Origin of the sequence: Paenibacillus sp. 2TAB19 (genome assembly GCF_052115185.1) — a bacterium.
Classification (GTDB): Bacteria; Bacillota; Bacilli; order Paenibacillales; family Paenibacillaceae; genus Pristimantibacillus.
The window spans coordinates 57,672-106,038 of record NZ_JBFRGE010000015.1 but is presented as its reverse complement, the minus strand read 5'-3'; the positions used below and the strand labels follow the sequence as shown (position 1 = coordinate 106,038).

At 50.7% G+C, this 48,367-nt stretch carries 40 protein-coding genes (1 of these 40 running past the window's edge); 29 read left to right on the top strand and 11 right to left on the bottom strand.

Translation table 11 applies throughout. The annotated features are described in order from the left end of the window. Positions 1-414: 414 nt before the first annotated feature. Complete coding sequence (locus tag AB4Z33_RS09460; protein ID WP_442049699.1) at positions 415-1,503, top strand: serine hydrolase domain-containing protein; 1,089 nt, start codon at positions 415-417, stop codon at positions 1,501-1,503. Positions 1,504-1,548: 45 nt separating this feature from the next. On the opposite strand, the gene AB4Z33_RS09455 is transcribed toward AB4Z33_RS09460, so the two are convergent. After that, positions 1,549-2,955, bottom strand: coding sequence for a GNAT family N-acetyltransferase (locus AB4Z33_RS09455; RefSeq protein ID WP_442049698.1), 1,407 nt, complete (start codon positions 2,953-2,955; stop codon positions 1,549-1,551). A gap of 311 nt (positions 2,956-3,266) precedes the next feature. On the opposite strand from AB4Z33_RS09455, the gene AB4Z33_RS09450 reads away from it, so the two are divergent. The 3 genes from AB4Z33_RS09450 to AB4Z33_RS09440 all read left to right on the top strand — a co-directional run bounded on the left by AB4Z33_RS09450 (position 3,267) and on the right by AB4Z33_RS09440 (position 6,242). Continuing rightward, positions 3,267-3,857, top strand: coding sequence for a Crp/Fnr family transcriptional regulator (locus AB4Z33_RS09450; protein WP_442049697.1), 591 nt, complete (start codon positions 3,267-3,269; stop codon positions 3,855-3,857). Positions 3,858-3,960: 103 nt separating this feature from the next. Further along, positions 3,961-4,722 carry an SDR family oxidoreductase gene (locus AB4Z33_RS09445; RefSeq protein ID WP_442049696.1) on the top strand — a complete coding sequence of 254 codons (762 nt, stop codon included), beginning with the start codon at positions 3,961-3,963 and terminating at the stop codon, positions 4,720-4,722. Between the two features lie 272 nt (positions 4,723-4,994). Further along, complete coding sequence (locus AB4Z33_RS09440) at positions 4,995-6,242, top strand: collagen-like protein (RefSeq protein WP_442049695.1); 1,248 nt, start codon at positions 4,995-4,997, stop codon at positions 6,240-6,242. A 785-nt stretch (positions 6,243-7,027) separates the two neighbouring features. Here AB4Z33_RS09440 and AB4Z33_RS09435 read toward each other — a convergent pair. The 5 genes from AB4Z33_RS09435 to AB4Z33_RS09415 all read right to left on the bottom strand — a co-directional run bounded on the left by AB4Z33_RS09435 (position 7,028) and on the right by AB4Z33_RS09415 (position 11,196). Beyond that, entirely contained in the window at positions 7,028-7,366 is a 339-nt protein-coding gene (locus AB4Z33_RS09435) for a DUF3992 domain-containing protein (protein WP_442049694.1), read from the bottom strand. A gap of 42 nt (positions 7,367-7,408) precedes the next feature. Beyond that, entirely contained in the window at positions 7,409-7,780 is a 372-nt protein-coding gene (locus AB4Z33_RS09430) for a DUF3992 domain-containing protein (RefSeq protein ID WP_442049693.1), read from the bottom strand. 129 nt (positions 7,781-7,909) lie between these two features. Continuing rightward, positions 7,910-9,223: an ABC transporter substrate-binding protein gene (locus AB4Z33_RS09425; RefSeq protein WP_442049692.1), complete on the bottom strand. Its 1,314-nt coding sequence runs from the start codon at positions 9,221-9,223 to the stop codon at positions 7,910-7,912. A 45-nt stretch (positions 9,224-9,268) separates the two neighbouring features. Beyond that, the gene (locus AB4Z33_RS09420; RefSeq protein ID WP_442049691.1) at positions 9,269-9,586 is read right to left on the bottom strand and encodes a 4Fe-4S binding protein; all 318 of its coding nucleotides are present in this window, start codon (positions 9,584-9,586) and stop codon (positions 9,269-9,271) included. Next, entirely contained in the window at positions 9,583-11,196 is a 1,614-nt protein-coding gene (locus tag AB4Z33_RS09415; protein WP_442049690.1) for an FAD-dependent oxidoreductase, read from the bottom strand. Before AB4Z33_RS09415 ends, AB4Z33_RS09420 begins: the two co-directional genes overlap by 4 nt. A 373-nt stretch (positions 11,197-11,569) precedes the next feature. On the opposite strand from AB4Z33_RS09415, the gene AB4Z33_RS09410 reads away from it, so the two are divergent. After that, positions 11,570-12,988: an FAD/NAD(P)-binding protein gene (locus tag AB4Z33_RS09410; protein ID WP_442049689.1), complete on the top strand. Its 1,419-nt coding sequence runs from the start codon at positions 11,570-11,572 to the stop codon at positions 12,986-12,988. Between the two features lie 61 nt (positions 12,989-13,049). Here the strand turns inward: AB4Z33_RS09410 and AB4Z33_RS09405 are convergent, their stop codons facing one another. Further along, on the bottom strand, positions 13,050-13,637 hold the full coding sequence (locus AB4Z33_RS09405) for an NAD(P)H-dependent oxidoreductase (RefSeq protein WP_442049688.1): 588 nt from the start codon (positions 13,635-13,637) through the stop codon (positions 13,050-13,052). 81 nt (positions 13,638-13,718) lie between these two features. Here AB4Z33_RS09405 and AB4Z33_RS09400 point away from each other — a divergent pair, with 81 nt between their 5' ends. Next, on the top strand, positions 13,719-14,213 hold the full coding sequence (locus tag AB4Z33_RS09400; protein WP_442049687.1) for a MarR family winged helix-turn-helix transcriptional regulator: 495 nt from the start codon (positions 13,719-13,721) through the stop codon (positions 14,211-14,213). A gap of 51 nt (positions 14,214-14,264) precedes the next feature. Here AB4Z33_RS09400 and AB4Z33_RS09395 read toward each other — a convergent pair whose 3' ends face one another. Both AB4Z33_RS09395 and AB4Z33_RS09390 read right to left on the bottom strand, forming a co-directional pair. Continuing rightward, positions 14,265-17,420 (bottom strand): alpha-mannosidase, encoded by a 3,156-nt coding sequence (locus AB4Z33_RS09395; RefSeq protein ID WP_442049686.1) that lies wholly within the window; start codon positions 17,418-17,420, stop codon positions 14,265-14,267. Between the two features lie 285 nt (positions 17,421-17,705). Then, entirely contained in the window at positions 17,706-18,167 is a 462-nt protein-coding gene (locus tag AB4Z33_RS09390; RefSeq protein WP_442049685.1) for a hypothetical protein, read from the bottom strand. A gap of 291 nt (positions 18,168-18,458) precedes the next feature. Here AB4Z33_RS09390 and AB4Z33_RS09385 point away from each other — a divergent pair, with 291 nt between their 5' ends. The 19 genes from AB4Z33_RS09385 to AB4Z33_RS09295 all read left to right on the top strand — a co-directional run bounded on the left by AB4Z33_RS09385 (position 18,459) and on the right by AB4Z33_RS09295 (position 40,024). Then, positions 18,459-19,274, top strand: a complete 816-nt coding sequence (locus AB4Z33_RS09385; protein WP_442049684.1) for an ABC transporter ATP-binding protein — start codon at positions 18,459-18,461, stop codon at positions 19,272-19,274. A 43-nt stretch (positions 19,275-19,317) separates the two neighbouring features. Continuing rightward, positions 19,318-20,181: an ABC transporter permease gene (locus tag AB4Z33_RS09380; protein ID WP_442049683.1), complete on the top strand. Its 864-nt coding sequence runs from the start codon at positions 19,318-19,320 to the stop codon at positions 20,179-20,181. A gap of 102 nt (positions 20,182-20,283) precedes the next feature. Further along, positions 20,284-21,165: a hypothetical protein gene (locus AB4Z33_RS09375; protein WP_442049682.1), complete on the top strand. Its 882-nt coding sequence runs from the start codon at positions 20,284-20,286 to the stop codon at positions 21,163-21,165. Between the two features lie 35 nt (positions 21,166-21,200). Beyond that, positions 21,201-21,950, top strand: coding sequence for an SDR family NAD(P)-dependent oxidoreductase (locus tag AB4Z33_RS09370; RefSeq protein WP_442049681.1), 750 nt, complete (start codon positions 21,201-21,203; stop codon positions 21,948-21,950). A 41-nt stretch (positions 21,951-21,991) separates the two neighbouring features. Then, entirely contained in the window at positions 21,992-23,539 is a 1,548-nt protein-coding gene (locus AB4Z33_RS09365; RefSeq protein ID WP_442049680.1) for a PucR family transcriptional regulator, read from the top strand. Between the two features lie 214 nt (positions 23,540-23,753). Beyond that, on the top strand, positions 23,754-24,770 hold the full coding sequence (locus AB4Z33_RS09360; protein ID WP_442049679.1) for an ABC transporter substrate-binding protein: 1,017 nt from the start codon (positions 23,754-23,756) through the stop codon (positions 24,768-24,770). Between the two features lie 31 nt (positions 24,771-24,801). Continuing rightward, positions 24,802-26,163 carry an amidohydrolase family protein gene (locus AB4Z33_RS09355; protein ID WP_442049678.1) on the top strand — a complete coding sequence of 454 codons (1,362 nt, stop codon included), beginning with the start codon at positions 24,802-24,804 and terminating at the stop codon, positions 26,161-26,163. Positions 26,164-26,200: 37 nt separating this feature from the next. After that, a complete protein-coding gene (locus tag AB4Z33_RS09350; RefSeq protein WP_442049677.1) occupies positions 26,201-27,415 on the top strand; it encodes an aromatic ring-hydroxylating oxygenase subunit alpha in 1,215 nt (404 codons plus the stop codon). A gap of 31 nt (positions 27,416-27,446) precedes the next feature. Next, positions 27,447-28,253: an alpha/beta fold hydrolase gene (locus AB4Z33_RS09345; protein WP_442049676.1), complete on the top strand. Its 807-nt coding sequence runs from the start codon at positions 27,447-27,449 to the stop codon at positions 28,251-28,253. Positions 28,254-28,281: 28 nt separating this feature from the next. Then, a complete protein-coding gene (locus tag AB4Z33_RS09340) occupies positions 28,282-29,628 on the top strand; it encodes a RidA family protein (protein ID WP_442049675.1) in 1,347 nt (448 codons plus the stop codon). Positions 29,629-29,676: 48 nt separating this feature from the next. Further along, positions 29,677-30,405: a maleate cis-trans isomerase family protein gene (locus tag AB4Z33_RS09335; RefSeq protein ID WP_442049674.1), complete on the top strand. Its 729-nt coding sequence runs from the start codon at positions 29,677-29,679 to the stop codon at positions 30,403-30,405. Between the two features lie 32 nt (positions 30,406-30,437). Next, positions 30,438-31,706: an amidohydrolase family protein gene (locus AB4Z33_RS09330; RefSeq protein ID WP_442049673.1), complete on the top strand. Its 1,269-nt coding sequence runs from the start codon at positions 30,438-30,440 to the stop codon at positions 31,704-31,706. Between the two features lie 188 nt (positions 31,707-31,894). Beyond that, complete coding sequence (locus AB4Z33_RS09325) at positions 31,895-33,649, top strand: cache domain-containing sensor histidine kinase (protein WP_442049672.1); 1,755 nt, start codon at positions 31,895-31,897, stop codon at positions 33,647-33,649. Position 33,650: 1 nt separating this feature from the next. Further along, positions 33,651-34,439, top strand: a complete 789-nt coding sequence (locus tag AB4Z33_RS09320; RefSeq protein WP_442049671.1) for a response regulator transcription factor — start codon at positions 33,651-33,653, stop codon at positions 34,437-34,439. A 111-nt stretch (positions 34,440-34,550) separates the two neighbouring features. After that, positions 34,551-35,885, top strand: coding sequence for an extracellular solute-binding protein (locus AB4Z33_RS09315; protein WP_442049670.1), 1,335 nt, complete (start codon positions 34,551-34,553; stop codon positions 35,883-35,885). A gap of 108 nt (positions 35,886-35,993) precedes the next feature. Then, entirely contained in the window at positions 35,994-36,875 is an 882-nt protein-coding gene (locus AB4Z33_RS09310) for a carbohydrate ABC transporter permease (protein WP_337100338.1), read from the top strand. Between the two features lie 16 nt (positions 36,876-36,891). Beyond that, a complete protein-coding gene (locus tag AB4Z33_RS09305) occupies positions 36,892-37,776 on the top strand; it encodes a carbohydrate ABC transporter permease (protein WP_442049669.1) in 885 nt (294 codons plus the stop codon). A 471-nt stretch (positions 37,777-38,247) separates the two neighbouring features. Further along, positions 38,248-38,652, top strand: coding sequence for a DUF2569 domain-containing protein (locus tag AB4Z33_RS09300; RefSeq protein WP_442049668.1), 405 nt, complete (start codon positions 38,248-38,250; stop codon positions 38,650-38,652). A 40-nt stretch (positions 38,653-38,692) separates the two neighbouring features. Beyond that, positions 38,693-40,024 (top strand): stalk domain-containing protein, encoded by a 1,332-nt coding sequence (locus AB4Z33_RS09295; protein ID WP_442049667.1) that lies wholly within the window; start codon positions 38,693-38,695, stop codon positions 40,022-40,024. A gap of 351 nt (positions 40,025-40,375) precedes the next feature. Here AB4Z33_RS09295 and AB4Z33_RS09290 read toward each other — a convergent pair whose 3' ends face one another. Then, the gene (locus AB4Z33_RS09290) at positions 40,376-41,386 is read right to left on the bottom strand and encodes an ABC transporter substrate-binding protein (protein ID WP_442049666.1); all 1,011 of its coding nucleotides are present in this window, start codon (positions 41,384-41,386) and stop codon (positions 40,376-40,378) included. Positions 41,387-41,566: 180 nt separating this feature from the next. After that, a complete protein-coding gene (locus tag AB4Z33_RS09285; RefSeq protein ID WP_442049665.1) occupies positions 41,567-43,222 on the bottom strand; it encodes an ABC transporter substrate-binding protein in 1,656 nt (551 codons plus the stop codon). A 162-nt stretch (positions 43,223-43,384) separates the two neighbouring features. On the opposite strand from AB4Z33_RS09285, the gene AB4Z33_RS09280 reads away from it, so the two are divergent. From AB4Z33_RS09280 to AB4Z33_RS09265, 4 genes are all read left to right on the top strand, one after another. After that, positions 43,385-44,383: an ABC transporter substrate-binding protein gene (locus tag AB4Z33_RS09280; protein ID WP_442049664.1), complete on the top strand. Its 999-nt coding sequence runs from the start codon at positions 43,385-43,387 to the stop codon at positions 44,381-44,383. Between the two features lie 126 nt (positions 44,384-44,509). Continuing rightward, on the top strand, positions 44,510-46,138 hold the full coding sequence (locus AB4Z33_RS09275) for an ABC transporter substrate-binding protein (RefSeq protein ID WP_442049663.1): 1,629 nt from the start codon (positions 44,510-44,512) through the stop codon (positions 46,136-46,138). Between the two features lie 227 nt (positions 46,139-46,365). Then, on the top strand, positions 46,366-47,370 hold the full coding sequence (locus tag AB4Z33_RS09270; RefSeq protein WP_442049662.1) for an ABC transporter substrate-binding protein: 1,005 nt from the start codon (positions 46,366-46,368) through the stop codon (positions 47,368-47,370). 118 nt (positions 47,371-47,488) lie between these two features. Next, positions 47,489-48,367, top strand: the 5' portion of a protein-coding gene (locus AB4Z33_RS09265; RefSeq protein WP_442049661.1) for a helix-turn-helix domain-containing protein. It continues 714 nt past the right edge of the window; 879 of the gene's 1,593 nt are visible here — the first part of the coding sequence; it begins with the start codon at positions 47,489-47,491; the stop codon falls past the right edge of the window.

Sequence of the window (48,367 nt, the reverse complement as noted above, 5' to 3'; positions counted from 1 at the left end):
GAGTAGGCTTTCTGTTCGAGGATTTTACACACAACTTTGGACTTGACCACGCACTCAATGATTTTGTACGATTTTTCGATCAAAAACCCAGATTTGACCTATCCGTAAGGTTGATTTATACGAAATATCATACAACTATTGGTTAGTGTTAGTCACAGTTAATCGACAGCCTCTATCGTCCAATCAAATAGCCTGCGGCAGACAGAACAAGTACCTTTGAATGGAAATCATACAGCCTAATTCGCCCATTAGCTCGTATGAAATCCATTCACCTCCGACTAGCTAAAGAACAGGCTATTTCCTTTAGCTTCAGTCTCCATATCGCAGTGTAAGAAGATTGATTATTTTTCCAATCACTGGTATAATTATAAGAACATATGTTCTATTTATTTTACTGGGGAAAGGAATGGTTCTGTGGGGCGGCATGATGGGCAACTGCTGAAGTTGGAAGACCGAATGAGGCGGAGCAACGTTCCGGGCATTGGAGTAGCGGTCATTCGAGATGGTTATGTGGAGTGGTCGGAGAGTTGGGGCGTATTGGAAGCGGGAGGGCTTCGACCGATCGATGCGGACAGCCTCTTTCATGCATGCTCCATGAGCAAAATGGTGACGGCAATAGGAGTGCTGCGATTAGTACAGGACGGATTGCTTGATGCGGAATCTGACGTCAATCGGTATTTGACATCGTGGCAGGTTTCTGACAATACATATACGGACCAGGAGAAGGTAACTGTAGCGAGTCTGCTTGCTCACCACGCGGGTATCGTAGATCCTGACGGAAGCTTCGATGTTCATAATGGGGAGGATGACTTTCCTTCGCCAAAGCAGCTACTATCGGGACATACAGCGTATAATCCGGATCCAGTAGAGGTAAGACAAGTACCGAGCAGCCGGTTCTCTTATTCGGATGCTGGCTATACCGTTCTGGAGCAACTCATTGAGGACATTACGGGCGAGTCTTTCGCAAGTGCAGTGAACAGGCTGGTTATAGAACCACTGGAATTAAAACGTACCTTATTTTGGAATGGCGAAACAGTAGATGGGGAATATGCTAATGCGCGCTTTGTGGAGAATGCAGCAGCAGGGCATGACAAGAACGGCTGCCTAGTTGTAGGGAAGAAGTGGCACTATCCCAATCTGTCGGGGGCAGGCCTATGGACGACGCCAGCTGAATTCGCTGCGTTGACCTTGGAGATTATTCGCGCTTGGGAAGGAAGCGTTGCGTCAATATTGCGCCCTGATCTAGCGCGAGCAATGTTGACGAGCTATGGTCTGGCGCCGGGAGTGGGGCTAGGTGTTTTCCTTCCTGATGCCGCTGGCATGCCTTGTTTCTTTTCGCAAGGTTGGGGCGTCGGGTATCAATGCAAGATGGTGTCATTTCCGAGTCTTAAGAGCGGTATTGTCGTCATGATGAACGCAGAACCGGGGAAACACCAGGATGAATCGTTAGTCGGTGAAGTCATTAGAGAAGTGAGCGAGGAGTATGGCTGGCCAATTATTTAAGCCGAGGAACGAGACAACCGCCGATTGCTCGGCGGTTGTCAGGCATTACAGATGCAGCTTGCGGATGATTTCTTGCTCGGACTGGTCGGCGATAACGAATCCGAGAGATGCATATAAGCGGGCTGCCCGCTCGTTGCCTTGTCGATGACCGAGCATGATACTGCTGCAACCGTGCTTCTCTTTTATATAACGAATGAGCTCAAGCATGCCGGATTTCCCGAAGCGCTTATTTTGAAAGTTGTGATCAATCATATAAGCCATAATCCAGTAAGCGCCATCGTCGGGATCAATGGCATAAACGGTAAAGCCGATTAATTGTTCGCCCGCATAAATAGCCAGCGGAGTGTATCCGCAATAAGCGGATTCTGCCAGCCAATAGACGGCGGGGCTGGGAAATACGCTTCGCTGTTCTTCTGTTACCTCAAGCGAGGAGCAGGCGTACCAATTGGTATGGTCGATTGGCGCGAGTCTGACTGCCGGGCTATATCTTTCGCGAATTTGACCGCATATCCGCAACAGCTTATCTCGCAGCGCAGTGGCCCATTCGGGTGATGTCGCATCGTCCATTCCCTCGATGCTGCGCAGCAGCCTGGCGAATGAATAGAGATCGGAGAACTTCTGAAACAGGGGAATTCGTTCTATATAAAATTCATCCAATGGTTTAATTGATCTGTATCCAGCAAGGAACAAGTCTAATTGTCGTTTTGCTTCTTCACTATCTTGTTCGAGAAGATCGGATACAGCGGACGCCACGTCCATCATGAACCAATGAACCATCGCGTCATCGAAATCAATGGYGTAATATAGCGCCTCATCAGACGAATAAAACATATTATCGGTCTCGAAATCATAGTGAATAAGTCCGGTATGTCCCTCACCGATTGGCAGCGCTTGGAGTTGTTCGTGCAAGCTTGAGAGTTCATGCTTAAGCGCGGTCTCTTCGGGGTAACGCTGCAAGACCGATGCAACGAAATGCAGCGCGTCGTCCCAACTCTTTCGCGAATTTGTGTCTGGGCAGTACGTTTCGGATAAATGATGCAGCGACGCTAGAGCCTTTCCCCAGCTAGTCAGGTGTTCGTCGGACATTTTCTCGAGAGGAATATACGAGCCTTTGGCCTGTTCGAATACCGTTCCGAAATAACGCCCATGATCGGTCGATATAGTCTCTAACCATTGCCCGTTCTTCGAACGGACCGGGGCGGCGGCCGGATAACCTTGTGCGATCAAATAAAGGATGAAGTCAAGTTCGGCCCCAATTTGCTGGGGCGTATTATCTTCTTCGTGGATAAAACGGAGGAAATATCGTGTTCCGCTGCGCTCGAAGATATAAACAAAGTTGCTGCTAGCTCTCCAAAACTTCAGCGTACCTGCATCGTGCTCCCATAATTCAAGCAATTGCTCGGACGGAATAGGGCTTACCTTACCCCGAATCATATTTCTTAAATACATCATTGCCTGCTTGCCTCCCATTGCCTAATGAGAGGTGTGTTTTAAAAATGCGCGATACGACCTCTCACCGGCTCTTGTCGATTATGAATCTTGTTCAAACACCATCACTCCTTCAAGTTGTTGTAGGGAGGCGACTGAAACTGCGTTTGCCATTGTACTCATTCCCTCGTTACACATTGTCAGCCAGTTTGCCCTGTGACATCAAGGTACAATTCAGATTAAAGCGATTGTTACCGTCGCAGGAGGTAGGCATAGGAAGCCGAATACTTCATATGAGTGGATTTGCAGCAATAACCATAAGCGAGGTGAGCTTTGTGGAAGAAAGTCGGGAAGAGTATGACGCTTTGAAAAAGCTGATGGGCCCATTAGTCGTTCCTGACCAGGACTGGGATATATTCGTGAAGGGGACAATGGTCAGAAGGTTGAAACGGGACTATTTTGCAGTGCGGGCAGGGGAAACGGTTCATTGCGCATACTTCTGCATAAAGGGATTATTTCGTTTTTTCTATACGTTGGACGATGGCAAGGAGTTCACGAAGAGCTTCGCGATAGAAGGGGATTTCGTTACGTCCTATGGGGCGATGATTAGCGGTGAGCCTTCCTATTTCTCCATACAGGCGCTAGAGGAAGCGCTCGTCATTGAAATTCCGTATGGGCTGCTGCTGGAACTTGCGGACCGGAGTCGTTATTGGGAACGCTTCTTGCGTCATAGTGTGGAGCAGCTATACCGAAAGAAAGAAGAGCGAGAGCGGGAGTTGCTCTACTTGAGCGCGGCAGAGCGTCTGGAAGCGTTTAAGATGAAGTACCCAGGACTCGAAGCGCGCATTCCGCAGTATTTTATCGCATCCTATTTGGGTATTAGTCCGGTTTCGCTAAGCAGAATCGTCCATCAATCGAAAACTTAACCTATGTTAATGAAGCTCGCTGCGGGTGAAGCTACAATAAGCTCATATTTCACTGCGATACGACTGCTTCTTGCCTCCAAAGGCAGGTAGCAGTCGTGTACGTATGAATAATGAGGGAGTGGGCGGATTGAGGTTGACGGGCCATACAGTGTTGATTACGGGCGGCGGATCTGGGATCGGGTTGGCGGTTGCGAAAAAGCTTGTTCGAATGGGGAATAAAGTGATTATCGTTGGACGGGATGTGAGCAAGCTAGAAAGTGCCCAAAAAGCTATTCCTGAGCTGGCCATTCATGCTTGCGATATTGGTGTGGAGGAGCAGCGGGTATTGCTTGCGGAGTGGCTGAAGGCGGAGTATCCGGAGCTTTCGGTACTAATTAATAATGCGGGTATTCAATACCATGCGCGCTTCGATCAGGATCCGCCTTCCCTGGATGCTATTCATCATGAACTGGAGATTAACTTTGTAGCGGTTGTAAGGTTATGCTCGTTGTTGATTCCTATGCTTTCATTGCGCTCGGAAGCGGCCATCATTAATCTATCGTCGGGACTGGCGATCGCTCCGAAATCGGGAGCGGCAATTTATTGTGCGACCAAGGCTGCTGTTTCCACATTTACYAGATCGCTTAGGTATCAGTTGGAACAATCATCAATACAAGTATTTGAAGTGTTGCCGCCGCTTGTGGACACGGATATGGTGCGAGGAAGAGGCAAAGGCAAGATTAGTGCCGATGCTTTCGCTGATCAGATGATTGCGCGAGTGATCAAAGGACGACTTGTGCTGCATGTAGGCAAGACGAAGCTGCTCTATTATTTGCATCGTTTTATGCCAAAGGTGGCCTATCGGATTATGAAGCACGGTTTGTAAATCTAGAATGATGAATGGTTCAGGCGTTATAAGGTTGACATAATGGAGGGGCAGTGCGGGATGAACAGTCCTGTGTTGCTCCTTTTATGCGTGGAATTGAGGGCCTTGRTAGACGAACCTATGCTCTTTTATAGAAGTTTTTGTGTGTAATACAGATGAGAGTACAATCACTAGATGAAAAGAATCCATTAACTAATCATATGTGGGTTTCGGGAGTGTTGGGGAAATTGGATGCGGGATGACGACTATTGTGACGGGGGCCCAGAAGGTCTATGAATATGTATTGCAGCAATCCCAAATGTAAGGCGGGCAGCTCATGCGCAGGCGGGTTAAGTTGTGATGGACTTAAGCCTAAAAAAGGAATAACGGGAGCAACGGGGGCTACAGGAGCAACAGGTGCAACGGGTGGGACTGGTGCTACAGGTGCGATAGGTTTAATGGGAGCTACAGGTCCAACCGGTCCAACGGGTGAAGTCGGTGCAATCGGGTCGACAGGTCCAACAGGAGCGACAGGCCTGACGGGTGAGACAGGAGCGACTGGTTCAACCGGGGTGACGGGCTCGACTGGAGTTACAGGAGTTACCGGTCTGACGGGTGCAACTGGGTTAACAGGTCCAACCGGAGCAACGGGTGCGACTGGTCTAACTGGTATTACAGGCCCAACTGGTCCAACGGGTGAAACTGGAGCGACTGGGGCAACCGGGGTGATAGGTCCGACTGGGGTTACAGGTCCAACAGGAGTTACAGGTCCAACCGGTTCAATAGGAGCAACTGGTCCAACAGGTCTAACAGGAGCGACAGGTCCAACCGGTCCGACAGGAGCGACAGGTCTAACAGGAGCTACAGGCCCGACGGGCGCAACTGGGTTAACAGGTTCGACTGGGCTTACAGGTCCAACAGGAGCAACAGGAGCAACAGGAGCAACAGGAGCAACAGGAGCAACAGGAGCAATAGGAGCGACGGGTCCAACCGGTCCAACAGGAGTAACAGGAGCAACAGGGGCAATGGGAGCAACGGGAGCGACAGGACCTAACTTCGCGGCTCAAGGATTTTCAGCTTTCTTGTCGACCGTTACGCTGGCTGCATCTGCGCAGCTTACGAACTGGTCGACTGCCAGTCCTTATTACGGCAATGCTAACTTCAATGCCGTGACAGGAAATTACACCATTCCTAACACAGGCAGATATACGATCCTTGCAACGATTAACTACGCGATGACAGCGGCGCTTAATGTTAGCCTTGGGGCAGGGGTTAATCCTTATTTTCAAGTACAAAGATCTTCCCCGACCACAACCTCCCTTATTACAGGCCTGCTGCCGGTGTTGAACGTGAGTATTGTTCTCTTATTAACGCTAAGAGCGGTGCTTGGAAGCGGGGAAGTGACGTTAGCTGGAGAAGTGACGTTGAACGCAGGTGATGTTATCGGGCTGTATTATGTAGCTAATGGACTTACCGTTAACGTGAATATCGGTGGAGGACCGCCGAACGGGATTGTATGGTCTGTGCATGAGATCACGTAACCGTACAATTCTGTTACCAAGGCTAGACGCCTATTAAGAACTAGGCATTCTACTATTATTCGCTCTACGTCCTAAGAGTTGTTAACCATACCTGCAATAAATACATTTACTATAAGATGTGGCGTTCATATGCGAGCGAAGGGAGAGGATTACGTGTGATCAAAAAGTACAGAAGAAAAAGACGATTGTTCACYATACCCTTTTCTCTTCGTATGAATCCCTACAAATGTAGAAAAAGATGTCGCCGCAAATGTAGAACAAAGCATAGATGCCGTAGAAAAAAAGACTGTTGCCATCACGAACGCTGCTGCAAGCCGCATCCGCACCCTCCAATCCCGCCGTGGCCGCCTATTCCTCCCGTTCCGCCAATTCCTCCCGCAAGATGCGAGCAACTTATTGATAAGGAGTGCTGCGGAAGCATACTTGTTCAAGGCGTCCAGCCCTCGTTTCAAATATGGCAATCGGGTGTGGAGTGTTATACCAATATTATCCAAGTCAGCGCGTATTCTTCGGGCAATAGTACGAATCCATTAATCGTAGACATTGTCGGCGAGGAGGATAGACAATTCGTGATTCAGCCAGGAAATACCGTTAATTTTATCGGAAGATCGATTCATATCGTACGAGTATCTGTCCAGAATGCTAACGAGTTTTCATATGTAGAGGGGAAATACGTTGTCTCGACCTCGCTGCACACTCATAATCCTTACATTGCGAGTTAATAAACAGCATGCAAAAATAGGTGGTTCTCCAACTCAACCGAGCGGAGCAACCACCTTTTCTAGTTATAGGGGATAACGGACTGTGATGCAGAACTCGCCTTGACCGGCTGCTGTTGCGACAAGGGCAATCGTATCGAACCTTGCGACGGTGAACGTTGCGCTGCTGCTCGGGGTGATGACGATTTGTTGAATAGGGGTAACTACACCGGTTCTTATGAAGTTAACGGTAACGATTCCCGCGCCGCTCTCGAATTTGACATAGCCGGATGCATTAATATTTTGGGATAGATTATTTGTAAAAACCGTTTGGCTGCCCCCAGCAGTAAATTGCCAGTTGATACAAACTTTATCTTGCACGAAAGTTTTGTCTGAGCAACAAGTTAGCGTCGTATTTGCGCGCATCGTTTTCTCATGCCTCCCTCTAGAGTTGCTTTCTACCCCTTACTAAATGGAATAACGAGTTGTTATGCAGAATTCGCCTTGATAAGTACCGGCGCTTGCGCCTGGCAGTATGATTTGAATCTCGCTAAAGCGGCGATAAGTGAAAGCCATGCTCGTTCCCGGCGTTAAAGTGAAGGGGGTAGGGTTAATTGCATTGCCTGCGCTATCGAGAAAGTTGACTGTTATAGCAGCAGGTCCTACATCGTACTGTACATAACCTGTGCCTACAATATTTTGATTGATGTTATTGGTGAATACGACGATTTCAACATCGGTTGCGACAACCGTTCCGCTCCATGGCGCGCATACTTTATCTTGAACGAAGTTTTTTTCCGTACAGCAGGTTAGGGCCGCCGAGCTATTGTTGCAAGACATAGACAAGTACCTCCCCATATATGGTATCTACCTATTAAATGCAGGCGATAGCTTGCATGCTTGGATACTAGCCGTTATGTCCCCTCAAAATTAAAAAAAGGCCGACCGCTAAACGATCGACCTTTCTCCTTATTTCGTTGTTTTCTCGAGACGATCCACTTCTTGGTTGATTTTCTCCTCCAACGTGCGAAGGGCGGTATTGACGTCTATGCCGGATAACGCGAGCTCTTTGGCGGCATCGGTCACAAACTTGCTGACGTCGCCTTCGAATTCATGCGGTGCGTGGAGCTGAACGCTTTTCGCTTTGAAAATATTTTCGATCTTCTTTCCTTTCAGCGCCTCGATATCGGCACCAAACTCCTTCTCCAGCTCGGGATTCACGATTGACGGCACGCGGCCGTTCCGGGACAAAACACGCTGAACCTCATCCGATAAAATATAGTTCAGCACCTGGAATGCCTCGTCCTTATGCTCACTTGTCTTCGAGATAAAGAGCGAGTGAATATTGACTTCCTTCGACGTGCCAAGCGCCTCCTTGAAGTTGGGGACGGGGGCAATGTCCCAATTAATAATCTCTCCTTGCTTGCGCAGCTCTTCAAGCGGTCCGACCATATTAGCGAGGTAGGTGGGCCTCATTGCCAAAATCTGATCCTTCAGAAACGCATCCTTATTGTACAAGTAGGTATCGCCTTGGATGTAGCCGCTCACCTCGAACGTTTTCTTGAGAAAGGTGAAAGCTTTCTCCCACTCCGGCGTGTTCACGATCGCTTTTCCCGTCTTCGGATCGAGAGTGCCTAAAGCGAGGCTGCTCTGTATGTACGCCGGACCTGCGGCAACTTCAAGCCCGATGTAATTGACGCCGTCCTTCGTCTGGGTTAGCTGCTGGCCGATCGCAAGCGCTTCTTCCCATGTAATTTGTTCATCTGGCGGGTAAGGGACTCCGAATTTATCGAAAATATCCTTGTTGTAATACAAAATCGTTTCGTTCGAGTTAAACGGTATCGTATAAATTTCGCCGTCCTCGGCGTAAGCCTTGATGGAGTTTAAAATGTCCGGTTTGATGCGGTTTAGGTCCAGCTTGTATTTGTCGACGTATTCGTCAAGGCTTTGGAGAATGCCTAGCCGCTTGAAGTTGTAGTAGCTTCCCGCACTGGCATAGATAATATCGGGAACGGTGCCGGCTGACACGAGATTATCGATTTTCTGGCCTTCCGGCGTAACGACTTTCTCGAGCGTAATATGAGGGAATTTCTTCTTAACCGGCTCGGCGATCATCGTATTGAATTCAGTGTCGGTGAAGGTTAAGCCGCTGACATAGAACTTCAAGGTGACTGGCTTCTCACTGGACGCAGGCTCTTCCGTGCCATTGGAGTTTTGGCCGCAGGCTGCCAGAGAAAGGGAGAGAATAAGCAGAATTAGGATCAATAACGAACGTTTTCTCATAGATCAACGCCAGCCTTCTTTCTTCTTTAGAGTGAAAATAGAGGTTTACCCTCTTCGAAGCATGAGAGGATGTTTGGTAATTGGGGTCCGCCCCGGTCCCCAGCCTATTTGCTCGCGGTAGCTGCCGATAAGTCCTTTGCTCTCCAGCTCTGTTTCGGACAGAACGGTTTTCTCCTCGGCATCCGGTGACACATATAGCGCATCGGCAGGGCAATACAGCTCGCACATGAAGCAGGTCTGGCAGTCGCTCTGTCTTGCGATAATGGGAATACCGCCTTCCACGCGGTCAAATACATTCGTCGGACAAACGGATACGCAGAGGTTGCACTCGATGCATTTTGATTCGCTTACGATTTCGATCACACCGATACAGCCTCCTCTGATACTTGCTCTGTTCTGACTTTGATTTCGTCCAAACCGTTGCTGATTAGCCGGTATCGTTGATTAGGGTCGAGGGCGGGGAAGTCTGCACGTTTATGCATGCCCCTTGTTTCAGTGCGCTCCCTGGCTGAATGGTACATGAGCCGCGCCGTGGCCGTCATGGCTGCAACCTCGCGTGCTTTGTAAGCAGAGGCATTCAACGTGATCGGCTCGCTCCGGATTTCCTTCCACAAGTGATCCAGGCGATCGAGAGAGGAGGTGAGTCCTTGCTCGGTACGGAATAAGTTTTTGTCGTAGGGGTGAGTCTCCGCCTGTATGGCCTCAATGCGCTCAGACAGCTTAGCAGCGGCAGCGGAGGAATCTGTACTCTGATTCGTCAACGTCGTGGAAGATAAACCTGCAACGCTCCTTGTATGTGCCGCCGCACCAAGCTGCAGGGCATATTCCGCAGCGCCTTGCCCGGCGAAAGAGCCGGAGGACATCGCCCAAGCCGCGTTATGGCTTCCGCCGCCAGTGAAGCCGCCGCATATTAATTCGCGCGTCGCCGCATCGCCGGCCGCATATAGTCCAGGCACGTCGGTCGCGCATGACTCGTTCGCAATGCGTATACCTCCGGTGCCGCGTACGGTACCTTCAAGCCGCAAGGTGACGGGGAACATATCTGTGAACGGATCGAGTCCAAGGCGATCGAACGGAAGGAAGAAGTTCGTCTGGCCGACTCGCAGCGCGGGCTTAATATCTTCGGGCGCTTGGTCGAGCCTTGCATAAACCTGCTTGCCTTGAAGCAGGTTCTTCGCGATGATCGAGCGACCGCGCTGGGAGCCGGCACCTTCCACGTCCGTGCCATCCTCGTAATAGAACGAAGCATAGCGGTAATAAGCTGTTTTCGTAACGGAGGAGAAGGTTGGCGCGATGGCGTAGGCGTTGGAAAATTCCATACCCGAGAACGATGAACCGGCTTCCGCCGCCAGCAGGTATCCGTCACCGGTGAGGACATTGCAGCCGAGCGCTTTGCTGAGGAAGGCGCAGCCGCCGGTAGCGATGACGACCGCCCCGGAGCGCACGCTCCAAGGCTCGTTCGTCTGCGTTCGGATACCTCTTGCCCCTCCGACGCCATGCTCGTCTGCGAGCAGTTCGAGAGCGGGACTGTGATCCAATATTTTCACGCCGGCCTTAAGCGCGAGCTTTCGCATTAGCCGCATATATTCCGGCCCTTGCAGCCCTCTAACATGCACCGTACCATCGTCGCTCTCCGGATACGGGTAACCCCATACGGCAAGACTGTTCATTCGCTCGAACGCCTTGTTCAGCACTCTGTCCATCCAAGCGTTCTCGGCCAGCCTGCCGCCAAGCTCGTATCGGCTTAGCTTAGCTTCGGTACGGAGCTGGGCATCCGGCTGGATATACCACACGCCAGTGCCGGAAGGGGCGGTCGCGCCGCTAGATCCGCAAAATCCTTTGTCGGCCAGCACGACGCTAGCTCCTGAATGTGCAGCAGAGATTGCAGCCCAAGCGCCGGCCGGGCCTCCGCCGATTACAAGTACATCCGCCTTAATCTCCAGCCCGATTCGGCTGCTAATTGCTTCGCTCATTATTCATTCCTCCTGAAAATTAGTCATAAAAAAAGGCCGCCGGAAGCAATCAACAAAGTGATTGTTTCCAGTAGCCTGGTGAACAATTAATACTATTCCAATGTATGTTATCGGATTTGAAAATATCATATGCTCCTTTTCTAAAGTCGTCAACCCCTTTTTTTGCGGAGGGGGCATATGGTCATGATGAACAATAAAACACGTTTATTTTATGCATGATTATGAAATTTGCCTGGAATCTTTCAAAGACGAGCTAGATAAGATAGAATAAACATAAACTTAACACAATATGTTCGAAAACATAACATAAGTTGTGGCGAGTGAATGTTGTTGGTTGATTGTAGGATGGCAGCCAGAGGAAAGGTGTGATGATATGAGTCTGGAAGCGTTAAATGAACGAGTGGCAACCGATCTTTCTTATCTCGCTTATGGAGGTCCGAACTGGGTGCGGCCACGCAGTCACTCGGAAGGGCATGTGTATGATGTTGTCATTGTTGGCGGCGGGCAGAGCGGCTTAAGTATCGCCTTCGCGTTATTGCGCGAACGTGTATCTAATATATTGGTGATTGACGAAAACCCGGAAGGCTATGAAGGGCCATGGGAAACCTATGCGCGTATGATGACGCTGCGTACGCCGAAGCATCTGACATCCGTTGATCTGGGTATTCCTTCGTTGACGTTCCGATCCTGGTGGGAAGCGCAGCATGGGGTAGAAGGCTGGGCGAAGGTGGATAAGATCCCGCGCGGCGACTGGATGAATTACTTGCGCTGGTATCGCAAAACGCTTGAATTGCCTGTCGTTAATGAAGTTAAGCTTCGATTAATAGAGCCAACGGAAGAGCATATACACCGGCTTCATGTTGAGGGAATCGGTGCTATATCGGATACGCTGCTTGCTAGGAAAGTTATTCTTGCTACAGGAATCCAAGGCGGGGGCGAATGGCATGTGCCGGAGATGATTTCGGAGAACCTGCCGATGACGCTTTATGCGCATACATCGGCTCGAATTGACTTCGAAGCGCTTAAAGGCAAGAAGATTGCCGTACTTGGAGGCGGTGCATCGGCATTCGATAACGCCAACTTCGCGCTCGCCGAAGGTGCCGGAGAAGTACATGTATTCGTACGCCGCAAGGAGCTTCCGCGAATTAATCCGATCCGTCAGATGGAAGGATCGGGCATGATTGAGCGGTTCGCGGCGCTCGAGGATCGCGACAAATACGAGGTTATGGCGCATTTCTTCAAGCATAACCAGCCGCCGACGAACGATACATTCGAGAGGGCGGCGTCATGGCCGGGATTCCGCATGCATCTCGGAGCGCCTTGGTTGGCAGTTGAGAAGGCTGGAGATCAAGCGATCGTAACGACGCCGCAAGGCAAGCACTCCTTTGATTTTCTTATTATTAGCACAGGGCTGCTGACGGATCCGGCTTATCGTCCGGAACTGAAGTTGGTAGAGCAGCATATTGCCCGTTGGGGCGATCGGTATGAAGCACCTGCGGAGGTGGCGAGTCCGGTTCTGGATGCACATCCTTACTTGAGTCCCGGTTTCGCTTTCACAAGCCGGAGTGAAGAGGGGGAGAAGCTGCTGCATGGCCTGTTCACCTTCAGCTACTCCGCGCTCATCAGCTTCGGAGTTTCGGCTTCCGCATTGTCGGGCATGCGATTCGGGGTGCCGAAGGTGGCGTCTTCGGTAGCGGAGCAGCTGTTCCTCGACGATCGGGAGACGATCTTGGAAGATTACTTCACATACAAGGAGCAGGAGTTCATAGGCGCCCTGCCGCAAAGGGTATAATTTCAAGTTAAGATTACAGAAGCAGTCCATCCCGTATAGGATGGGCTGCTTTTTTTTGGTTTTAAGAGGTTAATGCTTTGAAGTAGTGATACACCTTGTTCAGCTTCTGCTCGTGCCGTCCTTTCGAGCTCTCCATGCTGCCAAATTCGAAAAACTTCACTTTTTTGATGCCGACATATTGGAAAAGCGCCTTTCTCATGAGGATCTTGTGCGAGTTGCCCAGCCAATAAAGCGGATAGAAGGCCGGCCCTTTCATGGTGGAGATGCATACGACGGACTTTCCTTTCAGTAAGCCTTCGGGCAGCAGACCTCCCTTATCCCGATAGGCGAAGCCGGAAGCGAACATTTGATCAATGAAACCAAGCAGCATGGCAGGAGGCCGTCCCCACCAGATCGGATAGACGAACACGATTTTATCTGCCCATAGCAGTTGTTCCCTATACTTGGCTAATGCCGGGTCAGCGTGCATGTCACGTCTGCGTTTGTTTGCATTGAAGACGAGGACGGGATTGAAATTTTCCGCATAAAGATCCAGTACTTGAACGTCCTCGATGATTGGATTATCGCCAATGCCCGCAAGCGTCTTTTGGAGAAAAGCGTAGCTTAAGCTCTCATGATTGGGATGGGTATAAATAATTAACGTTTTCATGAATAGGTCACCTCGTTAGTTATCATATGATAACTAAAAGGTAACACATGGGACAAATGGTTGTCAAATGATAATTGTTTTATGACAATAATTTTGTTATTGTACGCGGTAAGAGGTGATTTCGAAGTGGCGCAAGAAGTCGATAAGAAGATACTGTTTCAACAATTGGTCGCGTTCATTACTGATGTTCACCAGATAAAGCATGATATAACGAAGGATCTTTCTATAGCGGACATAACGCCTGCCCAGTACGGAATTCTTGAATATATCGCGGTATCGCAGCCGTTAACGGTTAGTGAAATTAGCGAGTGCAAGGATATGTCCATGCCCAATACGAGTCGCGAGCTTAAGAAGCTGAGCGACAAATCATTGTGCGTGAAGTACGAAGCGGATGATGACAAGAGGAAGCAGTATGTTCGTCTGTCGGAACAAGGCGAGAAGCTAATGGGGAATGTTTTTGCTCATATGGAGGATTGGATGGGCGAACGCGTTCGGGGGCTGTCCGGCGAAGAGCTGGGGCAGCTGTCTAACGCGATGGAGTTGTTAAGGACGACGATCTTTCGGGTTGAACAATAGAAGCAGAGCGGGCGGATAGTGAATCGCCGCCCGCTCTGCTTCTTTGTATATTTAGAAATAGACTCTCAACGTTTTGATTTCGAAGGCGCGGAAGTCGAGTGAGACAGAATGGCCGCCGATGATCGGCAGGTCTGACAGCTCTTCCTCCAGTATGTTGGCAGTGGCTACGCGTACTGGTGCAGTGCCGAAAGCTAATGTTGCGCCGGATACGGCTGAACGCTCCGCCTCGTAAAGTCTGACGATGATGGCATCATCGTCTTCAGCCGGCTTGACCGCTTCGATAATAATATTCGTTGTGTCGATGGACAAGAAGGAGTCGCCGGATCTCGGCGCGGCTCCTTGGTTCGCAAGCATCGGCACGTTCAGCTCGTATGCCGGTCGTATGACGGATTCGGCGCTGAATCCCGCCGCGTGCGGCAGGAATGAATAGGTGACGGCATGAACGCCGGCGTCACCGCGCGGATCAGGGTGAGTGCCGCCCTTGTGAAGGGTAAGGCGCATATCCGATCCGTGAACCGAGATGCCGTATTTGCAATCGTTCAGGAGCGCGACGCCGTAACGATTCTCGGAGAGATCCGTCCACTTGTGTGCGCAAACCTCGAACATGCCTTGATCATAAGGGGTGTTCGTATGCGTCGGGCGCTCGACATGTCCGTATTGAACCTCATGTCTAGCTTGGTGAGCGAGTACTGCGACCTCGAAACCTGCTTTGAGCAGTTGATGCTGCTCCTGCCAGTCGATTACGGTCTCGAAGTCGACTTTGGCGGTATTCGCGTGGAATACGAGCTGCTGCCTCAAGGCGGATTTGTATCCGATCCGATACTCGCTGCTAATGCGGAATTGCAAAGGGCCATCCGCTGTGATGCTGCGTGAGACGAGTCCTGTCTGAAGCTTCAGCTTGCCTTCGATATCGCGGTCGATGTCCCAGTTATCCCAAGCGCCGGGAAGGTCTTCGCCCATCAGCAATGCGCCGAGCGGGTGTCCCGCGCCTCGCAGTTCCCTTTTGGCAGACTTGTCATAAAAGGATTCGATATAGCCGTTAGCGTCGAAGCGTACGATTGCATGCGGCGTTTCTAATTGCTGCGCTGCCCCGTCATAACGGAATGGACTGGAAGCTGCATCGGATGGATGGCTTGTGCTGAGCGGAATGAGCAGCGACCCCATCGCCGGTATGGTGGCGCCGCCAATAAGCAGCTTCTCGTTGCCGTAAGCATCGATAATGCGCTGGCTTAACAACGATTGATCCGATGGATATAGGTTTGGCGTAATGCCCTTCACGGCGATGATGTCATTACGATCCCAGCTCAGCGTATTCCATGCGGTTACGGCATTCTCCTTCGTATTTAAGGATCGAGATAGGAGGGAGGCTGATGCGGCTTCAGCGGAAGCGATGACCTCTCCGACCTCTTGGATGGCGCGGTCATGCACTTCGGGAATCGATGTGCCCGGCAAAATATCATGGAACTGGTTGATGAGCAAAAGCTCGTACAGTTGTTTGAGTCTTTGGCGATCCGGCGAAGAGCCGCCATGGACCGCAGTGATGCTTTCGAACAGCTCCAAGTCGCGCAATGCGAGTTCGGCCTTGCGGTTGTTGCGCTTAATCTGGTGCATCTGCGTTAGAGTGCCGCGATGTCCCTCGAAGTAAAGCTCGCCCACGTGGAGCGGCGGGTTAACCGCGTTCTCTTCCAATTGCTGCATGAACTCGCTTGCTGTCATATGCTCGCTGCGGGGAACGCCTTCCAAGTCGGAGACGCGCCTTGCCATTTCTATCATTTCGTATTGCGGACCGCCGCCCCCGTCGCCGAAGCCGTAGGAGACAAGTCGGCTGTCGTTCACGTGCTTGTGCGCGATCGCGTTATGATTCGCATATACGCGGTCAATAAGCGTCTCGGCATCCGGCCAGCAATGGATCGTATTGAAGTGGGTGAGCACTTTCGTCCCGTCGAGTCCTTGCCAGTAGAAGGTGTCGTAAGGGAAGTGGTTCGTATCGTTCCAAGACAACTTGGTCGTCAGGAAGTAGCGTACGCTGGCGCTATCCATAATCTGTGGAATCGCCGCGCTATAACCGAATGTATCAGGCAGCCAGAAGCTGTCCGCTGTATAGCCGAAGTGTTCTCTTGTATAACGTTGACCGACAAGAAACTGACGAACGAGCGATTCGCCTGATACGAGATTACAGTCGCATTCGATCCATACGCCACCGTTAATTTCCCAACGTCCTTCGGCGATCCTTTGCTTCATCCCGTTAAATATATCCGGATAATGTCTGCGCATGAGTTCGGCATGGAAGGCGGAGCTTTGGATGAATTTGTACTCGGGATATTGCTCCATAAGATTAAGGACATTCGCGTAAGTTCGCGCGCATTTGCGAATCGTCTCGTCGCGTGTCCATAGCCAAGCGGTATCCATGTGGGAATGACCGATTATACCCGTCGTAGGCGCTGAGCTGCTAGTCGGCTGCTCGAGTAAAGGCTTCATTACCGCTCTTGCTTCGAGTAGTTGCGGTCGCCACAGTTCTTCGGATACTTCGTCCGGTGATTGTATAAGGAGCGGAAATAACTCGAGCAATGCGTTCTCGATCTTGGCTTTGCGGAAAGGATCGACTGCGCCGGAGCTGGCAACTTGAAGCAAGGTGCGCAGATCGAATACGAAGTCTTTCACATCGTCGCGCCGGACCATTACGTCAATCGAACGGAAGGTCCGGTTGTAGCGCTGTTGGCCAGAGAAGTTTGCCTCGCTTACCTGGTACGGCTGTGTTCCGACGCATGGATGTCCGGCATACGCCTCGAAGGCTAGCTCGAAGGCGGCGCCAGCTTGAGCGGCATCGGTTAGCAGGAGCGTGTGATGATTGCCGCGATTGGCAGCTTCGTGCTTGTGGGTGTAGATGCCGCTGGGCTTGCCGCCCACCCAGAAGAACGTCTCGACGCCGTCGGTGTTGGCGGCAATGAACAGCTTTTGTCCGCTGAGCTCATGAGGAACAGTGTAGCTGCCCTTGAACCATGCGGAGCTCCACTCCTGTCCCCATGGCTGATTGCTGCCAGCAGGCTGCCAATTCTCGCGGTCGCTCGGAACCTCGTATCGATGCTCGGCCGTCTCGAAATAGTTGACGGCTACCTCGCCGATTTTTTTGAATATGAGGGAGGTATATACTTCGTCTAGCTTCTTCAGTTTACCTAATGTTTTGCCTCTGTGATTCGGATGGATCATGTGGGGATAGCTCCTTCATGACGGATTGTGAATGGCCATTGGATGAACGACAGATAGGCTGCCAGCAAACGCGGCAGCCATGGATGTTAGCAACACCGATGGGGAATTCGCTGCTACAAATTACGATTAGTATAAGCTGTAGCTCGGCAGTCGGATATGAGGGAAAAACAAACTTTCAATGGGAGTATTGGCGATTGTTGCGGAGGCGTAGTGTGGAATGCTCGAGGTGGCCTGTAAGAGCGTATATGCTCTTACAGGGCGGAGCAGCATCGAAGTGAACAGTGGTTATTTTACATTCTCGATGAGACTAGTGTTGTCGTTGCTCTCGACGAGGCGAGTTTCTTCTGGTGTTACTTCGTAGATCCAGTAGCCGCGAAGCTTCTCGTCATTGATGGTGTACTCCAAGTTTTTGGTGAGTGTTACTGTATAGGTTCCTGCATTGGTCGAGGCGGCAACAGTGGTGGCGAGTGTTCCTTTCACCTTCGTGCCAGGCTCTTTGCCTCCCGCCGCGACCTCTATTTCCTTGGCTTGTCCGGCTTCGGGGAATTCAGGCATCTCTTTAAGCACAGCTGCTACCGCCTGGACTTCATCGAAACCAGCGGCTTGCTCCGTGGAACTCTTCTGTGTGACTTGCGGCGCTGTTACTTGGTTCGTATCCGTATCTGTATTCGTTTGATCCTCGTTCATACTGCAACCGCTTAGTACAATCGATAACGCGCAGGCAATGACAAGCCCTCTTAACTGCATAGATAGAACCTCCAAAAGTTAGTTAATAGGTTTGACGCCAACTAGACGTTTTGGTTGCGGTTCTTCCTCGCACAGTTCAAGTGTCACATAACATAACGCAAACTATCTTATCCATGCTCGGACTCACTCTTTTTTTTGTATAATTCCACAATCCAATTATAAAAATCATAGTTATTCCCCGTTTAAAAGTGTCTAACTCTACTATTGATGTTATAATACATAACATATAGTTGCGATTAGCGTACGATGCGTAGGAAGATCGAGAGTGATTTTGACGGGAGGTTGACAGAGATGGGGATCGTGCATGAGGGGCTAAGCGTTGCGAATAAACGTCTTCATAGTGAAACGGCAAGTCCGCTGCTTGTCGAACTGCAACATGTGGGCAAAAAATACCCGAACGGCACCGTTGCGGTACAGCAAGCGAGCTTAAGGGTAGGCGAGGGGGAGTTTCTGTGCTTCGTCGGACCATCCGGCTGCGGCAAGTCTACCATATTCAATATGATTGCCGGCCTAACGGCTCCTACGGAAGGCAGATTGACCGTTATGGGGACGACGCCGAAGGAGGCGCTTAGGCATAACGATATTTCATTCGTGTTTCAGGAGCATACGCTGTTGCCTTGGACGAACTTAATCTCGAATGTGACGCTCCCGTTAACTCTGCAAGGCATATCGAAGAACGAGAGGCAAGCGGAAGGCGAGAGAGTGCTGGAGCTTGTCGGGTTGAAAGATCATATGAAGGTGCTGCCGCGCGAGCTTTCCGGGGGCATGAAAATGCGCGTGTCGATTGCAAGGGCGCTTATCTCGAGACCGAAGCTGCTGCTTATGGACGAGCCGTTCGGCGCACTGGATGAGATTACGCGACAGACGCTGCAGGACGAGCTGCTTAACATTTGGAAGCAAGAGAAATCGATGACGGTGCTGTTTATTACGCATAACGTCTTCGAAGCCGTGGCGCTGTCTTCGAGAGTTGTTGTTATGACGCCAAGGCCCGGTAAAATATCCGATATTATCGAAATTCCAAGCTCCTTCGAGAGAAGTGAAGAATATAGAACGACGCCGGAGTTCGTGGAGTATATCCGCCAAGTATCGGCTGCGCTTAAGCATTAATCGTGCATCATGATTCCAGATACGGAGAGGAGTAAGAATGACTATGGCTGCTAATGAATCGTACCTATCGAGTTCTCCGTCCGAACAGCCCGTGGACACTGGTAACAGAACGTGGAGAGATAATCCCGTGATTCGTCTCTTGCTGCAGATGGCTCCGCCAATCGTTGTATTTATCGTTGCCATCGGTGCATGGGAATTGATCGTATCGCTCGCGGGCACACCTTCGTACCTGCTGCCAAAGCCGTCGGATGTGTTCGTCGCGGCGAAGGATAATTGGGGCAATCTTCTGTCTTCGGTCTCGACGACGGTGCTGGAGTCCGTGCTGGGATTTGCGATCAGCGTCGTACTCGGCATCGTATCGGCCATTCTATTGTCATTATCCAAGTTGATTGAAAAGAGCTTCTATCCTTACGCGATCATCCTTCAGACAATCCCGGTCGTTGCGATTGCGCCGATCATCGTGATTTGGCTTGGTGCAGGGGTTAACGCCATCGTTATGATTGCATTTGTCATTAGCTTTTTCCCGATCCTATCGAATACGCTCATTGGTTTGAATTCGACCGATACGAATATGAAAAATCTGTTTCACCTATACAACGCATCGAGGCTGCAAACGATCATTCGCCTCCGTATTCCTGCGGCGCTTCCGTATATATTGGCGGGCTTGAAAATATCCTGTTCGCTCGCGGTTGTCGGCGCCATCGTTGGTGAATATATTGCGGGAATCGGCGGAGGCAACGGCGGGCTAGGCTACGGTATTACGATTGCGGCAACACGGTTGCAGACGCCCTATTTATTTGCTTGCGGCCTCTCGGCGTCGCTACTCGGCATTGTGTTCTATTTGCTTGTTAATGCGCTATCGAATCGACTGCTCAGCTCATGGCATGAATCGGCGATGAAGTCCTAGCATTAACATTGCCTTCCTTAAGAGAGAGTGGTCTTATGTCGACTAACATAAGTCTGCTCTCTTATGTATTTATGTACTGATTCTCATTTTAGTGGAAAAAAGGTGACTGCGATGTGTACGACTGGTGCGATTGTTATCAACGGTAATGACGGCAAGAGGCGTGTCTTTGGTTTCAAAACATCCGATTCGCCGTGGACGGGCTTCTGGCATGGCCAGTTGAACGGGCCGGGCGGCTTTGATTCGTTAGCTTACGGCCTCGTGCCGCAGCAAGGCGTGAATGCCGGGATGAACAGAGCTGGACTGACGCTTATTAGCTCTTATTTTGATTATGTAGAGAATGATCGTGGTGCGCAATCAACCGTAGATTCGTCTTTCGCGCCAGCGGTGATAGATAACCCGCATTGGGGCGGGGATCTTCGGGGTATCGTGCAAGCCGAGGTGCTTAGCAAATGTGCCGACGCTCCAGGGGCAAGGCAAATATTCGAGCAAGCCTTTGCCGATGTTAACGCGCCGGTTGGCGGTAATCATGTCATCGCTGACGCTAGCGGCTTCATCTATGTTTTCGAGCACTGCAGAGGCAAGATGGCGCTGCAGGATGCATCCGATGCAGGATTCGTTGCGCGAAGCAATCAATCCTTCCTGTTGTTCAAGGAGGAACAGAGGTGCATGGCGGAGACCACGCGCAAGGATCGCGAGCAACGATTGGAGCAAGCGGAAGGTGTGCTCGCCGAGCTGAAGCGGAATGAGGGGGATATCACTTCTGCCGAAGTCATTGATCGCTTGAAGCAGCTTGTTTCGATGCATCGGGGGGCGGGAGATGAGCCGGGCAGCATATGCGYGCACGGTTTGGTGAAGGGGCGGTCGAATGCGGCTGAGCCGCATGAAACGATGAGTGGACTGCTATGGGATATAACGGGTCGAACGATGTTTTACACGATTGGCCATCCGTGCCGCTCCGAGTGGAAGGAACTGCGTTTCGCGTAATCATACACACCTTATAACGGAAGAGGGAAATTCTAATGAACGTCACCTACAGCTATTCAGGAAAAAAAGTACTCATAACCGGCGGTGCGTCAGGAATTGGTCTCGCTGCAGCTAGGGCATATGCGGACAGCGGGGCTGACGTCGCTGTGTTCGATAAGAAATTCGAGACCGAAACGAAGGAGGGGCGTCTCTGGCGAATTCCTGTTGACTTGACGGACTCATCGCAGATCGACGCTGCCTTCGCGAAGCTGGAACGGGAGTGGGGTGCACTGGATGTGCTCGTCAACAACGCGGGCATTGAGCTTGTGGCAGGGCTTGAAGATATGGCCGAAGCAAGCTGGGATCTTGTGTTTGACACGAATATTAAGAGTGTCTATCTATGCAGCAAGGCGGCGATGCCATGGCTGAAGGCGTCGAAGGGCAATATCGTCAACACGGCATCGCAGCTTGCGGTTGTTGGCGCAAGTTCGTTCACCGCCTATACGGCAGCGAAGGCGGCGGTTGTTAATTTCTCGCGGAGCCTTGCGCTTGAGACGGCTTCGTCGGGGGTACGCGTGAATGCGATCTGTCCGGGAGCGATCGATACGCCGCTGCTGCGCAGGCAATTCGCAGGCGGACAGCGCGGTCCGCAAGGAACGATCGAGGATTTGATCGCCATGCATCCGCTTGGCAGGCTGGGCGATGCGAAGGAGATTGCCAATTGCATTCTATTCTTAAGCAGCGACGCGGCATCGTTCGTAACGGGAAGCGCGATGTTCGCTGACGGAGGTTATACGAGTTTCTGAGGATTCAATCGCAACTAGGCTTGGGGGTGAGAGGGATGAACATGACCGTCGAACAGGCACTATCCATCTTTCCTCTTCAGCATGGAAAACTTGTTGCTGGAGAGGCTGGGCTCACGCGAGTTATTCGCTCCGTTAACGTGATGGATGCGCCGGATATTGTGAATTGGCTGAAATACGGGGAAATATTGCTGACATCGGCTTTCGTGTTCAAAGGTTACCCGGAAGCGGCGATTGATCTCATTCGCCGGCTGCATGCCGGTGGATGCTCGGCGCTTGGCATTAAGCTTGGACGTTATTGGGAGGTCATTCCCGGTCATCTTATCGAAGAAGCGAATGAGCTTGGCTTTCCTCTCATCGAGCTGCCTTACGAATATACCTTTTCGGACATGATGAAGGGTCTCTATACGACGTCCCTTGGTGAAGAAGTGAAGGGGCTCAATCTTGTTCTTACGAAGCAGAAGAGTCTCATTCAACTCGCCTTAAGCCAGTCTGCGGAGCAGGATGTGTACAATACGCTGTCGGATATTCTTGAATATCCGGTAGCGGTTATTAGCCGAAGCGGCCATTTACTGTTCAATACGAGCGGCTGGGAGGAGTCGTTCTGGCGGCCGAGACTCGCGACTGCGCAAGGGACGAGATGGTGCGGCTCGCAGGAGACGAGATATTTTCAAATTCCGCTGCAGCAGGGCGATGCGTTGTACGGTTATTTGATGGTCGTACCGGGCAAGTCGCAGGTGATGAAGGATGAGGACGGCGTGTTCGTGCTCGCCGGCGACTTGCTGTCGCGCTACATGGGAAGGAAGAAACGGCAAGGCGAAGGGGAACGGGAGGAATGGGTAACCGATCTTCTGATGTACTTGCAGAGTCGCGCGCCGCTGGCTGTTCTGCTCTCGTCGCTCGATAAATACGGGATTGCGCTGCCGCTTGATCAATACCGCTGCGTGCTTGCAACAGTGAATGACCAAGAGGTGGATGCATTCTGGGATGTGCATGAGAAGCTGGAGTTCGCGCCGGAGCTGGCTGCCTACAAAGGAATTCATATCCCGATCGGCAAAACGATTCTGTCGCTCTATTCGTTAGCGTCGTTGCCGGAAAGCGAGAATAGAGCGCTCGGAGAATGCTTGGCGGCGCTGTTCGGCGGTCCCGGCTCGGAGCGGTTGCAGCCGAGGTTCTACATGAGCAGAATCAAGAACCAAGCGTCGCAGCTGAAGGATGCCTATGCGGAATGCGTCAATACGCAACAAACCGTTCAGCAGACCGAGATGCCGGGGGCGGTATTTTATGACGAGGATTTAGAAGTTTATCGCCTGCTGCAATATATCCCTGATGATGTGCTGGCTTCCTACAGCAGCAAATTCCTTGGCCCGCTACAGCATTCGGAAGAGATGATCCGTACGCTGGAGTTATTCCTGGAATATGACGGTCAGATCAACGAGGTAGCAAAGCGGATGTTCGTTCATCGCAATACGATTGCCTATAGGATGGAGAAGATCAATTCGCTGCTGCATATCGAGTTTCGCAATTTTAATGATATTTTGAAGCTGAAGCTTGTGTTCTGGCATTACAAGAAACATAAAGAAGAGGCTTGAGCGTGTTTACTATTAATATATGATATGCAATCGCCATTATGTAAACTTACCTAACTCAAAATATATCATTTTCACAAATGGACCCCGTTATTTTTATGAAAATATAAAAAACACTGTAAATCGATTGTTTCAAACGGTTCACTCCAACATAATGGTGATATGAAGTTAGATTATCTAACACTAAACTAACAAGAGGATACGGAGGAGTAACCAGATGAACAGAAAACGCAGTCTCGCTCTTATGGTGTTGTTATGTGTATCGATCGTACTATCGGCTTGCGGCTCCAACAACGAAACGAATAATGCTGCGAATGGAACGAATGACGGAGGCGCGGAACCTGCGGCACTAAAGAAGATTACGCAGGTGACGAACTGGTTCGCCGAAGCGGAGCATGGCGGTCAATACGCGGCTTTGCAGCAGGGCTTCTACAAAGAAGCCGGACTGGACATGACGATTCAATCCGGCGGTCCGCAAGTTTCGGGCGTTCAATTGGTTGCCTCGGGCAAGGCGGAGTTCGCCATGGCGCATGCCGACGAAGTGCTGATGGCTCGTGCGCAAGGTATTCCGGTCGTAGCGATTGCATCGGTGCTGCAGACGAATCCGATCGCCTTCATGTACCACAATGAGAATAAGCTTGCCCAGATCGAGGATCTATCGGGTAAGACGACTTACATTTTGCCAGGGCAGCCGTTCTGGAACTATATATTGAATACGCGTGATGTGAAGGGCGTGAAGGAAGTTGCGTATACGGGATCTATGGCGAACTTCATCAATGACAAGTCCTCATACACGCAAGGGTATGTAACGAATGAATCGTATACGCTGCAGCAAGAAGGCGTTGACTTCGGCAGCATGTTGATCGCCGATGCAACGGGCTATAACCCTTATGCTTGCATGCTTATTACGACGGAGAAATATATGCAAGAAAACCCCGAGATCGTTAAAGCGTATGTCGATGCATCGCTCAAAGGCTGGAACTTTTACAAGGACAATTACGAGGAAGTGAATCCGTTCATTCAAACCTATAATCCGGACGCGACGCTGGAGTGGTTGAAGTTCGGCGCGGAAGCGGCGATAGACTTGATCTGGACGGGCGATGCAGCGGAGCATGGCGTAGGCTACATGTCGCTTGAACGGTGGGAGACGCTGGCGAAGCAAATGTTCGAAGGGAAAGTGATCGAGAAGGAGCTTGATGCAAGCAAGGCATTCACGACGGAGTTTATTTCATAAGTGCAGGATCTAGATTGCGGAGGCGATGAGAATGGAGAACGAGACACGGTTAATTGCAGGCGGAATTGTGCTGACGATGAATAACAACGATGACATGCTGACAGACGGCGCAGTTCTTGTGGAGAACGGGAGAATTGCCGATATCGGACCTTCTGCGGAACTGCTAAGCAAGTATGCAGGGGTAGAGGTATTGGATGCCGCAGGCCAAGTGATTATGCCGGGTCTCGTTAATCTTCATCTTCACTCCGGCCTGATTAGAGGGACGGCCGAGGACCTGCCGGTGTTCGAGTGGCTGCACCGGTATGTCGATCCGAAGCATCGCGCCTTGCAGCAGGAAGAGGCGTACGCGGCTGCGAGACTCAGCTATGCGGAAGGAATTAAGTCGGGAACGACGAGCGTGCTTGATATGTACCGTCACGTTCATCGGTGCGCCGATGCGGCTGACGAAATAGGAGTGCGTGCGGTGTTCGCGCCGTACGTGGCGGATCGTCCGGGCTACGATTATTTTGAAACGCTGGAGAGCAATATTCGGTTGATAGAGGATCGGAACGGGAGTGCGCAGGGGCGGATTCATGTATGGGTTGGCTTGGAGCATCTATCGTATTGCACCGAGGAGGCGTATCGCGAAGCGGCGAGAATTGCGGAGAAATGGGGCACCGGCATTCATACGCATGGCGAAGAATCGATCGAGATGGCGAAGGAAGTGTACAAAAACTACGGCAGATGGCCGGTGGAGCTCTTTTATGACCGGGGTATTCTAGGTCCACGTACCGTTCTTGCCCACTGTGTATGGATGCAGGAAAGCGAGATGGAGTTAATGGCGAAGACTGGTGCGGCTGTAGCGCATTGTCCTGTCAGCAACCTGAAGCTTGCATCGGGAATTGCACCGATTCACGAGATGGCGGAGCGAGGCATTAAAATCGGCATTGGCACGGATGGGGTTAAGGAGAATAACAATCTCGACATGATGGAGGAAATGAAGTACGTTCCTCTGCTGCAGAAAGTTAGGCATTACGACGCGAAAGTGATGAAGGCGGATAAGGTGCTGCGAATGGCGACGATAGACGGGGCGAAGGCGCTCGGTCAGGATGGCGAGATCGGCTCGATCGAGCTTGGCAAGAAGGCGGACATTATAACGGTCGACTTCCGCAAGCTGCATCTGACTCCAGTGCTGACGCAGACATACAACAATATTGTCAGCAATCTTGTTTACTCCGCACAGGGCAGCGACGTGCAAAATGTGATGGTAGACGGCAAGCTGCTGATGAAAGACCGCGTCCTGACAACGGTGGATGAGGAACAGGTGAGGCAGGCCGGACAGTATGCAGCCGAGCAATTGCTGGAGCGGAGGGAAGCGTTCATTCCCGAGCAGTATAAGTTTCACGGCGTATAAGCACCCGTAGAAAAAAATGAGCCTTGGAGGGACTACTATGAAAAAATACAAACCATCAGAAACCGTTCTATCTATCTTGGAAGACATCGCACCATCCTTGCTAGAGACGAAGGAAGCCCGTTCCATGCCGGCAGAGATTTATACCTCCGAGGAGTTCTATCAATTCGAGAAAGAGGCAATCTACTATCGCGAATGGTTATGCGTAGGGCGCGTAGACCAAATTCCGAACGTGGGCGACTACTTTACCATTACGATTCAGGACGATCCGCTTATCGTCTCGCGCGGCAAGGACGGCGGCATCTATGTCATCTCCGCGGTGTGTCAGCATCGCGGTCATCTTGTCGCTGAGGGCAGCGGCAATTGCAAAAACTTCCGTTGTCCGCTGCACTGGTGGACCTACGATCAGACGGGAGAGCTGGTGTCGGCGCCGGAGATGATCCGCATCGAGCCTTTCGATATTTTGCGCCATGACCATAGTCTTCCGCAGTTGAAGACGGAAATATGGAACGGATTTATTTTCTGCAACTTCGATAAGGATGCTGAGCCGCTTGCTCCTACGCTTAAGAAGCTGGACGACGAGATGAAGAACTATAACGTGAACGACATGATTGCGATGCCGTTCGTAGATGTAGAGGATTGCAAGTGGAATTGGAAAATCATGATCGAAAGCTCGCTAGAGCCGTACCATACGACTTATTTGCACAGCGGTCCGCATGACTTCGCGCCGGGCAAGCTTGCCGGATTCATCGACTTTGAGGACGGAGACGGACAAGTGATGCACCCAACGGGCTTCACGCATGAAGGTGCGGGCTTCTCGCCCGATCAGAAGGCGATCTTCCCGATCATTCCGACCTTGTCGGAGGAGCAGCGCAGCAAGATGACGATTGCTGCCGTGCCGCCTATGCTGACGCTTGGTTTGCTGCCGGATCAAATCTTCTGGAACATTATATTGCCGCAAGGACCGGGTCAAATTCTGTTCCGCGCAGGGCTCTGTTATCCGAAGGAAACGACGCAGCTGCCTGACTTCGAAGAGCGCTACAAGCTGGCTAATGACAGTGTGATGGAGATAAATGAGCAGGATCTTGCTGCGAACGCGGCGATTCAGAAGGGGATGTATGCGAGACTTTCGAGCCGCGGCCGTTATGCGGCGCTGGAACGTACCTTGCCTCAGCTTAACCGCTGGCTGGCGAAGCGATACAACTCTTATTTGAAAGAGCACAAAATTACGGTGAAAGGGCTTGAGCATGCATGAGCCTGATGTTGAATCTGGAGGTAATCGCTTCATGGATGAGAATGGATTCGCCTATGAGTCGGTGAAGATTCAAACGTTGGACGGTGAGCTTCGTTATATCGTATCGGGAGACAAACAGGCGCAACCGATCGTGTTCCTGCATGGCATCACCGAGTACGCGAAGTCGTTCCTTCCTGTCATGAAGCTGATGCCGAAATCATTTTATTGCGTTGCGGTCGACTTAAGGGGCAGAGGCGAATCGTTCAAGCCGGAAGAGGGTTACACGCTTCGCGATTATACGAATGATCTGCTTGCCGTTATGAACAGCTTGTCCGGCCATGCGCAGCGGCCCATTCTAGTTGGTCACTCGCTTAGCGGCCGGATAGCAGCGGCGTTCGCAGCGGAACATCCGCAGCTGATTAGCGCGATGGTGCTGATCGATCCGCCGATCAGCGGTCCAGGCAGGCGGCCTTTTCCACCTCCGCTGTCTCGGTTCACTGGGCCGAAGGAAGCGATTGAGGCAGGTGATATGGAGGCTTTCGCAGCCTTTTATGCGAATACGAAAATGGATGTGTCGCTGAAGGCGGAGGAGCTGCGCGCATGTGCGATGCCGGCGATCGTGCAGTCGTACCGATCGATGAATGTCGAGCCGTTTCATTCGCATTATAGACGAATAACGACAAGGGCGCTGCTTCTAGCTGCGGAGCTGTCGCCGCTCATTACGAATGAGGAGCTGTATGAGCTACGGCAGATGAACGCTTACGTGAAAGTGAAACGATTGCCCGGTATCGGTCATGAAATTTACAAGGAAGATCCGAAGCTGTTCGTGAGCGAGGTTCTCTACTTTCTAGATGTGTAAATGTATAGAGAATGAGAGGCGATCATAAATGTCGATTAAAGAAATTTGGCCGGAAGGCATGCCAAGGCCGGCTATTCCATATAGCCCTGCTGTGAAGGCCGGCAACTGGCTGTTCATATCCGGGCAGTCCGCTTCGGACTTGACGAGCGGAATTGCGGAGGAGGCGCAGGTGCATCCTTCCTTCCCGTATTACTCCGATCCTGTCGCGAAGCAAGCGGATTATGTGTATAAGCGAGTGAAGGATATCGTTGCGGCGGCTGGATATTTGCCGGAGCATATCGTTCGCGCGAATCAATGGTATGTAACGGACATGAAGCGTGAGGGATACCGAATTGGCGATCTGACCGTCAACAATAAACGGTATGTCGAGAGCAAGAACCGCTATTTCACGAAGCTTAGTCCGCCAAGTACGGGGATTGGCGTGCGTCAGCTGCTTGTTGAAGGGGCACTATTGGAGGTCGACTTCACCGCTTTGCTGCCAGAAGAGGGGCAAGTGTTGGAGAAGGTATCTGCGCCGGATGTCGCGAAGCCTGGACCCGGATTTGCCGAAGGCGTTAAGCTTGGCAATTGGGTGTTCCTGTCGGGGGATATTCCAACCGATTGGCAAGGGAATTGGGGAGCGCCTGGGCAGGAAGGCGAGATTACTTCGCTTGCGCCGGATGCAAGGACGAATGGACTGTTCTGGGGCGATCTTCCGATCCGGAAGCAAGCCGAATACTTGATGGATAAGCTAAGCAAGGTAGCCAAGGCGGCAGGAACGAGCCTGGATATGGCGGTTAAGGCGCATGTGTTTCTGGCTGATCCGAATGACTTCGTTGGTTTTGAAGACGTATGGAGCAAGTATTTTCCGGACAAGTTCGAAGCGCCGTCGCGCACGATTGTGCCCCATGTTGAACTGGGGGCGAAGGGCTGCCGGGTGGAAGTATCGCTTGATCTGCTGCTGCCGGAAGCGAAGCATCTGCGCCAGCCGATTCGCGGCGGATGGACGCCGAAGAGTCATGAGTCCGCAGCGATGCGGGCTGACGATCTCATTTACATTAGCGGTTTAATGGCAACGGCGGCGAACGGACTAGCGGCGGAAGCGTCGCTAACACCCGGTCTTCCATACTTCGGGCTCGCAGGCAAGAAACAGATGGCGTTCATTATAGCCAAGGCGCGCAGCATCTGCGACGCAGCAGGCGTACCGCTAGAGAAGGCGGTTAAGGCGAATCTGTACTTCGCCGATTTGGGTATGTATGCCGGCGCGATGGAGGCTTGGTCAGAGCTGTTCGCCGGAGCGCATAAGCCGGCTGTTACAGTCGTTGAGGCTAACCGTGAACTATGGGTGCAAGGCTGCGGCATGATGGTAGATTTCGTTTTGTATGATCCGCAATAGATAAGTGGATTGATAATAGATTTGATTCCCGCTTGGGAGGTTGCAGATATGATTAAGATAGGGATGCTTACGCCATCTTCCAATACGATACTAGAACCGATAACCTATCGGATCATTGCGGATATTCCGGACGTCTCCGTTCATTTCTCGCGTTTCATTGTCAGAGAGATTGCGCTCTCTGACAAGGCGAACGACCAATTCCGCGATGAGCCGATGCTGGCTGCCGCCGCATTGCTTGCCGATGCCGACGTCGACCTCATTGTCTGGAACGGCACTTCCGCAAGCTGGCTTGGCTTGGAGAAGGATCGTAAGTTATGCGCCATGATTGAAGCAGAGACGGGCATTCCGGCTACGACTTCGGCGCTTGCGATTATAGAAGCGTTCGAAGCGTTGGGCGTTAAGAAGCTAGGGCTCGTAACGCCTTATACGGCGGACGTTAGCGGCATGATTCGCAAACGCTACGGCGAGCTGGGATATGAATGTCTAGTTGAGCGTATGAGCGGCATTTCCGTAAATAAGGACTTCGCTTACGTGCCGGAAACCGGTATTCGCTTAATGATGGAAGAGGCTTCGGCTGTGGAAGGCGTTGAGGCGCTCGCGGTCGTCTGCACGAATTTTCATGCGGCTTCTATGGCTGCCCAGCTTGAAGAACAGTTCGGCGTGGCCGTCATCGATTCCGTCTCGGCTACCGTATGGCATAGCTTTCGCAAGCTAGGCATTGGCGCTCGAGGAGTGCCGCTTGCGGCGAAATGGGGCAAGCTGTTTCTTTGCAGCTAACAATTAAAACGAGCGTGCCGGGGGAAACAACTATGGACTACGACATTTGGGTTAGCGGATACACCGATCCATTCACCGGAGAGCTGCGCGATCTTGGCGTGAAGGACGGAATCATAACATATAATGGCCGTTTCTATGATGGCGTGAAGCATACGGTTCGTGCGAAGGAAACGGTAACTGCGGCGGGCAGGCTAGTGCTGCCGGGGTTAGTAGAATCGCATATCCATTTGGATAAGGCTTTTCTGACGCAGCGAATGAGCCGCGAAGCGGACAGCTTAAGCGATGCCATTGGCATGACTGCGGCGCTTAAGAAAGATTACACGTTTGAAGACATCATGAGGCGATCGGTTGCCGTCATCGAGCGAAGCATGCAGGCTGGTGTTACGCATCTGCGCTGTCAGGTTGAGGTTGATCCGATCATTGGTCTGCTTAGTATGGAGGCTGCGTTGCAGTTGAAGGAGCTTTATCGTTCGCTTATGACGATTCAGCTTGTTGTCTTCCCGCAGGAGGGGATCTTCCAGCAGGAGGGGACTGAGGAGCTGATGAGGCAAGCGGTCGCTATGGGCGCTGATGCGATAGGCGGCATTCCGTATAACGATACGGATGCGCGCGATCATCTAGAATGGATATTTAAGCTGGCTGAGGAAACGGGTCTGCCTGTTGATCTTCACGTTGATTTCTCAGATGATCCTTCCCATCGCACAATCGTCGATATTGCCGACTTGACGATTGCATACGGCTTGCAGGGAAGGGTGACAGTTGCGCATCTGACGTCGCTTGGATCAATGGAGTCGGACGATGCGAGGGCTATTGCTTTCAAGATGGCGGCTGCGGGCATCCATGTCATAACGCTTCCCGCGACGGATCTCTACCTAAATGGCCGCGGTGACTCGTATAAACCGCGCAGAGGTCTTACTCCTGTTAGATTGCTGCTGGAGGAAGGGGTCAACGTGTGCTTCGGTTCGAACAATATTCGCAATGCGTTCACGCCGTTCGGCAAAGGCGATCCGCTAGACATTGCGTTGCTGCTGGGACAGACGGCATATATGGGTACGCGAGCAGATGCGGTTCTGCTGCTGGAGATGTGCACGACGCGGGCGGCGAGGGCGCTTAACCTGGAATATGGTGCGCTCGCTTGCGGCTCCGCTGCCGACTTCCTTCTGACAGGCGCAAGCGATATTTGCGATCTCATCTACGACCGGACGCCTGAGCGTATCGTTTGGAAAAATGGGCTTCGTACCGCCGAAACCGCACTAAACAAATTCGTCATTTCACCTGAGCCGATCGTCAGGCGTGCTTAACACACCTATCACTTCAAGAGCGAGAAAGACGCAGAGATGCGTCTTTTTTTGTTGTTAGCATTTCATTTTCTGCTCTTAATTGTGTATATTAAGTTTCAAAACAATTAAGAGGGACTGAAGCTGTCACCTGGATTTCACCGCTGGTTTGAACGGAGATTGGAGTGTGTCGATTGAATAGGTTTGTTTTTATGAATAAGTTTAATGCGCTGAATACGCTGCGCAACCAGATTTTTCTCGGATTCATGGTCGTTATGGTTATCGTGCTCGCTTCTGTCGGCTTGTTTACGTATGATCAGGTGTCGGTCCTGCTTCGCAACAATGCCGAGAAGCATATCCAGCAGACGGCTGTGCAAGCATCCGGCAAGCTGGATGCGCTGCTGATGCAGATCGACACGCTGACTGCGCAGGTAGCGACGAACGCGACGATTCAACGCTTGCTGACGCAAGAGGTTGAAGGGCGGAAAATCAGCTTCGAGGAGCGACAATTGCTGCAGCAGGAAGTGCGCAAGTATACGCCTTATGCGACTGGCATTCAATCGCTAGAGCTGTTCACAACAGACTATCGGATGCTTTTGCCGCTTACGGACATGAGTTTGGACAGCCGAGTGTCGGAGGAGTGGATTAGGCTTGCCGACGAGGGCAAGGGGAGGCTTGTGTGGTACGGTTTGGATCCGCGATATCCGAATGTCGTTATTGGGATCCGGCATGTCCGGCTGATCGACAAGTCTTTCTCCCATGCCGGGTATTTGATGGTCCATATGGACAAAAGCTACTTCGAGCTGACGGACTCGGAGCAGGAGGGGGATGACGATGCCCGCGAATCGATGGGACTTGTGGATGCTTCTGGTCAAGTCATCGCATCCGATTTCTCGAAGAAGCTCGATATCGGCTCGATGATCGAGCAAGGTGAAGAAACGGTGCAGATCGATGAAGAGGAATACATCGCGGTGCAGAAGAAGTCGGAAGAAACGAACTGGCGGATCATTATCTTAACGCCCGTAAAGTATGCAACGGAAGGCATATCGATCTTGCGTACTGCCATTATCGTATCCGTTATGGTGGGCGGACTGCTGTTCCTTATTTTCACCTTTATCTTATCGACGATGATTACCCGGCCTATCCTAAATCTCATCAAAGCGATGCGCATTGCGAAGCTTGGGACGCTGAAGCCGATCGACGTATCGACATCCTCTATGGAGATTAACGAGCTTAACAATACGTACAACCAGATGGTTGTTTCGCTGAATGAGTTGATAGAGGTCGTCTATCAGAAAGAAATCATTCAAAGCCGAACGGAGCTTAAGGCGCTGCAGGCGCAGATCAATCCCCACTTTTTGTTCAACACGTTGGAAGCGTTCTATTGGGCGCTTGATGAGAAAGGGGAAGAGGAGCTGTCGCAGGTTGTCGTGGCGATGTCGGGACTTTTCCGGTATGTAATCGCCCGTCCAGACGACGATGAATGGGTAACGATAAGCGATGAACTGGATCATGCGGAACGTTATCTCAAAATCATGGACATGCGGCTTATCGATCGATTGTCCTGGCAGATCGTTGCAAGCGATGCTTGTCGCAGGACGCCAATTCCGAAGCTTCTTGTCCAACCGTTAGTGGAAAATGCGATTTTGCACGGAGTTGAGCAGCGAATTGGACCTGGAACCGTCGAGATTCAAGTGATGCCATCCGTTCGCACGGGCTACACGCGAATCGAAGTGACCGATAACGGTCCGGGTATGGATACGGACAAGGTTCAGCAGTTGTACGCGTCCATGCAAAGCGGCATCAACCGCTCCGCCAAGGGGAATGGAGTCGGAATTGCCAACGTGGACCGAAGATTAAGGCTTTATTATGAATCGGATACGGAGGGACTCGTCATTCGCAGCGAGAAAGGCCGCGGGACGACGATTGCTTTTGATATACCGAATGAATATGGGAGTGAGAGCTAATATGAAAACGATATTAGTCGTAGATGACGAACCGAGAACGAGAGAAGGTATTCGCAAGTCGCTGGAAGCTTGGGCGGCAGGCCGATACAAAATCGTAACGGCGGCAAGTGGTGTTGAGGCGTTGGAGTGGCTAGGGGAAAATGAAGCGAATCTGCTCATAACGGATATTCGCATGCCCGAGATTGGCGGTCTTGATCTCGTGGAGAGAGTGAAGGGAATGGAGCGCCCGCCTGTCGTTATTATTATATCCGGTCATCCAGAGTTCGATTATGCGCAGAAAGCGCTGCAATTTGGTGTAGTGGAATATTTGTTGAAACCACTGGACAAAACTAAGCTTGTTCAAGCGGTAGAGCTGGCGCTGAAGCGGGAAGAAGACATACATCGGGTCGAACGAATGGAGCGGCTCGTGGATCCGAAGCTGATGGAGACGGTCCGTCAAGGCAAGCAATACGGCTCGCAGGTGCAAGAGGCTATACAGTTCCTTGACAATCATCTTCATGAGCCGATCTCCATGCGCGATATTGCGGACCATCTCCATATGAACGCCAGCTACTTCAGCGTGCTGTTCAAGGAGCAGACGGGACTTACGTTCAGCGAATATTTGACGCGCAAAAGGGTGCAGCGGGCGAAGGAGCTTCTGTCTGGAACGAGGCAGACGATTGCCGAAATTTCCGATCAGGTCGGCTACCAGACGGCCAAGTATTTTGTGAAGGTGTTCCGCTCAATCGAAGGGATGAGCCCGGGACAATATCGTAAGAGCGTCGCGCATTCGGAAGAGACAATCCAATAAAAGTAGAACTTTTCCCAATTCACATAGCCTTACCACGTTGCAGCCGCGTTGCTACAATTATTTTGAAGCAATACGAACCAACCAAACACCAATAGAAAAGGGGTTGTAAACGTGTTCAAAAAGAAATGGTCTATCACGCTCATGACGACGCTTTGCCTGGCAATGGTAGCTGCAGGCTGCGGCAACAATGGTAATAATGGCGCTAACAACGAAGGCTCGACTAATGGGGGCTCTACTGAAAGCGATTCCAAGAAAGTAACAATCAACTTCATGCATTTATGGCCAGAGGGTGTATCTGCCGGTCAAAATAAAATCGTTAACCAAATTATCAAGGACTATCAAGCTGAGCACAAGAACGTAACCATCAAGCAAGAGGTATTGGATAACGAGCAATATAAAAACAAATTGAAAGTGCTTTCAGCTTCCAACCAGCTTCCTGACGTAGGCGTAACATGGGCAGCCGGCTTCCTTCAGCCTTATGTTGAAGGTAACCTGTTCACTCCGGTTGACGATGTGCTGGGCGGCGAGCTGAACGGTAAATTCGTAGCAGGAACGACAGAAGCTTATGCTATTGACGGCAAAACGTATGCGCTTCCGCTAGAGTTCAATATTGCTCCAATCTACTACAACAAAGCGATCTTCGAGAAATACAAGCTTGAAGTTCCGCAAACGTATGATCAATTCAAGCAAGTTGTAAAGACGCTTAGCGACAACGGCGTAGCGCCGATCGCTCTAGGCAACAAAGATCGTTGGACAGGATCGCTGTGGTACATGTACATGGCTGACCGCTTCGCAGGTCAAGAAACATTGTCCAAGGCAATCAAAGGCGAGACATCGTTCACAGACGAAAATCTGATGAAAGCTGCAACCGAGGTTCAATCGCTCGTTGACGGTAATGCATTCGTGAAAGGCTTCAATGGCCTATCGAACGAAGAGGCAAAATCCGAGTTCACGAACGAGAAAGCGGCTATGTATCTGATGGGCACATGGGAGCTTCCTAACTGGACGACAAACGCCGACATTCCCCAAGAGTTCCGCGACAAGGTTGGATTCTTCAAGTTCCCTACTGTAGAAGGCGGCAAAGGCGACATCAACAGCTGGGTAGGCGGACCGGGCGTAGGCTTGTTCGTTGCTGAAAACTCCAAAGTGAAAGAAGAGTCCAAAGCTTTCGTTGAATACTTCGTAACGAAGTGGGGCGAGCAATCCGTAACCGGTGCAGGCGTTATCCCGGCTACGAAAGTAGACACATCAGCGCTTGAGCTTCCGCAGCTTTACATCGACTTGTTCAACGAAATGAATCAAGCAAGCAGCATTACTTTGTTCGCAGACGTTCAAATGCCGGCTAACGCAGCTGAAACTCATCTGAACATGATTCAATCGTTGTTCGGCAAAGCTGTAACGCCTGAGAAGTTCGCGCAAGAGCATGACGCTGCCGTAAAGAAATAAGCGGTCGCACAGACAGCAAGGAAACTTGAGGGAGCTTAGCTTATCCGGCTGCTGCAGTCGGATAAGCGGCCTCTTGCGTTATGACCCAAGAGAGAGGAGTCGGCCGATTTGGATAAGGTAATGTCGAATAAAAAGATGATCGCACTGTACGTTCTGCCTTCCCTAATATTAATTTTGGCTATTGTATACATTCCAATCGTACTGACAGGTTATTACGGCCTTAACGAGTGGAACGGGATCGGAGCTATGAAGTTTATTGGGCTGGACAATTACAGCGCCCTCATTCAAGATAACAAGTTTTGGAGCAGTGCAGGGCATTCCCTGCTGTTAGCCGTGTTTTCGGGTCTCAGCCTTATTCTCTACTTAGTTGTTGCTATGGTATTATCCGCACGCCTCAAAGGGGCGAACCTGTTCCGCAAAATTTATTTGATTCCGATGCTTTTGTCTTCGGTTGCGATCGCGCAACTTTGGCTCAAAATTTATCACCCAACCAACGGTATTATGAACAGCTTTCTAGAATCTATTGGGGTCGCTAATCCTCCCGCATGGCTGGCAGAGCCATCGCTTGTATTGTTCGCTCTGTTCATCCCGATTCTATGGCAATATGCGGGCTTCTATATTCTGATCTATTATGCAGCGCTTAAGAACATCCCGACATCGCTGGAAGAAGCGGCGAAGATCGATGGCGCGAATGCGTTCCAAATTGCTTACAAAATCAAGCTTCCGCTCGCCATGGAAGTTATTAAAGTGACGATCGTGTTATCCGTAGTCGGCTCGCTGAAGTATTTCGATCTGATCTACGTCATGACGGACGGCGGACCGAACGGTTCAAGCGAAGTCATGGCCTCTTACATGTATCACGAAGCATTCCGTGCTTATGACTTTGGCTACGGAAGTGCAGTAGGATTCTTCCTGCTCGTTATTTGCCTAATCGCTACATGGATCATCCGCAAGCTGACCGTTACGAAAGATACGATTCAATATTCATAAGTAAGGAGGAAGCCTCATGACGAGCACAACCGCTGGACAACTTGGCGGCGTATCGAAGGAAAAGGGTTCAAGCTTCGCGCTTAAGCTCGGATACGCGCTGTTATATATGGTGTTGATTGTCGTTGCCGCATTGCAGCTGTTTCCGCTAGTATGGCTGCTGTTTTTCTCTCTTAAGAGCAATCAGGAAGTGTTCAATCTTCCTCCGCTGTCGCTGCCTACGAACCCGCGCTGGGAAAACTACAGTAAGGTATGGAGCGCGGGCAATATCGATACTTATTTCTTGAATAGCGTTTGGATTACGGTTGTGGCAACTGCGCTTACTGTCGTGCTTGGCAGTCTCGTGACTTATGCCATAACAAGAATGAAGTGGAAGGGCAGCTCGCTTGTCCTCGGCCTATTCATGGTTGCGATGATGATCCCTGTCCATTCGACGCTTATCCCGCTATTCAGCATGTTCAATAAGGCGGGCCTGATCGACCATCCGCTGTCGCTCATTCTGACGTATGTCGCATTCAATATGCCGATTACGATCATGATCTTGCTCGGGTTCTATTATGCATTGCCGCGTGAGGTTGAAGAGGCGGCGGTCATTGACGGATGTTCGGTCAACCGGATGTTCTTCCGGATCGTATTGCCGATGACAGGCTCCGTTATTGCAACCACTTCAATTATTAACATGATTTATAACTGGAACGAGTTTATTTTCGTCAATACGTTCATTAGCTCGGATTCCTACAAGACGCTTACAGTCGGCGTACAAAACTTTATCGGCCAATACACGACCGATTGGGGCGCGATTGGCGCTACTCTGATGATTAGTATTTTGCCGATTCTGATCGCATTCCTGTTCCTTAGCGACCGCATCGTTGAAGGTATGGCTGCAGGTTCGGTTAAGGGGTAAGTGAAAAACAAGGATATGGATAACCTGGTTGTCTTCCGATAGGGAGGGCGGCCGGGTTATTTTTTTGCGGACAGCAGTGACCTTAATAGTACATTTTTTCGCCGTTCTCCATTCTTACGGACACACTGGGCTCTAACGGCAGCATACAGTATTGGTTTGTCTGAAAAAGGAGTTGTTAAGCTTCCCTCGGTCCGCAACTTCGTGAAATGATGAATATTTTGTGTTTAAGCATCCTTCGTGTCCGTAACTTGGGCTTTTTTTTATTGTTAGTAAAGGAAATGAAAGGAAATTACATATTTAGCGCGAATAATGGTTAACAGGATAAATGAATGTACTGGGGGATGTTGAGGGATGAATGATTTGGAGAATCGGGATGTAGGAAGGCAATCTAGCGAACCAAAGCTTTTACCGTTAGGCGTTAAAGGTTTAGCTGGGTGGCTTGTTTTGGTGCAAATCGGACTGTAATTAACTATGATTACGCTGCTTGTTCAAATTTTTCGCGTCAACTTGCCGGCGTTTGAACCAGATACCTGGGGAGTGTTGACCTCGAAGGACTCTGAGCTCTATCACGCTCTTTGGGGGCCGATTATCGTGTTCGAAGGCGCATACAATATTGCGTTCTTGTTGTTCTGTATTTTCGTACTGGTGATGTTCTATACCCGTAAATCCATACTGCCGAAGCTTATGATTATTTTCTACAGTGCCAGCCTTGCGGTCGGTATTATAGATACGATCCTTGTTTATCAAATTCCGCTTGCTAGAGAAATGGAGACGGGCAGCTCGTTTACCGATATTGTTCGTTCAGCAATAACTTGCGCGATCTGGATTCCCTACTTCCTTAAATCCGAGCGCGTGCAGAATACGTTTATTAAGTAATGAGACTTAGGAGGATGAAGATTTGTATTCAAACTATGTTATGAAATCAATGAAATTGACGTTGTTATTTGTTTTACTGCTTACGTTCACAGCACTCCAACCTGCGTATGGTCAGGGAAACTCATCGAAGGCGATTGCGATATTCATCRACGGTAATCCGCTGCAGGTGAAGAAAGAAGCTTTTGTGGAAGGGGAAAAACTGTTTATTCCGTTGAGAGCTGTTTTTGAACAGATGGGATGGGGTGTTGAGTGGGAGGATAAGACGATTTCTTTATCGTACCAATCCGCTGATCTTATTGGTTTCCATACTGCTTTATTTGTAGGGGACATAGAGAATGACGACGAGTACATGAGAATCATCAAGGGATCGACCTATCTGGAGTCCAGTCTTTTTATCCAAATGTCGAATGCGGTTATTGATTTCGATCAAGCTGCGAATCGTCTTACTATCAATTCAGGAAATCCGGCCGAGGGCATACCTGGGGTGGAGGAGGAGCAGGAGAGGCCCGAACTTACCGAGGAGGAAAGCATGGCGGTGAACTTCGGAAAGTATGAGGTTCCTCCGACGCTGAAGGCATTGATAGACGTGGAAGCGGAGCTGGCCAAAGAAGGCTATGAGCTTTGGAATGTGGTAGGTTTTTATCCTTCGCTTGGACATAGCGGATATTTTAATTCGCCTGTCGATGTGGTTACGTTCGGCTGGACAGGGGGCGACGGGGAGCATTTTGGATTTTTGACCGACTTCGGGTCGGCTGTGAATCTGGAAGAGGCGCCGATTGTGATGGTGTCGCCAATGAATTTCGATCAGCCTGCGGTAGTTGTTGCCAATAACATTCGTGAGTTTATGCGAATTGTGATGAAAGACCCCTCCCTGCTCTTCATGGGGTATGAGGATGAACAGGCTTATCTGCAAAGCGAACGCGAAATGTGGGAAGAGTTAGAGCTCGAGTACGGTATCGAGGAGATGGAGGAGGACCGGTTGGAGAAGCAAGCCGTTGTTCAAAAGCTTGAGGAAACGCTCAAACCGCCGATCATCGAAGACGTGTATCGCTACTCCGAGAACGTTGCGTTAGAAAGGGAGAAGTCGATAGTCGTTCCGACGATGGACAAGCTTGGTGTGACGAATGTTGTTCCTTCCGATGCAGGAAAGCTTCTTCCTCCTTTGGCGGTCGATGAAGAGATGATGGCGAGTGAGCTGACAAGGCTGCTGGAGCACGCAACGTATTCGCAAAAACTAGCTTTGATCCGGGATGTTAACTTGGGTCCAATCGACTATGACGATGGATTTATGGAAACCTTGACGGACGCAATGGTAGATCTGGGATTGCAGGATGAGGTTGCAAGATTCCAAGCGATGTATTCTTATTACTGATGGTAAACAAGAAGATGAGTTTGGTCAGTTGATCCGACAGCTCGTCGGAGAGCTGCTGGGAAGTTAGGCAGCTTTCTACACGTTAACGGACACAGGCGACTCTAAAGGTAACTTTCTAGACAAAATTGGCTGCTTACGGACACAGATGACGCTAACTGCCGATGTTGATCGTTCAAGAGGCTATTTTCGGTTCGTTAGGTGCAACGGAGTCCGCAACGGTTGTATGTAGCTAATGATGCAGCAGTTAGGGTCACCGGAGTCCGTAATGAACCATTCTAATGTATCCAGAGAGTGGCGAGATACAAACGAAGAAGGAAGGCCTAAACAGGCCTTCCTTCTTCGTTTAATATGTTATTTCCCTTGACTAACCAGCCATTCAGCAAGCTCTTCCGTTTGAGCAACGACAGCAAGCGGGTCATAATACCACGAACGCGCTTCAGGCCAAACGTAGAAATGTCCGTTCTTTATGGCAGGAAGCTTGCTCCAGATCGGGTCAGCTTGGAAGTCCTCAAGCGTACGCGTATTGGAGGTCATAATGACATAGTCTCCAGCGTACTGGTCGAGCAGCTCGGTTGATATTTCCGCCCACTGCTTCTCCATGATTTCGTCCGCGACTGCGGCAGGCGGTTTGCGTCCTAGAGCCTGATATACCGGTTGGCCGCCGCGCCCGAAGTTGTCTCCGTATACCCACGTCGACTTGCCGCCGTCCTCCATGATGGCGAAGGAAGCTTCAGCTGGAATAGCGGCATCGACTTTGGCTTTGGCTGCGGCTATCCGCCCGTCATACTTCTCGAGCCAAGCTTTTGCTTTATCTTCCACACCCAGCAATTCACCCAAATAGGTCAGCTCTTCATGCACGTTTTTGAGATCGCCGTAAGGAATAACGACAGTTGGTGCGATTTTGCTTAGCGCCGCGTAGCTATCGGGATTGCCGGTAATAATGAGATCGGGATCGAGAGTAATAATCTTTTCCGCGTTTTGTTGGCCATAAGCTCCCGTATCGGTAACGCCAGTCAGCGAGTCTTTAAAATAGTAGTTTTCCAATGTAAGTCCCGGAGCGCCCACTGGAATGACTTCCAAGGCAATCAAGCTGCCCAAATATTCCTCGGCCACAATCCGTTTGGGGTGGGTCGGTATTTCGATATCGCCATTTGCCGTCTTGACGGTTTTGACGGTTGGTTCTTCGGGTGCAGCATCTTTTGGCGCATCTGTTTGAGCAGCCGGAGCGTTAGTTGCAGTGTCAGCAGCCTTATTGTTGTTGCTTGCTCCGCAAGCGGAGACGACAAGCATCATTATGACTAGCAGGGAAAAAGTAAAGATCAGGTGGCGCTTGCTGTTGAGCGGGTTATGAGCAGAAAACAATGTGATATCCTCCTTGTGTATAACGATAATCATTATCAGTTACACTCTACAGCGTAAACGACAATATGACTATGGCTTCAAATGATGTCCGTTCATGYATATTTGTGACCACATAGAAAAGTTTAAGTTCGCTAAAGCGTTAAAGCGAGTCGGAATTTCCTATGGCGAATAAACCAACCTTTAAACGCGGTCGCTCATCTTCGAAAGACCTCGATAGAGGTTTATCTCATGTGGCGTTAAGGCATGCAAGAGCTCCTGAAGCTGTGCTTGCGTGGAGAGAGGGTCGTATCCATAAAAGAGTTCAGGCTCATTCAAATAGTAGACTCTGTTATGCTTAACCGCATCTAAGCTTCGCCATTTGGGAGAACGGAGCAGTCGGTCAAAACGAAGCCGGCTATCCGGACAAGAAGGCATCGAGGTAAAGATGATATAATCGGCAGGGTAGGAAGCTATAGCTTCGATATCAGCCTCTATATAGCCTTTGGCGGCAATTCCTTGCTCCAATAGCTTGCCAGGAGGCTGAAAGCCGAGATCATCGTATAAGATTTGGCAGCCTCTGCCGAAGCTGCTGCTGAAGCAGTAAGCTGCATGCGAGCCGATCTCCCATACGATGGCGGTGCCTCTGGCTCCCAAATCGCGGTCCAACCGATGATTGACCACGTCCATCATTTGATCATGTTTAGCCAGCCAGTCCTCGGCTTTTAGCCGTTTATTCACGATATCGGCGATGAGAAGGAACTGATCTCGCCAACTCATCGTCATGAGAGGAAGCTCCATGACCGGTGCGAGCGGAAGCAATGATTTATTTACCTCGGCATTGCTATAACTGATAATCAGATCGGGCCGTACGGAGGCTAGCGCCTCATAATAGGTGGCGGGGGTATGGATGTACGGGTTGAATTTTTGTCGGCTTTTCATTTTTTTCTTGCTGTGGAGTTGCTCCAGCCAGGATGTATAGACGCCAAGCTCGGGGGTAATGTCCAAAGCGATCAGACTGGCCGTATGGTTGGAATCCAGCGTGACGATATTTTTGCGCGAGTGTCGATAGGCCGTTGGAGACAGTCCGACCGACTGCTTGAATTTGCGACTCAAATACAACCCTTCCTTATAGCCGACCTGTAGAGCCAGCGTATTCAAATTCGGCGTGCCGATCAAGAGTAGTTGTTGAGCGCTGCGAATTCGCAGCAAAGTAAGATGGGCATTGAAGGTTCGGCCTGTGTGCTTCCTGAACGTGCGCGAGAAGTGCTCGGGACTGACGCCAGCCTGCTCAGCCATCTGCTCCCGTGTAAGCTCTTCATTATAATGGGCGTCCATATAATGAAGAGATTGATCGAACCAAGAATGGGAAGGCTGCTGTCTTGCTGCAAGCTCCTCACTTAGCCCTTGCAGCAATTGCGCAAACAGCTGCTGCGCTTGGAACGGGGAGCTAAGCTGCGGTTCCATCCAAATATGCTTAAACTCCCCGGCGGGCCTTAATAGCCCGGCAGGAACACGCTGCAAAGGAATCGGATGATGCAAGCCTTCGGGGCTGGAACCTTCTGGAGTCAAGCAACGGTACTCGATCCCGATACCGCGGAGAGGGGAGCGAGACTCTACCCGCAGCTCCATCTGTGTTAGAACATCGGATAGAAATACGGTGCCGCGGGAAAGATCATGCTCATGCCCATCGACGAGAAGGGCGCCCTCGCCGCCCCATACGATGAGAATGATAGCGTTCGGCGATACGTAAGGGACGACGAGATCGTCTATTTCGAATAGATTAACAGGCATATAGAAAGTATGGGAGGCTGTAGTTCTCCCTTTATTAGCAGCAGCGGTCATAGAGATCACGCTCATTTCTCAAATTCGGATTAAAGTTCATTGGATGATTTTTGTACAAAAATAGAGTGACACATTTGTTTTGTCCATTGAGTATAGGAACATAATTAGTTACTATTTTCAATGATAATGATAAGCATTATCAAAGTAAAGGGGAAAGAACAAGGAGGAGTATCAAAAATGGTACAGGCAAAAAAAGCAAGTCTGCTATTAGCGGTAATTGTTTTGATGGGGGCACTATTGTTGGCATGCGGCAACAACGCTAACAATTCGGATAATAAAGCGCCGGCAAACGGCGGCCAAGCATCCGAGACACCTGCTACGGCGGCGCCGGAGCAGACGGAAGCGACGACACGCGCATTCACCGACTGGTCGGGGCACGAGGTAGAAATTCCGGTTAATCCGCAGCGCGTTATTTATCACGGGGAAGTAACAGGCGACGTACTGGCGCTTGGCGTAACACCGGTCGGCGTCCTCAAGAATGAAGGGACATCGTTTGACGATAAAATCGCATCCGTAGAAGATGTAGGTTTCCCGTTTAACTTGGAGAAGGGGTTGGCGCTTCAACCGGATCTGATTATCTTCTCGAACGACGACGCGAAGCAGTATGAAGAAATTTCGAAGATTGCGCCAACGGTCACGTTCAACTCCTTCGATCCGATTGAGGTGAGAATGCCGATCCTTGGTGATATGCTTGGCAAGAAGGCAGAAGCAGAAGCATGGCTTGCGAAGAACAAAGCGGAGACAGCCGATATGTGGGCGAAGCTGCGCGCAGAGAGCGGGCTTAAGGAGAACGAAACGGCATCGGTATTCACGATGTATCCGGGCAATCGCTTGTTCATTATGGCAGGCGCGGGACTCCCGCAATTCCTATATGGAGAAGGCGGCTTCAAGCCGCTAGACAAGGTGCAAGAGCTGATCGATCAGCAGACGGGCTTCTTGGAAATTTCGGCTGAAGTCATGTCCGAATATGCGGGAGACCGGATCTTCATCTTGAACCCGGTTGATCCAGAGGCGCAGTCGGATACGAATGATCTTATGAATAGCGAACTGTGGAAGAAGCTTCCGGGCGTGAAGAACGGTTACGTCTACAACTTCGATATTCTCAAAGCAGGTAGCGACGCTCTATCCAGAGAATGGCTCATTCAAGAACTGCCTAAGGCTATGGCAAGCAAATAAGCCATGCACGAGAGCATAGGGTAAACAATAGAAGCTTTTTGACCGGCATCGGTTGAAAAGCTTCTTTTTATCGGCTATAATCATGTAAATGATAATAATTCTCAGTTAATAAAAGGAGGTTCCGACATGCACTACCCATCAGCGCCAGCAACACCAGCAGTGCCTCTGCGGTCACTGTCCTTTCATCTACTTGATGCCAACCTGCTAAGTTGTCGTCCGGGTACGGTACTGCCGGAGGAAACGACGGAGACCTATACCCTTCTAATTAACAAGAGCGGCAAAGGGCAATTGTACAGCGACAGCAAGAGGTCGTTGTTTGCCGGCCAAAGCGCGTTTCTCTTCATTCCCGGATCTTCTTTCCAGTTGGAAAGAAAAGACGGCTTGGCACTCGAGTATTATCGCATACAATTCGCGGTTACATTCATCGATTCATGGGCGACCCCAGCAGCATATAAAGAGGCTTTGTTTCCAGGCAGGAGCGAGCTGCGCGTCTATCCTTCGTCACAGTTGATAGAAATGGCGCAGCAGCTATATAGCGGCAGAAGCGATCAGGATGGAATGCCGAGCTTCGAAAATAATATGCGGTTTCTGAAGTTGATAGGTTTCTTATTGGAGCATAATCTCGTGACGGACAGCAAGACCAGCTCCACGCAAGCTGTAGAAAGAACAATTCAATATATGCAGGACCATTATACGGACAAAATAACGGTGAAGTGGCTTTCGGTGAAAGCTTCGCTTCCGAGCGGCCAGTATTCGGCTGTCTTCAAGGAATTAACGGGCAAGAAGCCGCTGGACTACTTGACGGAGCTGCGGATTAAGCGGGCCAAGGAATGGCTGCTCCAATCCGACGAATCGCTGCGCGATATTGCGGAGCGGGTAGGTTTTGCGGACGAATATTATTTCAATCGCCGCTTCCGCCAGACGACAGGCATGTCGCCTAGACAGTATGCATTAGCGATGAGGCGAAGAGTTCGGGTGAGAGATTGGGCTGGACATGAGGTGACGATACCAGATCAGCCGAGGCGTATTATTTTTTACGGGGAGACGATCGGAGATCTGTTGTCGCTTGGCATTCAGCCCATTGGAGGCGACCTATGGAAGCAGGGGCGTCCTTTCAATGCGGAGAAGGTATCGTCGCTGAAACCGGATCTTATTATATTCGATAAGGAAGACGAGAGGGAATATGAGCAAATCTCTCGGATAGCTCCGACGCTTACCTACAACTCCTATGGCCCGCTCGAGGAGAGGCTGTTGACGCTTGGAGAGTGGTTCGGCAAGGAGCGGGAGGCGCAGCAGTGGCTCAGCCATCATGCGGGTAATGCGCAGCGGATGTGGCAGCAACTGCAGCCTTATATCCGTCCCGGAGAGACGGCAACCGTATTCGTGCATCATCGGGGCAGACGGTTATTCGTAATGGGCAATATCGGATTAACGTCGGTGCTGTATCATCCGGATGGCTTTTCCCCCGTACGGAAGGTACAGGATGTGCTTCAAGCGGACAGGGCGTACAAAGAAATTACGGAGGACTGCCTTCAGGAATACGCGGGCGATCGTATATTCATGCTGCTTCCGGGCAGCCCCGTCTCGAGAAAGGCGATGGAGCAGACGATTGCAAGCCCGCTGTGGCAAAGCCTTCCCGCGGTGCGGAACGGGCATGTCTACCTGGTGGACGAGAACGAATGGAACTGCGGGGATGCCTATACGATCGAACGGCTTCTCAGAATGCTTCCCGAGCTGATTCAACACACCTCATAACGGTGATAGGAAAGAGGAGCCTCTTAAAGGGTTTCTTTTTTTTGATTAGATTGCTTTTGTCGATAAGAAAGTGGCGAGTTTGTATAAAACCGGTCGTAGAGAATGTGTATTGAGCATGCAATCCGAAATGAGGTACAATCTATTCAAGCAAAATGATAATGATTATCATTATAAATGAATGAATTATTTTGCTGCAAAACATAAAGCTTATGGGAGTGGATTTAGTCATGGCAAGACGGCGGTTTATGAAGACAGGATGGATATCGCTCATTGCGGCGGCAATGATTACGGTGACAGGTTGCGGCGCGGCAGGCGAGCAAGCGGCGGGCAATGCGACTACCGAACAGCCAGTACAGGCAACGGCAACGCCAAGTGAAGTGCCAGCCGAGAAAGAAACGCGCGTCGTAACCGACGGATTCGGAGAGGTAGAGATACCGACAGATCCGAAGCGGGTCAGTGCTCTTTATCGCGAAGATTATTTGGTTGCGCTTGGGGTAACGCCTATTGTGCAATATTATAACCCTATGTGGGGCAAGCAGGATTATTTGAAGCTGGAAGTGCCGTTGTTCGATGTGACCGGCAGTATTGAAGCTTTGCTCGTGGCTGAGCCGGACTTGATTATCGGTGCCGGCGAGGTCGATGCGGCCCAATACGAGCTTTACTCGAAGGTTGCGCCGACGTTCCGCTTGCCGGACGACGTACTTGCGGATTCACGCAAAACGTTGACTTTAATCGCCGATCTGCTTGGTCTCAGCGACAAGGCGGAGCAAGTTCTCGCTGACTATGAGGCACGCATTGTCGATGTGAAGGCGAAGCTGAACGCCGCGATCGGCGATGAGAAGATTGTCGTGCTGCGGATGAACGTCGTTGACAAATCGATTAACATTTTCGGCATTCACAACACGTTTGTTGGACAAATCTTGTATGAGGATCTTGGCCTAAAGGCGCCGGGGTTCGCCGAGGCGATGACGGAGAGCAATATCGTCTTATCGAAGGAGGTCATTCCGGAGCTTGACGCGGACMATATTATTTTGCTTCCGTCCAACGGCACATGGGAGGAAGAGAGCAACATGAAGGCGCTTGAGGAAATGAAGGCAGATCCGTTATGGCAGACCGTTCCTGCGTTTAAGAACGGCCATGTATATCCCGTAGAGAGATCGTATTGGCAGACGGGAGCCATTACAGCCAACGGCTTGAAGATGGATGATTTGCTTCGATTGCTGGCGTCCTAGCAGCAATTAAAAGTTCGGGCAAGAGCCGCTTTTCAACAAAAGTTGATGAGCGGCTCGTTTTGTTTTACACTATATTCATTGAGAATGAATATCAATTAAAAGGCGGTTGATATTGACGATGGATATTCAACAGGGCAAACAAGCTGAAGCTGCTCCCTCAGTCCAATATGTGCTGCAATCAATCGACTTGATCCCAGCGGGTGAACAAGCGGATCGAGGAGAACTAGAAAACAGCGATAGAAACGATGAGGAATGCTTTGAACTGATATTCATAATGAACGGGACGGGACAAGGTAAATGCTATTTGCGGAGGCCTGGGAAATCCCTATCTATTGATCAAGAGGCTTCGAGCTTCAGTTATTATCGAGTGTGCTTCGTAACGAGCGGCCATGATGGTGCGTACAGCCTGTTGCCGGAGAAGCAAGAGCTAGCCTTCACGCCGTTCGCGAAGACGCTGGAGCTGCTCGACGAGCTATATGGGCTCCGAGGGGCAAGCGACGAGCTCGAACGGTTCCAACGGTTTGTGAGATTTCAAGAATTGCTGCTGTTTCTATTCCGCCAAAATCGACCTGCTGCTGATGAGGATAAGGGAACGGACGGCGAGCGGCATGGGGTAGAGCTGAGCTTGCGGCATATTCATCAGTATTACCGTGAGCTTCTGACCGTGGAGGAGCTCGCTGCTCTGGCCGGTGTTGATCGCTGGAAGTATACCCGTCTGTTCAAAGAGGCAACGGGTCAGGTGCCGCTCCAATACTTAAATGAAGTACGGATCAATCAAGCCAAGAAGTGGCTGGCAAGCGCCGATGACAAGCTGCTTGATATTGCGCTGAATGCGGGATTCAACAATGAATATTATTTCAATCGCCGCTTCAAGCAGACAGTAGGCATATCGCCCGGACAATACCGACGCAGCCGCAAGGGACAGCTTAGAGTAGTCGCGCCTTATTTGGAGGACTTCATAGTGGCACTTGATATGCAGCCTATCGTCCAGTATTGG

Coding starts and splice junctions, on each gene's coding strand:
- AB4Z33_RS09335 (WP_442049674.1), top strand. CDS start 29,677: ATGATTAAGATAGGGATGCTTACGCCATCTTCCAATACGATACTAGAA.
- AB4Z33_RS09430 (WP_442049693.1), bottom strand. CDS start 7,780: ATGTCTTGCAACAATAGCTCGGCGGCCCTAACCTGCTGTACGGAAAAA.
- AB4Z33_RS09360 (WP_442049679.1), top strand. CDS start 23,754: ATGAACAGAAAACGCAGTCTCGCTCTTATGGTGTTGTTATGTGTATCG.
- AB4Z33_RS09300 (WP_442049668.1), top strand. CDS start 38,248: ATGATTACGCTGCTTGTTCAAATTTTTCGCGTCAACTTGCCGGCGTTT.
- AB4Z33_RS09330 (WP_442049673.1), top strand. CDS start 30,438: ATGGACTACGACATTTGGGTTAGCGGATACACCGATCCATTCACCGGA.
- AB4Z33_RS09365 (WP_442049680.1), top strand. CDS start 21,992: ATGACCGTCGAACAGGCACTATCCATCTTTCCTCTTCAGCATGGAAAA.
- AB4Z33_RS09435 (WP_442049694.1), bottom strand. CDS start 7,366: ATGCGCGCAAATACGACGCTAACTTGTTGCTCAGACAAAACTTTCGTG.
- AB4Z33_RS09350 (WP_442049677.1), top strand. CDS start 26,201: ATGAAAAAATACAAACCATCAGAAACCGTTCTATCTATCTTGGAAGAC.
- AB4Z33_RS09370 (WP_442049681.1), top strand. CDS start 21,201: ATGAACGTCACCTACAGCTATTCAGGAAAAAAAGTACTCATAACCGGC.
- AB4Z33_RS09390 (WP_442049685.1), bottom strand. CDS start 18,167: ATGCAGTTAAGAGGGCTTGTCATTGCCTGCGCGTTATCGATTGTACTA.
- AB4Z33_RS09405 (WP_442049688.1), bottom strand. CDS start 13,637: ATGAAAACGTTAATTATTTATACCCATCCCAATCATGAGAGCTTAAGC.
- AB4Z33_RS09380 (WP_442049683.1), top strand. CDS start 19,318: ATGGCTGCTAATGAATCGTACCTATCGAGTTCTCCGTCCGAACAGCCC.
- AB4Z33_RS09305 (WP_442049669.1), top strand. CDS start 36,892: ATGACGAGCACAACCGCTGGACAACTTGGCGGCGTATCGAAGGAAAAG.
- AB4Z33_RS09440 (WP_442049695.1), top strand. CDS start 4,995: ATGAATATGTATTGCAGCAATCCCAAATGTAAGGCGGGCAGCTCATGC.
- AB4Z33_RS09425 (WP_442049692.1), bottom strand. CDS start 9,223: ATGAGAAAACGTTCGTTATTGATCCTAATTCTGCTTATTCTCTCCCTT.
- AB4Z33_RS09410 (WP_442049689.1), top strand. CDS start 11,570: ATGAGTCTGGAAGCGTTAAATGAACGAGTGGCAACCGATCTTTCTTAT.
- AB4Z33_RS09415 (WP_442049690.1), bottom strand. CDS start 11,196: ATGAGCGAAGCAATTAGCAGCCGAATCGGGCTGGAGATTAAGGCGGAT.
- AB4Z33_RS09395 (WP_442049686.1), bottom strand. CDS start 17,420: ATGATCCATCCGAATCACAGAGGCAAAACATTAGGTAAACTGAAGAAG.
- AB4Z33_RS09285 (WP_442049665.1), bottom strand. CDS start 43,222: ATGAGCGTGATCTCTATGACCGCTGCTGCTAATAAAGGGAGAACTACA.
- AB4Z33_RS09320 (WP_442049671.1), top strand. CDS start 33,651: ATGAAAACGATATTAGTCGTAGATGACGAACCGAGAACGAGAGAAGGT.
- AB4Z33_RS09385 (WP_442049684.1), top strand. CDS start 18,459: ATGGGGATCGTGCATGAGGGGCTAAGCGTTGCGAATAAACGTCTTCAT.
- AB4Z33_RS09340 (WP_442049675.1), top strand. CDS start 28,282: ATGTCGATTAAAGAAATTTGGCCGGAAGGCATGCCAAGGCCGGCTATT.
- AB4Z33_RS09275 (WP_442049663.1), top strand. CDS start 44,510: ATGCACTACCCATCAGCGCCAGCAACACCAGCAGTGCCTCTGCGGTCA.
- AB4Z33_RS09345 (WP_442049676.1), top strand. CDS start 27,447: ATGGATGAGAATGGATTCGCCTATGAGTCGGTGAAGATTCAAACGTTG.
- AB4Z33_RS09325 (WP_442049672.1), top strand. CDS start 31,895: ATGAATAAGTTTAATGCGCTGAATACGCTGCGCAACCAGATTTTTCTC.
- AB4Z33_RS09280 (WP_442049664.1), top strand. CDS start 43,385: ATGGTACAGGCAAAAAAAGCAAGTCTGCTATTAGCGGTAATTGTTTTG.
- AB4Z33_RS09400 (WP_442049687.1), top strand. CDS start 13,719: ATGACAATAATTTTGTTATTGTACGCGGTAAGAGGTGATTTCGAAGTG.
- AB4Z33_RS09355 (WP_442049678.1), top strand. CDS start 24,802: ATGGAGAACGAGACACGGTTAATTGCAGGCGGAATTGTGCTGACGATG.